Genomic DNA, 57172 nt, shown 5'->3' on the forward strand with positions numbered 1-57172 from the left:
GCTGCGGCCTGCTTCGTGATGGACAGCCCGCCGACCACGGTGGCCAGCCGGACGTGGACCGCGCTCGCGTAGGGGGTCAGCGCGTCGGTCACCTGCTGGGCGAGTTCACGGGTGGGCACCAGCACGAGGGCGAGGGGTGCCTTGGGCTCCGCGCGCAGTCCGGCCGTGCGGGCCAGGAGCGCGAGTCCGAATGCGAGGGTCTTGCCGGAGCCGGTGCGTCCCCGTCCCAGCAGATCGCGGCCGGCGAGCGAGTTGGGCAGCGTGGCGGCCTGGATGGGGAAGGGAGTGGTCACCCCCTGCTCGGTGAGGGTCCTCAGCAGCCCCGCGGGCATGTCCAGAGCGGCGAAGTCCTCGACGGCGGGAAGTGCGGGTGTCGTGTTTTCCGGCAGCCGGAATTCCCGCGGCGACGACGCGGACGACGCGGACGGCTGGGGCGACGAGGCGCGCCGGTTCGGCTTCTGGGGTCTGCGGGGCATGCGGTTGTCTGCCTTCCTGGAAACAGCACAAACCGGGGTCCGCACCGTGACGGTGCGGACCCCGGTGAGCGGAATACGCGTCCGGCGATCAGGCGGGGACGATGTTCTCCGCCTGCGGGCCCTTCTGGCCCTGCGTGACGTCGAAGGAGACCCGCTGGCCCTCCTGGAGCTCACGGAAGCCCTGGGTCGCGATGTTCGAGTAGTGGGCGAAGACGTCGGGGCCGCCGCCGTCCTGCGCGATGAAGCCGAAACCCTTTTCAGAGTTGAACCACTTCACGGTTCCCTGCGCCATGACCTTCTCCGTTCTGTAGGCAGAGGCCCCATCCGGAGATGCCGGAAAACAAATAATGCGCCTGAAGGGAAAGCATTCCTGTCAGGCGCACATAGGTTCATGGGTACCACAACTGCAACTCCGGAACCTTAGCACAGTTCGCATCCGCATCGGCTCGCCGGCTCGGAGGCCGGCGGTTCACCCGCTGGCCCTCCCGGCGCGGGGTGAACGGCGAACTGGACGCCCTCCGCGAGGAGTTGGCGGCGGCCGCAGAGAGCGGCGACGAGGAGGACACGGCCAACCGGGTCGCCGCCGACGGGGAGCGGGGCCTGCTCCGCGTCCTCCCGCGGACCGGTCCACCGTGACGAATCACGAAGGCCGAGCCCAGGCTCAGGGTGGTCCGGGCGACGGCACGAGACCGAGCCGCTGGGCTCGCAGTACGGTGCCCAGACGGTCACGGGTGCCCAGCTTGCGGTAGATGTTCTCGACGTGCTTGTGCACCGTGCGGACGGAGATCCCGAGGCGACGGCCGATGGCATCGGCGGTGAGCGCGTCGGTGAGCAGCAGCAGGACGGTCGTCTCGCGCGGCGTCAGCGCGCAGTCCACCGCCCGCTCGTCCGTCGCGCCGCCGGGACCGAGCCCGCGCCGCCACTCCTCCAGCAGCCGTCGCTGTCGCTCCACGGCCGCCAGCAGTGGCTGCGCGCGCTCGGCCATGGCGAGATGGTCGTCGGTGAAGTCCCGGCCGGCGCGGTAGACCAGGCACCCGGTGACCGGGGTGGTGCTGTCGGGCAGCGGCACACCCAGCACGTGGTGCACGTCGAGCGCCGCGCCGAGCAGACGCGCCGTGGGACTGTGCGGCCAGCGCCTGCCCGCCGCCCGATGGGCGGTGACGGGCATCCGGTCGGTCCGGTTCGCGTAGTGGCGGGCGAAGGGATAGCCCGCGCGGAGCAGGGCCAGGTCGGCCTCCCCGAGCCGCTGCAGCTCGGCCGCGGCAGCATCGGGTGCCGCACCGATCGTGCCCGCGCGCTCGCTCCAGTCGTCCAGTTTGTGGATCACCGCCTCGCCGCCGCACAGGTCCGCCAGGGCACCGGCGAGCATCGGCCACAGGCGCGCGGGCTCCCGTTCGTGCAGCGCCGCCACGGCGACCGCCGTCATGCGTTCGTAGGCCTTGTCGAGTCCCACCTGTCCCTCTCCGGTTGCCCCGCGGCCCCTCCTCCCCGTCCGCGTACGTACTTGTACGCATACCCCGGCGGCCCCCGGCCGTCGCACACTGCAACCCGCGGCACCGGCCTGTGCGGACGTACGTCCGGCGGGCCGCCGGCACGGGGGAACGGCGGCCCGTCCGGTGTCGTGTGCCTCGGCCCCCGCGGGCCGAGCGGGCCCTCTCGCTATCCGGACCAGGCCGCGACGCACAGTGCGCGGTCCACCTCCTCGGTGTAGCGGGCCGCCGCCAGCCAGGCGCGGGCGAAGCGGTCCGGGTCCGCCGGCAGCAGGCGGCCGAACACATCGCGGGAGCGCTCCGCCGCCGCCGCATGCAGTTCCCCCAGCAGACCGCCCGCCGTGGCCAGCCCCGACCGGCCCAGCCGCCGGGCGTCGGCGCCCGCGTCGCCGGGGAAGGACAGCACCCGCCGCCCGCCGCAGACCGCCTGCTGGACGCGGCGGCGCAGCAGATGGACCGGAGCCTCCTCGGCACTCGGGGCCGGCCGCACCGGGGAGGCGGGCGCGAGCGGCAGGTCGGCGCGCTGCAGCCGGTCCAGACCCACGTCGACCCGGATACCGGGCTGCGCCGGATGCTCGGTTGCGAGGAGCCGGGCCCTGGGGTGCGGGGCAGGGGTGAGCCGGGCGACGACCCGGAGCGTGGTGCCCCGGGCGGCGGCCAGCAGACGCAGGTTGTCCCGGTGCGCGAGCGCGGGGTGGTCGTGGGCGGCGGTCAGCCGCAGTACGACGCCGTCGCATCCGGCGAGCAGACAGCCGCCCGCCGCCTCCACCGCCGTACCGAGCAGGGTGACCTCCAGGAACAGCAGGTCATGGCCGCCGTTGAACGCACGGGTGAGCTGCTCGGCCACGGGGACCGTCCAGAGCCGGTCCAGCGGCTCCTCGTGCCAGCCGGCACCGGGCGCCCCGACCGCCCGCACGCCGGCGCCCGCCCCGAGCCGGCCGGTGGGGGAGACCGTGGCCCCCGACACCGCGAGGCCGGCACGGGACAGCTCGCGGTGGGTCAGGGCCGTGTCACCGAGCCTGACCGGCCGGTCGGCCGCGCCCACCGCACGCCCGGCACCGCCCGGAGCGACATCGGACACCTGGTACAGCCGCCCCTCGGGGTCGGCGGTCCAGGTCACGGCACCCGCGTAGCCGCTCGCGGTGAGCACCGGCTCGGAGAACAGGCCGTACAGCCGCAGCGAGCCGTCCGGGCGGTACGGCTGCCGAGCGGTGCCGCGCAGGGCGGCCAGTTCGGCGCCGGTGGCGTGCGGGACGCGGTGCGCCACGGCAAGTACGTCACGCAGGCCGCCGACCAGGTCCACCAGGCGGTACGCCGGGTCGCCCGCGCGGGCCGCGCGCAGTGCGGTGACCACGGAGACGGCCGAGGCGGCGGCCCGGTGCAGCCCCGCGAGCCGTGCCGTGTGCGCGGCCCGCAGCAGCTCCGCCTGGACGACCGCCCCCGCGCCGTCCGCACCGGCTTCGAGCACGGCGGCCGCGGCGGCGCGCAGCGCGAGTGCGGCGGCGCGCTGCGCGGCGTCGGCCCACTCCGGCTCGGCCACCTCCCCCTCGGCGACGACCACCGCCTCCTGCGAACCACCCTCGCCATCACCGGAGTTGCTCTCCTCGGCGACGGGAGCCGCCGAGGCGGCCGCCGCGCGGTGGAGGCAGTCCGGGGCCAGCAGGCAACCGCAGCGGATGCCGTCCGCGGTGGTCACCGAGCCACCGGGGGCGTGCAGTTCGAGATCGGTGTCGTCATCGACGGCGATGCGCACCGTGTCGCCGTCGCGGACGGTGGGCCGGCCCGCCAGCTTGGTGATGCCGGCGTCGAGGCGCTTGCGCAGCCGGGGCGACAGCGCCGCGACGAGTTCGGCGGTCACGGACGGGGCGACCGCGGGCAGTTCCTGCCTCGTGCCCTGGCTCATGCGATCTTCTCCCCTACCCAGCGGGCCAGTTCGAGCGGACTGAGCGCGGCCACCGGCATGCCGGCCGCCACCAACTGTCCCGCCACTCCGGTGGAGTAGCGGGGCAGGCCCGAGTCGTCGAGGCTCGCGCAGCCCAGCACATGGCAGCCGGCGCCGACCAGGGTGCGGACCTCGGCGAGCAGTCCGCCGACCGGGTGGCCCTCCTCGAAGTCGCTGACGACCACGACGAGCGTGCGCGAGGGCACGGTGACCAGTTCGCGCGCGTGCCGCAGCCCGGCGGCGATGTGGGTGCCGCCGCCGACCCTGACCTCCAGGAGGAGGGCGAGCGGGTCCTCGACGTGGTCGGTCAGATCGATCACCTCGGTGGAGAAGGCCAGGAAGTGCGTGGACAGGGTGGGCACGCCGGCCAGCACCGAGGCCGTGAGCGCCGCCCAGATCGTGGACGCCTCCATCGATGCCGACACGTCGGTGACCAGGATCAGCCGCCAGTCCGCCGACCGCCGGGCGCGACTGCGGAAGACGGGTCGCTCGGGGACGACCCGCACCGTGCCGTCCGGCATCCGGCGGGCCGTGGCCAGGTTCGCCCGCAGGGTGCGGGGCAGGTCGAGGCCGCCGCCGGGACGCCGGCTGGGGCGGGGCAGGGCGGTGCCGTGCAGCGCGGGGCGCAGCCGGGTCGCCAACTGCCGGGTCAGGGCGTCCACCAGGCGCCGGACCAGTGGGCGCAGCGCGGCCAGCCGGGCCTCCGGCAGGCCTCCGGCGTGCCGCAGCACCGAGCGCAGCAGGTCGACGGACGGCCGTACGCCGTCCGGATCCAGCTCCGCGAAGACGTCCTGGCGGCCGGCCGCCGCGGCCGCCTCCAGCACTTCCTCCCGGATGCCCGGCCCGAACAGTGCCGCCAGCTCCTCGGACCACTCCCGCACCCCGGGATACGGCGCCCCGCGCCCGCCATCGCCTCGGCCCAAAAGATCGCCACGGCTTCCCTCGCCGCGTCCGCTGCCGTACAACTCGTCCAGAGCGGTCGCCAGGCGCTGCGCCGAGCCGGACAGCCCGCTGCTCCTGCGGCCCAGTACCAGACGCCACCGGTCGACCGGGGCGAGCCGGTGGTCGTCGTCGGCGGCGAGGGGGACCGGCGCCGCCGGATCCCCGGTGTCCGTCGCATCGGTGGGCGCGGTGGCCTCGGTGGGCGGGTGAGCAGGGAGGAGTCCCAAGGCGGCCAGGGCCTCGCGGGCCGCGAGGTCGGCGCGGGTCCACACGGCGAGGGTCGCGGGATCGACGCCGCCGGTGTCGTCCGGACGTTCTCCGCCCAGTCGCCGCTCGACGGTGGCCAGCAGCCGGTCGCGGGCGGCCGGGCTGAGCGTGTCGAAGCCGCCGCGCAGCGCCGTCAGCCGGTCGAGGAAGTCCCGGTCGGACAGCTCGACGATCCGGCGCAGCAGGGGTTCCAGCGCGGGCGCCGCCGACTCCAGCAGCGGACCGGCCGCGGTCAGCAGGCCGGTCAGCCGTGCGGTGAGCGCCGCCCGGGACCCGGCATCGCAGGCACCGTCCACCCAGGAGGCGACCCGGTCGCCGAACGCCCGTGCCTCCTGCTGTCCCAGCAGCACGCGTACGGCTCCGGCGGCGCCCCGCATCAGCGGGGAACCGCCGGCCGCCAGCCGGGCGAGCGCGTCGGTGAGCCGAATGCCGCCCAACGCGTCGGCGCGGTGGGCGAGTTCCAGCAGGGCGTGTGCGTCGGCGGGGTCCTCGGAGCCGGTGAGCCCATCGACCTGGCGCACCGCGGCGGCGGTCAGCAGCTCGGCGACCGCCGCCGCCCGCGCCGTACGTTCCCCGTCGTCGCCGAGTCCGGCGATGTGCCCGGCCCGCAGCCGGTCCAACAGGGCGAGTCCGGCCAGGAGTTCGGGCAGTGTGCCGGAGGCCGGCAGCACCTCGGCGGTGTCGGCCAGCCGCTCGTCCGCGAGTTCGGGCAGGCCGCAATCCGCCGCCTGCGCCAGCCCCCGCAGGGTCTGCGCCGCCGTGGGTCCGCCCTCGTCCCGCTCGGCCCGTCGGCCTTCCCGCAGCACGCCCTCGGCGGCCTGCGCCGGCGTGACTCCGCGCAGGCCGGCCGCGGTCAGCATGCCCGCGGTGGCCGGTGTCCAACGCACCTCCCAGCGCGAGGTGAGCGCCTCGGCGCCGCCCGTGCCGGCGACCTCCTCGGGCTCGCCGTACGGCACCGCGCACACGGCCAGGCGCCGCAGCAGGAGTTCCCGGCGGCGGTCCAGGTCCGAGCGGAGCGGGTCCAGGCGCAGGTCGCGCGCGGCACCCTGAGCGGACTCCGCCGGGCCGGGCAGCCCCAGCCCGGCGAGTTCCGCCTCGACCGCCGGTGCCAGTCCGCAGCGCGGTGCGCCCGGGGCCGGGCGGCCGGTGCGCGTCCCGACGAGCACCCGCTCCATCGCGCGGGCAACGGCCCGTCCCCGACCGTACGGCTCACCCTGCGCGAGCACCGTCTGCACCGCCTCGACCAGCTCACCCCGGCCCGCCGCGGGCAGCCCCCGCAACCGGGCGAGGTCACCGGCCAGCCGCGCGATCTCCCGCGCGTCGGCGGGCCCCGACGGATGGCCCAGCGCCCGCAACTCGGCACACACCCGAACTGCGGCCCGCGTCAACGCGCCCTCCAGCGCGACGGGGTCACCGGCCGCGTCCAGCACCAGGTGCTGCCACTCCGGGTCACGGATGCCGGCCGGATAGCCGGAGCGTTCGTCCAGCAAGGCGTAGCTGTAGGGGATGAGGGAGGTCGTCCACGCCGCGGCAGGACCCTGAGCTCTCCCGGCGGCGGGAGCCCGCGCCGCCACGACGGCGCCTCGTTCGCCGGTCGGTGCGGTCGGCGAGCTCGGAGCGGCCGGCGGCAGGAGCGCCGGGGCGTGGAAGGCGCCGACGAGTACGGCGGCGCGCTCGCCGTTCGCCGTGGCCGCGGCGAGACAGGAGCGCATCCACTGCTCGCGCCGCAGGTCCAGCTCCGGCACCCCGCCGGAGGCCATCGCCTCCTCCCGCAGCGCCCACCCCGTCAACAATGCGGCCCGCCGCAGCGCCTCGGGCGGCGAACCGGGAGCGGCGGCCTCGACGAGCCGGTCCCACAGGTCGTCCCCGGGGCGGCCGGTGAGCCGGGAACGCAGGCCCGAGGTGATCCCGGCCGTGGCGGTACCGGTGCCGGGCCCGCCCCCCTTCACCGCCCGGACATCGGGTGCTCCGGGCAACTCGCTTGCGAGCGGGGCCGGGGCACTTGGTGTTTCGGGGTCCCTGTTGGTGCATGGGCTCGGGGCGCTGGGCGTCCCGGCCTTTCCGTCGGTCGCCGACGCCGGGGCCCCGGGTGCCCCTGCCTCTCCGTCGGCCTCCGGTGCCGGAACCCGGGGCGCTCTCGCTGCCTCTGCCTTCTCGTCCGACTCCCGCGTCCCTCCCCAGGCCCGGTCCGCCAGCGGCAGATCGCACGCGATCACCGGTACCGCGTGCCGCGCCGCCCAGCGCACGGCAGCCAGTTCGGGTGAGAAGTCGGCGAAGGGGTAGAACGCCGGGCCTCCGCCCCCGTTCCGGCGTGCCGCGGCGAGGGCGACCGGAGCCCTGGTCTCCTCGTGGGCGAGCCAGGGCAGCCAGGTCTGCAGCTCGGCGGGGAGCTCGACCAGCAGCACCTCCGGTCGGGCCGCGTCCAGCAGCGCGGGCACGGCCGCGGCGAGGGAGGGCGCGTGGTGCCTCACCCCGATCAGATACGGCACCGCCGGGTCCGTCAGGGCGGCAACGGCAGCTCCGGGATCGGCGAAGGCCGCAGAGCCCGCGTCGGAGCCGGCGAAAGGCGCAGAGCCGGAGCCGGGTTCCACGACGGCCGCGGAGTCCGTGTCGGGAGCAGGTTCGGGCACGGTCGACGCGTCGGCCGGGGAGACAGGGGACACGGCCGTCAGCCCTCCAGGACCGTGTGCAGGTCCCACAGCGTGCGCCAGGTCGCCGAACCCTGTTCGGCGCGGCGCCGGACCGGGCCGTCCCAGTAGCCGCGCAGCCGCGCCCCGTCCGCCGGGTCGTCCTTGCGTACGACACCGAGGAGATGGCCGGGCAGCAGCCCGAGCACGTCCCGGTCGCCCGGGAAGTACGCCGCGGCCAGCCCCAGCGCGCCCGCCACGGACACGGCCTCCGCGGTGCTCATCACCGTGGACGGGCGTTCCACCTCCCAGCCCTCCGCAGACCGGCCCTCCCGCAGATCACGGAAGACGGTGACCAGGGCCTCCAGAACGGCATCGTCCACCTGGAAGGGCGCACCCGCCCGTTCCACCGACGCCCGGGCCTGGCCGCGCACCAGTGCCGTCTCGGCGTCGAGGTCCGAAATGGGGCCGACCGTCTCGAAGTTGAAGCGGCGCTTGAGCGCGGCCGACATCTCCGAGACGCCCTTGTCCCGCAGGTTGGCGGTGGCGATGAGGTTGAAACCGGGGGCCGCATGCGCCAACGCGTCTTCACTGACCGCCAGTTCGGGTATGGCGATGCGCCGCTCCGACAGCAACGACACCAGGGAGTCCTGCACTTCCGGCAGACAGCGGGTGACCTCCTCGACCCGGGCGATCGCACCCCGGGCCATCGCGGTGAGCACCGGCGACGGAACGAGCGCCTGCCGGCTCGGCCCCTGCGCGAGCAACAGGGCGTAGTTCCAGCCGTACTTGAGCTGGTCCTCGGTCGTACCGGCCGTCCCCTGCACGACCAGCCCGCTGGTGCCGCACACGGCGGCCGACAGCAGCTCCGAGAGCAGGGACTTGGCGGTGCCGGGCTCACCGACGAGCAGCAGGCCCCGCTCACCGGCCAGGGTGACGACACACCGCTCCACCAGCGCGCGGTCACCGACGAACTTGCCGCTGATCTCCATCCGGCGCGGCACCCCCTCCGGCGCCTCCGCGTCGTCGGGCAGCCGCAGTGCCCGGCCGTCGCTGCCCATGACGAAGGTGACGACGGCGCGGGGCGTGAGCCGCCATGCGGGCGGCCGGGGACCGGAGTCGTGAGCGGCGAGGAAGGCGAGTTCGACGGCGTACCGGTCCTCGGGCGGGACGATCTGACGGGTCGCGCCGGGCGCGAGTGCGGTGGTCATCGGCGGGATTCCTTCGAGGTGCTGCGGGAGAAGATCGGAGGCAGGGCGCGGCCGGGTGCCGCGGGGAGAGCACAGCAGCCGGCGGCCGCGGAAAGCGGGCGGGCGCCCGCCGACGCGGCGGAGCCCGAGTCGGCGGAGCCCGGCGCGATGAGGCACGGCGCGGTGCGGCGCGGCGGGGTGGGTCCCCGTCCGGTGGGGCGAAGGCCGGTGAGGTGCGGCGTGGTGGGGCCTGACCCGGCGTGGTGCGGCGCCCGGGAGCCCTGCGCGGCGGAGTCCGGCGTCGTGGGCGTCATCGGCGTCGCCCCCGGCGGTTCGCGCGCGTGGTCAGCTGTTCGTACGCCGGGGCGTCGCCCGCCCGGACGCGGGCCCAGGCGAGCGTGAACAACTCCGGCACCGGGACCGTCGGTATCGCGCGCCGGTGACCCGGCACCGGGTACAGGCCCTCCTTCCAGGTCTCCACCGGCAGCGCGGGCGACTTCAGATCGCGCCAGCCGCACGGCAGGAACAGGGTTCGCCCGGCGCGCGGCCGCTTGGCCTCCACCACCAGGTCCGTCGCGGCCAGTTCGGCGCGGGCCTTCTTCAGGCGCGCGGGCTTCCAGCCGGTCCAGCGGGTGCAGTTGCGGTCGGTCGGATCCGGCAGGGCCAGCAGCTGGAGGTAGAGCGCGGCCGCGTCCTCGCCCAGCCCGTGCGCGGCGGCCACCTCGGAGACGAGCGCGGGCACGCTGACCGCCGGGTCCTGGGCGTACCCCGTGGGACCCTCGGCGCCGGCCGCGACCGCGCGGACCAGATCCTCGCCGAGCAGCGTGCGGAGCGTGCGCAGGCCGTGGCCGCGCTGCGGACCCACCAGGCCCTCCAGCAGCCCGAACACCGCGTCGTCGGGCCCGGTCAGCCCGGCCGGCCGGACCAGGACGGTCTCGGTGTCGCGGTACGAGGGGCGCAGGGCGAGCGCCTCGCCGACCCGCGTGGTGCCGTACGCGTCCGCGCCGCCGGTCGGGGGCAGTCCGTACACCTTGCGCAGCTCCACGGCGGTGGAGCTGCCCTTCTCGGTGTACTCCACGTCCAGGCCGAGCATCAGCTCCGGATCGGACATCCGGCGGCGCACCGCGGCGAGGCCCTCCGGCAGGGCGGGCCGCAGCGGATGGCCGTACGGCAGCACGTACGCCAGTGCGGACAGTGCGCCGACGGCATTCGTCAGGACGTAACTGCTGGGCATCGCCTGGGGGTCCTCCGGGACGAGGTTGCCGTCCTTGTCCGGACGCAGGACCGTGGTGCGGCTCAGCCACGGGGTGAGGGACGGGTTGAGCACGTCCCCGGCGCCTCCGGCGCCCATGCCGGACAGCTCGGCGCCCAGGTCCTCCGGCAACCGGACCAGTGAGCCGAACCGCTCGGTCCACACGCGTCCCGCGGCCTTCGTGTCCGGTCCCGTCGTCCACAGGGCGGCGGGGTCTTCCGGCAGCAGTGCCCCCATCAGCGCCGCCCGCGGTTCCACACCCAGGCCCTGCAGCAGCGCGGCGCCGAACTCCCGCTGCCGGGGCTTCAGGCCGATGGTGGCCAGGGCTTCGGCGCCGGGCTCCTGCGGCAGCCCGGCGACCAGGACGGTGGACTGCAGCGGGCCCAGCGCGCCGCCGGTCGCCGCCTCCACCTCCCCGGGCGCCGCGGGCTGCCAGGGCGCGGGGCCCTTGTCGCGGACGAGACGGGTGACGGCGCTCAGGTCCTCGGCGGAGATCGTCGGGGCGTACCGGGTCTCCTGCTCCAGCGTGAAGTGCGCGACGGCGCCGAACACCCCGGCCGGATCGTGGTCCAGCGCCAGCCACTTGACCCGCTCCCGCCGGACGTCGACCCCCTGGGAACCGAGGATCACCACCGTGCGTCCGGCCCTGCGCAGCACCTGCCCGGTGCGCTGCTGCTGTTCCTCCTGCGGTTCGCTCAGCACCACCTGCCGCAGTGTGCCGCCGGCCTCGACGAGCGGTCCCTCGGCGAGGGCCTCGGCCAGGAGCAGCAGCGGTTCCCGCTGGGCGTCGGTCAGGGCGGGGGACGCGGCCCGGTACAGCAGCGCCCGCAGGGCGCCGAGGACGGGCGGCCACACCATGCCGATCGCCGGGACGGTGTGCTCCTCGCTGAGCCAGCCGTCCGTGAGGGCGCCGATGCGGGCCAGGCCGGGCAGCGGCTTGCCGTCGGCGGGCTTGCCGGACAGCACGTGGTTGACCGCGCGGATCTGGCGGAGCACGCTCCACCGCCCGCCGTACCACCCGCCGTGCAGCCCGATCACCCCCGACACACCGGTGTTCAGCGTGCGGTCGTCGCCGTGCACGGGGCTGTAGTCGGAGAACATGCCATCGGTCCGGTTGCGCGGCTGCCTCGGCCCTTCCTCCGGGGGCGTCGCGAGGACGACGGCCGACTCGGCGATGCGCAACGCAGACCGGACCAGCGAGGCGACGCCGGTGCGCAGCCGCCCGTCGGTCAGATCCGGCAGCACCTGCTCCACGACCTGCACGGCGACGGCGTCCGCGGTCGGCACGGCGGCCTTGGCCGTCTCGTCCGAGCCGGCCGCCTTCAGCGCCTCCTGACGGGTCGTCAGCGCCTCGGCCGTGAGCCGCAGCAGCTGTGCGGCCTGCTCGTCGGCCAGGGCGCGCAGCACCGCCGAGCCCTGTTCGTCGCGCGGGCGCAGCCCGTGCCAGAAGGGCAGCGGGGGCAGGAGACGGGTGCCGGCGGCGTACTCACCGCCGCGGTCGTTCGGCGTCAGCCGGCCCAGCAGGCCGGTGGGCGAGGTGTCGTCGCCCGCGTACAGCCCGAGTGTCCCGGACAACTGCGCGCGGTGGCCGGGCAGTTGGGCGACGACCGGCTCGGCGCCGCCGGGCAGCCGCAGCGCACCGAAGGGAACGCCCACCCGGCCGTCCTGGTCCACCGAGACCGAGACGGTCCGGCCGTCCGGCGTTCCGGCCGTACGGCGCTCCTCGGCACCCTCGCCCTCCTTGCGCACCCAGCGCCCGAGCACCGTGCCGTCGGTGCCGAACGGGCTGTGCTCCAGGCCCGGTTGCAGCGGCAGCACCTCGCACACGCCGGGCAGCAGCGCGGCCTCCTCGCGGACGGCGGAGCGCAGCAGCGCGGGGAGCGACGCGCGGCCGTGCGTCCCGGTGACCGGGTCGTACTCCAGCCACACCGTCTGCCTGCCCTGCCGGCCCTGACGCCACAGCGTGGTGCCGTCGCCGATGACCGCGCGGCACGGCGGCAGGTCCGTGTCACCCGCGTGCAGGGTGCGGCCACCCGTGGTGCGTCCGCCGCCGGCCAGCGGGATCGACGGGACGACGGCCTCCTGGCCGGACCACCAGGAGGGCAGCTGCTCGCCACCGAGCTCGAACACGTCGGCGGGCCGCGCGGACCAGTAGCCGTACTGCTTGCTGCCGTGCCGCCACATCACGAGCAACTCCCCGTCCACGTACCGGAATCGGGGCCGCTGCCAGCGGTCCAGGTCGTGGGGCAGGCGCAGGTCGTGGTCGAGCAGGATCCGCTCCGGACCGACGACGACCGCCTTGAGCCCGCGGCAGAGGATCAGCGCGGGCCAGGCCTCGTGCACGGCCAGTGAGTCGTCCTCGCCCTTCCTGGTCCGGCCGTCGAGCAGTGTCAGCGCCTCGTCGAGGGCGGGCCAGCCCAGCTCGTCGAGGATGCCCGCCCGCACTGTACGGCCGAGCAGCGGTGCCACCTCGCGGCCGGCCACCCGGGCCACCGCCTCCGGCGCGACCTCGGAGGCGATCACCCGGAAGGGGTGCAGCCGGTCCAGCGCCGCACGGGCGCCGGGCAGTCCCGCCGCGCGCAGGAAGCCGCCGACGGCCTCGTCCAGCCACTCCCGCAGCACCTCGGAGAGGACCGGATGGGCGGCGACCGACTTCAGCATCTGCTCGCTGCGCTGGTGGCCGCCGACCTTGTCCACGGCCTGGTGCAGCAGGCGCCGCAGCCGGGGATCGGCTGCGACGGCCACCAGGTCACGCCGGCCGGCACGGGTGTCCAGCAGCCACTCGGGCAGCGGCAGATACACGGGGACGTCGGCGCCCGGCAGCGTCAGCGGCACGCGCTCGGCCGCGCACAGGTCCAGCAGATCGAGATCGGCACCGGCGTGCCAGCCGCCGGTGCACAGGTCCACCGGACGGCCGGCGGCCCGCAGCAGCGGAGCCATGCGCCCGGCCAGCGCGAGCGTGGCCGGACAGCGTCGCGAGTACGAACCGCCGTGCTTGCGGAAGGAGGCCCAGCGGGTCAGCCACTCCGCCGGATCGGCGCCGTGCTCGGCCGCCGCCGTTGCGTCCGTCAGCAGCCGGTCGGACCCGGTCTCCGCGAGCAGGGTCAGCCAGAACTCCTCGTCCTCGGCGTCCCGGCCCAGACCGGCGGGCATGATCTCCAGCAGCCGGAGCCGGATCTCCGGCCGTTCCTCGGCAAGGACCGGCAGCACGGAGCGGTAGGCGGTCCAGAAGGAGCGTGGCGCGCGGACCGCCGCGGGCGAGGCGATCAGGTCGGCGACCAGCGCGCACTCCTCGGTGACCCGGGGAAGGCCGGCCGCCTTGATCAGCCCCCGCGCATCCTGCGGCAGCGAGGCGTACGGCGGCATGCCGGCCGCACAGCGCTCCACGATCAGCTGCCGGAACTGCGCCCAGGCCGCGGCCGGTTCGAGCCGCACGGCGAGGTCCCGCACATGCTCCTTGAGGGCCTTCACGGTCAGCGCGCCGGCGAAGGCGAACTCCAGGAAGACCGCGCGCTGGCGCTCCTCGTCCACCATGAGCGCGTGCACCCGCTCGGCCTCGCGGGCCTTGCCGAAGAAAGCGGCGGCGTACGTGGTGTTCTCGTGCTCCAGGAAGACGCGCGCGGCCTGCTCGTAGAAGGTCGGCAGGAAGTGCGGCACGGCACGGCCCAGCCGCGCGCCGAGCGCCTCGAATCCCTCCTTGGCGGTGCCCGGGCGGGACTTGGCCTGCCTCGCCAGCCGCTCGACGTCCTTCACCAGGGCGAGCGCGTGATGTCCGTTGGCCGGGTCGTTGACGAGCGCCCAGGCCGGGAAGCCCAGCGTCTCCCGGCGCACCTGCCCCACCTCGGGTGCCTCGGGCTCACGGGCGAGGCCCAGGAACTCCAGCGCCAGATCCTCCGCCTCGCCCAGCGTGCCCGGCACCAGCCGGACCACCTGCCGGCCGTCGAGGGCGGGGTGGGTGTACGTGCGCACGGTGAGGCTGTCGGCGTCCTCGCGCGTGGTGCTGCCCGGGGGCAGGACGGCGCCGGCGTCCAGCAGCGCGGCCGCCGTGGTGTCGTCGTACGTCATGCCGCCCGCTCCTCTTCGTCGATGTCCCGCCCCGCGTACAGCGCGGCCGCCATGCGCATGCCTTCCGACCAGGCCACCGGGCCGATCTGACCGAGCTTCAGCGCCCGCCCGGTGGGGCCGGACCAGACCAGCGGGCCGGTCTCGGTCTCCATGTGGCCGTCGTAGTCGCCGACCCACACGCGGGCCTCGACCCCACGGCCGTCCTCCAGGACGGGACAGACGGCGTGTCCGCCGCGCACGCGGTAGCCGAGCTGGGTGGCCCGGCCGTGCAGGAAACGCAGCTCCTTGAACGAACCACCGGCGTAGTCCTCGACCTCGGTCGCCTCGGCGTCGAGCGCCGCCGGCCGGTGCCAGACCTCGCGGAAGAGCTGCTGCGCGCCCTGCTCGACGCCCAGCTCGACAGCGAACTCCCGCAGCTCCTGAAGGTCTTCGAGGAGCACCGGGTGCGGGATGCGGACGAGGTCGGGGGCGATGCGCACGGTGTCGCCGTCGAGGTCGACCAGCCCCAGGCCGCGCTCGGGATCGGCGTCCCGCAGGAAGCCGGCGACCTGTCCGTCGGAACCGGTGACCACGAGGTCGCGCAGCGCCGCCTGCCAGGCCGGGTCGGGCCACACGCGCGTGACGACGGCGAGCGGCACGGGGAGCGAGCGGACCATCCACCGCTCGGCCGTGGCCAGGCACTGCCGTTCGTGCCGCTCCAGCCACTCGACCAGCTGCCTGAGGCCCACGACCGCCGGATCGTCGGCGATCTTCGGTGGCACCGACTTCAGCCGCCGCCCGGACACGTTGCGGCACACCACCTTCCCGCCGTCGAGGGCGACTTCGTAGTCGCCTGCCGACACCCACCCCATACGTGCCTCCCGCACCCGCGTCGATCAAGTGACGGGAACTGTAGGGCAGGCCACTGACAACGCCCTCCGGGGCCGGAGGGCGTTGTGGAAAAAAGGTTCGGGAAAGGCCGTCCGGGAAAACCGGAACAGCGGGGGAGGATCAGTCGCGCCGGGCGGCGCGCTCCTGCTTCTCCTTCTTCAGCTGCTTGATCCGCGCGCCCTCCTTGCGGACCTCGGCCTGGGTGGCGCGCTCCTTCTCCAGCCACTCGGGCCGCTGCTGCTTGAGCTCCTCGATCTGCTCGGTGGTCAGCGGCTCGGTCACCCCGCCGCGCGCGAGCCCGGCGATGGACACGCCGAGTTTCGCGGCGACCACCGGACGCGGGTGGGGACCGTTGCGCCGCAGCTCGCTCAGCCACTCCGGCGGGTTCGCCTGCAGCTCGTTCAGCTCGGCGCGCGTGACGACGCCCTCCTGGAACGAGGCGGGGGTGGCGGGGAGGTACACACCCAGCTTCTTCGCCGCGGTCGCGGGCTTCATCGTCTGGGTGCTCTGCTGCGAACTCATGAGGCCAAGGGTATCGGCCGCATGCCACGGTCCCGACCACGGCCGGTAACCTGGCCTGGTGACAGGCTCGGAGGAATCACCGTCGTTCCGGCTCGCGTACGTACCCGGAGTGACGCCCGCCAAATGGGTGAGGATCTGGAACGAGCGGCTGCCGGACATCCCGCTCACCCTCGTCCAGGTCCCGGCCGCCGAGGCGCCCGAGGTGCTGCGCGCGGGCGACGCCGACGCGGGCTTCGTACGGCTCCCCGTGGACCGCACGTTCTTCAGCGCGATCCCCCTCTACACCGAGACCACGGTGGTCGTCGTCCCCAAGGACCACCTGATCTCGGCCGCGGACGAGGTCACTCTGGCCGACCTGGCCGACGAGGTGCTCTTCCACCCCCTGGACGACGTCTTCGACTGGGACGGCCCACCCGGCGAACCCGCCTTCGAGCGCCCCGCGACGACAGAGGACGCGATCGAGCTGGTGGCCGCGAACGTCGGCCTCCTGGTCGTCCCGCAGTCGCTGGCCCGCCTCCACCACCGCAAGGACCTCACCTACCGCCCGGTCACCGACGCCCCCCGGTCGAGCGTCGCCCTGTCCTGGCCGGAGGAGGCCACCACCGACCTGGTGGAGGACTTCATCGGCATCGTCCGGGGCCGCACCGTCAACAGCACGCGCGGCCGGACCAAGCCCGAGGCCGAGCAGCAGCGCAAGCGCTCCGAACCGAGCGGCACCCGGCAGAAGCCGGCCCCGAAGCCGACGGGCCGCAGTCCGCGCGCCCGCAAGGCGGGTGGCCAGCAGACACCCAGGCGGGGCAAGCCGCGCCGGAGGTCGTGAGGGCCGGCGCGGAGGCTCCGGCGGCGCCGGTAACAGGCCCCGGGCCGAGTCCGAGTCCGCCGGCACCGGCTCCAGCGGCACCTGCTGCTGCCGCGTCGCCGGTCGTTCAGACGGGCGCGGTCCACGCCCCGCAGGGCTCTGGCGGCCGGGTTCCGGTGAGGCGGGCCTCGGATCGCCCGGCGTGCCGTGCAGGCATCCGCAACCGGCCCTACACACCCTGCCGTGCTGGCTCCCGCTGCTGCTCCGGCTGGGCGTGAATCCGGCGTTCCCGCAGGTCGGCGCAGGCCAGGCAGAGGGCCAGGAGGATGATGCCGGCCGAGGTGAGCAGGCCGTACTGGAGTGCGGTCGCGGGGGTGCCGTGGCCGGCCAGGTGGGCGAAGTACACCGAGCCCACCACGGCGACGCCGGCCGCCGAGCCGATGCGCTGCGCGGTCTGGAGCACTCCGCCCGCGGCCCCGCCCCGCCGTACGGGCACGAGGGACAGGGTGAGCGTGGTGTTGGGGGAGATGGTCAGGCCGGAGCCGATGCCGGCCACGAGCAGCGGGAACGCGGCCGCCCAGGCCACGCCCCGGCCCGGTACCCAGTGCACGGCCGCGACGACCCCGAGCATCCCCGCCGCCACCGTGCACAGCCCGGCGATGACCAGCTTGCGGCCGAAGCGCACCACCAGGCGGCCGCCCGCGGCGGCACCGGCCGCCGAGCCCGCCGCGAACGGCATGGACGACAGGCCCGCCGCCAGCGCGCCGTAACCCATGCCGTTCTGCAGGAACAGCGTGTAGACGAAGAACAGCGTCGTGAACCCGCCGAAGTACACCAGGCTCAGCAGCGCGCCCAGCGAGAAGGAGCGCAGCGAGAACAGCCGCAGGTCGACGAGGGGGGCCTGGTTGCGCCGCCCCTGGCGCCGCTCCCATGCCCAGAACGCGGCCAGCAGCCCGGCGCCCACCGGGAGCAGGGCCCACTTCGGCCGGCCGTGCCACTGCTGTTCCTGCACCAGGGGCAGCATCAGGGCGAGCACACCGGAGCCGAGGAGCAGGACGCCCGGCACGTCGAAGCACTCGCGTCTGCCCGGCGAGCCGGGGGAGCGGGGCAGCAGCCGCAGGGCGGCGCAGAAGGCGGCCACGCCGATGGGCAGGTTGACGTAGAACACCCAGCGCCAGCCGTCGGGACCGCCGGCCGCCTGGATCAGCAGACCGCCCGCGAGCGGGCCGACCGCCGTGGAGATGCCGATGGTGCTGCCCATCATGCCGAACGCGCGCGCCCGTTCCGCGCCCTGGAACATCTGCTGGATCAGCGCCGAGGTCTGCGGCGCGATCAGGCCCGCCGACGCTCCCTGGACCAGCCGGAACAGCACCAGCCAGGCGGCGCCGGTGGACAGCCCGCAGGCCGCCGAGGCGAGCGTGAACAGTGCGAGCCCGGTCAGGAAGGTCTGGCGCCGTCCGCGAAGGTCACCGAGCCGCCCCGCGGGGACCAGGGCCAGACCGAGGGTGAGGGCGTAGCCGGACATCACCCACGACAGCTCGGCCGTGCTGGCATCCAGCCCGCGCTCCAGCGAGGGCAGCGCCACGTTCACGATCGAGGTGTCCAGCAAGGTCATGAAGGCCGCGGTCAGGCAGACGGCGAGCGCTTTCCACCGTCGGTCGTGCGGGGCCGGCCCACCCCGTTCTGTAGTCATGGGATCACGCTAGGCAGCCACCGCCTCCCGCGCACGGCGGGAACGTCCACGGCAGTAACGCCGACGGGCCTGGGCACCCCCTCGCCCCCAAGGCGCTGCGGTGCTGCTCAGCGGGACTCCGCCGCGGCCCGCAGCCACGCGTACGCGGACTGTGCCGTGAACTCCGTCTGGCCGCCCCGCAGCAGCAGGGTCGCCGTGGCGAACTCGGGCATGTCGGCCTGCGCGGCCACGTACGGGACGGCGATGCAGCGCATGCCGGCCGCGTGGGCGGCGGCCGCGCCGGGCGCCGCGTCCTCCAGGACCACGCAGTCACCCGGGTCCGCGCCGAGCCGCCGGGCCGCCTCCAGCAGTACGTCGGGGGCGGGCTTGCCGCGCGGCACCTCCTCGGCGGACACCACCGTGCGCAGACAGGCGCCCAGGCCCGTACCCGCGAGGATCGCCTCGATCGCCCCCGGGGAGGACCCCGACGCGACCGCCATCGGTACCCCGTCGGCGGCCAGGAGCTCCACGAACTTGCGCATCTCCGGGTACACCGGGGTGCGCGTGCGGGCGATCTCCAGGTAGCGCCGGTTCAGCTCCGCGAGCAGGTCCTCGGCCGGCGCACTCAGGCCGTAGCGCTCCTTCCACAGCCGCGTCGCGTCCTGGTTGCCGATGCCGACGTAGGCCTCGTTGTCCGCCCATGTGTAGTCCGGGACGCCATGCCCGGCCAGGGTCAGCCGGCTCGCCTCGAACCAGTTCGGCTCGCTGTCCACGAGCGTTCCATCGAGATCGAAGATGACCGAGAGGACGCCGAGATCGCTCATGCGCTCCAGCATGCCAAGCGTCAGGCGCGCGCCGCCCGGCCGATCGACTCCACCAGGGGCAGCAGCCGGTGCGGGACGCGCTCGCGCAGCGCCACCTCGGTACGCGTGCGCACCACGCCCGGCAGGCTGATCAGCTTCTGGATCACGTCCTCCAGATGGGCGTTGTCCCGGCCCACCACCCGGGCGAGCAGATCGCCACCACCTGTGATCGAGAACGCCTCCACGATCTCCGGTACGGCGGCCAGCGCGTCCCCCACGTCGTCCAGGTGGCCCTGGGTGACCTCGATGTGCACGAACGCCAGCACCGGATGGCCCAGGGCGGCGGGGGAGAGGGAGGGGCCGGTGCCAGTGATCACGCCGTCCCGCTCCAGCCGGTCCAGCCGGGCCTGGAGCGTGCCGCGGGCGACGCCGAGGATGCGGGCGTACTCGCGCACACTGGTGCGCGGCTGTTCCAGGAGCAGTCGCAGGATGCGGGTGTCGAGTTCGTCCACGGCCATGATGGACGACTGTACCAATGGCTCAGCGGTCTTATCTGCGCCTGTGCCGTTCGACCTGGTCCGTTGGCCTTCCGCTCGGCGTGACCACATGCGCGCTGCTGGGCCAATGGCCCAGCGATTCGGGGCACACTTGAGCCAGTGACGTCGTTGGTGCTCTCATGGACTCGTCGATGGCGCTGCGGACCTCCGCGGCGCCTTTTCTGTGCCGGTGTTCCATTCCGGTTTCCATGGGGAGGGCAGCAGTGCTGAAGAGGATGTTCGTGGCTCCGGACCCGGGGCGGGCGCGCCTGCGCTTCGCCGCGCGGGCCGTCCTCGGCATCGGCCTCGCGGTCGTGGTCTGCTTCCTCGCCGGTCAGTCCGTCATCGGCGCGGTCACCGGCGGCCTCGCGGCCCTCCTCGCCCTGTTCACCGTCACCGACCCCACCGTGCGCGGGCAGGCCGTCACCACCGCGCTGCTGCCTGCCGTGGGTGTGCCGGTGCTCGCCGCCGCGGCCGAGCTGCACGCCGTGCCCGTGGCGCGCGACCTCGTCTTCCTGGCCGTCGTCGGCGCCGGGGTGTACGCGCGCCGCTGGGGCCCGCGCGGGCACAGCCTCGGCGTGTTCTCCTTCATGACCTTCTTCGTGGCCCAGTTCCTGCACGCCACCCCGGCGCAGCTGCCGGAGCTGTACGCCGCCGTGCTGCTGTCCGTGCTCAGCGCGGCGCTGGTGCGCTTCGGCCTGTGGTGCTACGAACGCCGGCTGCCCCCGGCCGTCGTACCGGCCCCGCCCGCCGGGCGCGGCCTCGCCCGGGTGACCACCCGGCAGGCCGTCCAGGCGACCGCCGCCGCGGGCTTCGCGCTGGTCGTGGGCCAGCTCGTGTCCGGCCAGCGCTGGTACTGGGCCGTCGGCGCCACCTGGTGGATCTTCGTCAACACCGCCTCGCGCGGGGAGACCCTGGTACGCGGCTTCCGCCGGGTCCTCGGCACGGTGATCGGCATCTGCCTGGGCTTCCTCCTCGCCGTCCCCGTGGGCGGCGCGCCGGTCCCGACGGCGGTCCTGATCGCCGTCGCCGTCTTCGGCATCTTCTACACGGCCGCCGTCTCCTACACCTGGATGATGCTCTGCGTGACCCTGCTCGCCGAACTGCTCTACGGCCTCCTCGGCGTCCTGAGCCCCGGCCTGCTCGCACTGCGTCTGGCCGAGACCGGTGTGGGTGCGCTCGGCGCCGGGCTCGCCGTGCTGTTCGTCCTGCCGGTCACCACCCATGCCATCACGGACGCCTGGATCCAGCGGGCCCTGCGGTGCGTCCACGCCTGTACGGCCGAGGCCGCGGCCCGGCTCGCGGGTTCCGGTACGGCGGACCCGGCGCCCCGCGTCGCCGAACTGGAGCAACTGCTCGGCCGGGTCCGGCTGGCCGTGGCCCCGCTGGTGCACCCGCTGAACCCGATGCCGGCCCGCAAGCGGCGCGCCCGGCGGGTCCTCGCGCTCCTCGACGACTGCGCCCGAGAGGTGCGTGGCCTGGTGGCGGTCGCCGCCGATCCGGAGGCCTCGCACGACGCCCGCCTGGCCGCGGCCTGCTGGCGCGTGGAGTCGGCCGTCGAGTCGCTCACCGCGGGCCGCCCCGAGCCCGTCCACAGCCCGGCCGAGCCGCCCGCCGAGCCCGCCCTGGCCCACCTGCACGGCCTGGAACGCGCCCTCACCGACCTGGCCGAACCCCTGCGGGCCCCGACGGGCTCGCGACTGGTGGGAGCCTGACCGATCACCGCCGACGTGCCGCCGAGGGGGATTTGAGCGCGGGGCACACGCCGGGGTGCGCTGACCAGCCGCGAGCCTGGGACGTCGGGGATGCGAGTCGTGGGGTCCGGGCCCGCTGTGCTTGAGGCCGCGGTGCCGGCGCAGGGATGTCGCGAGGCACCGACGCAGGTTCGGGAGGCGGGACACCGGGGCGCGGGGTACGGATGCGGGCCGGCGAGGGCGGGTGCGTGGAGCCGCGAGGCGCGGACGGGGACGTGCCCGCGAGGCACGGACGGAGCCGGAGGTGCCGCCACCGGTTCGCGAGGCAAGCACGCGGCTCCGCTGCGATCACATGGCCCGCAGGAGCGGTGGACACGGCTCCCGTGAGGGAACGAACCGCCGACAACCCCCGCCTCTTGGTCTAGACCGGCCGTGATCGGCTGCTACCGTCGGCCCCGGACGGGTCGACCGAGAGGGGACAGCGGTGGCACAGGACGGCAGGCCCGGCAGGCGCCGGGCCTTCATCGGCTCGTTCACGGCGGCGGGCGGCCCCGGCCTCGTGACCGCCGAGGTCGCGCCGGAGAGCGGCGCCCTGCTCCTCCGCACCGCGGTGCGCGACGTACCCGACCCGTCCTACCTGGTCCTCTCGCCGGACGGGGAGACGCTCTACACGGTCAGCGAGGGGGCCGAGGGCACCGTCGCCGCCTACCGCGTCGAAGGCGACCGGCCGGAACTCGCTGGACCCCCGGTGCGGGTCGACGGCAGCGGACCGACCCACCTCGGCCTGTACGCCGGGCATGTGCTGACCGCCAACTACGGCTGTGGCAGCGTCACCGCCGTACCCGTGCGTCCGGACGGCTCTCTCGCCGCCAAGCCCTCCGGGCGGCTCCAGCACACCGGCTCCGGCCCGCACGACCGGCGCCAGCGCGGGCCGCACGCCCACCAGGTGCAGCCCGACCCGAGTGGCAGGTGGGCCGTCAGCGTGGACCTCGGTACGGACTCGGTGCGGATCTGCACCCTCGAGGACGGCGTCCCCGCCCTGCACCGCGAGTTCGCCCTGCGTCCCGGCTCAGGCCCCCGCCATCTGGCCTTCCACCCGGACGGCGCGCACGCCTACGTCGTCAACGAACTCACCCCCACGGTGACCGTGTGCCGCTGGGACGTCGGGGCCGGCTCCCTCAAGCCGCTGGCCGAGGTCCCCGTGCTGCCCGGCGCCCCGGCCGGTGACGCCTATCCGTCCGGCATCGTGGTCTCGCCGGACGGCCGTTTCGTGTGGACCGCGACCCGCGGCGAGGACATCCTGTCGATCCTCGCCGTCGAGGGCGAGGCGCTCCGGCTGATCGGCACGGTGCCCTGCGGCGGGCAGTGGCCGCGCGCGCTGGCCGAGCACGGCGGCTTCCTCTACGCCGCCAACGAGCGCTCCGGCGACGTGACGTGGTTCGCCGTGGACGAGGCGACGGGGCTGCCCCGCTACGAGGGCTACGTGCCGGTCCCCGCGGCCTCCTGCGTCGTCTTCGCCTGAGCCCGCCGAGACAGGGCGTCCAGCAAGGCGACGGGCCCGCTCCCGGGCGGGGGAGCGGGCCCTGTGCCGTACGGGTGCCGTGGGCGCCGGCGCGGGTCAGCGAACCGGCATGCCCTGCGGCTGCGGCGGGGCGATGCCCAGCGTCGTCGTGTACTTGGCGAGGGCGAGCTTGCCGATCGCCGGGTACGCGCCGAGCGCCTCGGCCGTGGCACAGCCCGCCTCCTCGGCGGCCGCCGCCAGCAGCGCCGGGTCGATCTCCGGGCCGATCAGGTACGGCGCCAGGGCCAGCTGCTGCGAGCCCGAGGAACGCAGCTGCTCGGCCACGGAGGAGATCGAGCCCTCCTGGTCCAGGGCCGCCGCCATCACCGGCACGGCGAGGCGCGCGGCGAGCAGCATGCCGGTGATCCCGGCCGCCTGCACGGCCTCCTCGCCGCCCACGGACGCCAGGATGATGCCGTCCGCTGCGGTGGCCACGGTGAACAGGCGCGCGCGGTCGGCACGGGCCAGCCCCGCCTCGGACAGCCGCACGTGCAGCGCCTCGGCGAGCAGCGGGTGCGGGCCGAGCACGTCGGTCAGATCGGCGGCGACCCGGCTGTCCATCACGGACTGGCGGATCTGCCGCAGCAGGGCGCTGTCCGGACCGGCCAGCAGTGGGACGACGACGGCGACCGGGCCGTCGGGCTCCTTGACCCCCTCGACCCCGGCGGCGACGGCCTGCTCGTAACGGGCCGCGCGCTCCTCGGCCGCGCGCACGAGCACGGTCCGCAGCGTGGGGAACTCGGCGTCGTCCCCGTCCAGGTATCCGATCCGGGCGTCCAGGCCGGGCAGCTCGGAGCGGGCGATGCTCACGACCTCCTCGGCGAGGGCGCGCGTGGCGGCGCTGGGCGCACCGGGCACCGCGAGGGCGAGCGCGGGCGCGTCCTCGGGAGCCACCAGCGGTTCCGGCCGGCGGTGCCGTCCGGGCTGGCGGGGTCGCGGCATTCGTACGGGCAGGCCGGACTCGGGCCCAGTGGGGGTGCTCATGGCGCCGCATGTTACTGGCTTCCTGGGTTACTCCGTTCGGGGAGGGTGCAGGTGAGCGGTATCCGTCCGGTTTTGTCTGATGAGTTGCACAGCGACGACACATGTTCCGGGCACGTGCCGGGCGCATGGGCTGATAAAGCGGTCATAAGGGGGCTATAAGGGGGAACAAGCCGTCTTCGCGGGTGCCTCAATCGCCTTGCGCGGGGGCCACGCTGAGCATGACCGGATCACTCGGCAGAGTGAGTCGGCCGGCCGCCAGGTCGCTCGCGATCCGTACCGAGCCGTGCAGGGGGTCGCCCTCGGCCGGCACCCGCCGGGCCTGCGGCACCCTGCTCGCCAACTCCTCCCGCAGGGGCGTGAGCAGGGGCTCGCCCAGCCGGAACAGACCGCCGGTGAGCGCCACTCGAGGATGTCCGTCCGCCGGGCACACGGCCGCGACGGACTCGGCCATGTGCCGGGCCGCGGCGCGCAGGATGCCCGCGGCGACCGGGTCGTGGTCGGCGCACGCGGCCACCCGGGGGGCGAAGGAGGCCAGCACGGCGGGCCGGTCGGATCGCGGGTAGAGCAGCCCCGGCAGCCCGCGCACCGGGCCGAACTGTTCCTCCGCGCAGGTCAGCAGCGGTGCGGAGCCGCCGTCCCGGCCGTCGTGGGCGCGCAGCGCGGCCTCCAGGCCGGCCCGCCCGATCCAGGCGCCGCTGCCGCAGTCGCCGAGCAGATGGCCCCAGCCGTCGGCCCGGCGCCAGGCCGTGAGGTCGGTGCCGACCGCGACCAGCCCGGTACCCGCGGCGAGCACCGCGCCCGGACTCGGCCCGAGGGCGCCGACATAGGCGGTGACGGCGTCGGCGGCGAGCGCCACGTGCCGTACACCCAGCTCCCGGGCCAGGGCGGCCGGCAGTTCGGCGCGCAGGGCGTCGCCCAGGGTGGCGAAGCCGGCGGCGCCGACGACGGCCGTGCCCAGCTCGTCCACTCCGGCCTCCGCCGCGGATGCGCGGGCCAGCGGGACGAGCTGGGCCATCAGATGGGCGGGATCGATGCCCCGCGCACCCGTGCGGACCGGCTCCCGTGACTCCCGCTGTGCGGCGGGCGCCCGGCCCGGCACGCCGACGGCGACCCGCAGACCGGAGCCGCCGGAGTCCACCGCCAGATAACCGGGGACGGTCACGGCAGTCGCCAGTCCACCGGCTGTCCGCCCTGTTCGATCAGCAGGTCGTTGGCCCGGCTGAACGGGCGCGAGCCGAAGAACCCGCGGTCGGCCGACATCGGCGAGGGGTGCGCGGACTCCACCGCCGGCAGGCTGCCCAGCAGCGGACGCAGATTGCGGGCGTCCCGGCCCCACAGGACGGACACCAGCGGCTTGCCGCGCGCCGCCAGGGCCCGGATCGCCTGCTCGGTGACCTCCTCCCAGCCCTTGCCGCGATGGGCGCCCGGGCTGCGCGGTGCCGTGGTCAGCGCCCTGTTGAGCAGCAGAACGCCCTGCTGGGTCCAGGGTGTGAGGTCGCCGTTGGACGGCTGCGGCAGCCCCAGGTCGGTGTTCAGCTCGCGGAAGATGTTGATCAGGCTGGGCGGCAGCGGGCGTACCTCGGGCGCGACCGAGAACGACAGGCCCACCGCGTGCCCCGGGGTCGGATACGGGTCCTGACCGACGATCAGGACCCGTACGTCGTCGAACGGCTGCTGGAAGGCCCGCAGGACGTTGGGTCCGGCCGGGAGGTAGGTGCGTCCCGCGGCGATCTCCGCGCGCAGGAAGTCGCCCATCCCGGCGATCCGTTCCGCGACGGGTTCCAGGGCCTTCGCCCAGCCCGGTTCGACGATTTCATGCAAGGGTCGTGGTGCCACGGGCGTCACCCTACTGCCGCGCACCGCCCGGCGATCAACCGATGGCCGAAGCCCGGCGGCGACGCCCTCCGGCAGCCCGCCCCGCCCGGTCAGCCGATCACCGCCGCCCGCACGCAGAGCACGTCCGGCAGATGCGCCGCCAGCTGCTGCCAGCTGTCGCCGTCGTCGGACGAGGCGAACACCTCGCCGTTGCGGTTTCCGAAGTAGACACCCGCCGGGTCGGCGTCGTCGGTGCACAGGGCGTCCCGCAGCACCGTGCCGTAGTGATCCTCCTCCGGCAGGCCCTTGGCCAGCGGCTCCCAGGACCGGCCCGCGTCCGCGGTGCGAAAGACCCGGCAGCGGTGCTCGGCGGGCACCCGGTCGGCGTCGGCGTTGATCGGGAAGACGTACGCCGTGTCGGCCCGGTGCGGATGGCCGGCCACCGCGAAGCCGAACGTGGAGGGCAGATCCGTGCCGATGTCGGTCCAGTGCGCGCCGGCGTCGTCGCTCCGGTACACCCCCCAGTGGTTCTGCAGATACAGCCGGTCCGGGTCGCCCGCGTCCTTGGCGATCTTGTGCACGCACTGGCCGAACTCGGGGTTCGGGTCCGGCAGGAACACCGCCGACACACCGGAGTTGGACGGCGCCCAGCTCACCCCGCCGTCGGTGGAGCGGAACACCCCGGCCGTGGAGACGGCCACGGTCACCGCGCGGGGGTCGCGGGCGTCGGTGAGCACGGTGTGCAGGCCCTCACCGCCGCCCCCCGGCACCCACTGCGAGCGCGTCGGGTGCTCCCACAGCGGCCGGACCAGCTCGAAGCTCTCGCCGCGGTCCTCCGAGCGGTACAGCGCGGCCGGTTCCGTGCCCGCGTAGACCACGCCGGGCTCGGCGGCGGCCGGGTGCAGCTGCCAGACGCGCTCCAGGGAGGCGCCGGTGTCCTTGGGGAACTTGACGGCAGGCTGCGGCGGTTCGGTCCAGGTGCGGCCGAGGTCGTCGGAGTGGAAGACCGACGGGCCCCAGTGCGCGCTGTCGCCGCCCGCGAGCAGCCGCGGCCGGTCCTCCCGGGTGTCGATCGCGACCGAGTAGACCGCCTGCGCGTTGAAATACGGACTGTCGTCGAACTCCCAGGCGCCGCCGCCCCTTCGACGCCCGATGAACAGGCCCTTGCGGGTGCCTACTGCCAGCAGTACCTCGGTCATGCCGATCACCTCCGGGACGCCTTTGTCCAGGCAGTCGTGAGACAGGTAGTCGTCGGTTATCGGCCAGTGTGCACCCCACCACTGACAGTCTCCCCCGTTGTGCACGTTCCCGCAGGTCACGGCGGTGTCATCGGCCTGTGACGAAGATCGGCCCGGCCCGTTGCGGCATGCGCCTGCGCGAATGGCGTGTCTCGTGCGACCGTCGGGGAGACGGCTCGTCGTGAGCAGCGGAGCGATCTCCCGCGTATGGGAGGGCGGTCCGGCCGGTCGGTGCGCTCGTGAGGAGGATGCCTTTGAAGGCGTTCCGTGGTCCGAAGGTGTGGCTGTGGCGCTGGCGGCGCAACCCGCTGAAACGCCGGGCCGACGTGGTGGAGGCCTGGGTCCTGCTCGGCGCCTGGCTGCTGACCGTCCTGGCGGGGATCTCGGCCGGCCTGGTGGCGGCCGGGTCGGTGGAACACGGACTGGCGAGGGAGCGGGCGGACTGGCGTCCCGTCGTGGCCCACGTGGTGGGGCGGGCCCCGGGAACCTCCCCCGGGCACCGCCACGCCGCAGCCGGTGAACGCGTCTGGGCCAAGGTGAGCTGGACCGTGGCGGGCGGCCCGGCCCACACCGGCCAGGTCCGCGTGGACCCCGGAAGCAGGGCCGGCACGCCGGTCACGGTCTGGACCGACCCGCAGGGCCGGCTCGTCAGCCGCCCCGCCTCCGCCTCCGAGGCCGTCTTCCGGGGCACCCTGATCGGCTGCCTGGTGGGCGTGAGCGCGGCGGCCGTCCCCTTCGTCGGCGGCCTCGCCCTGCGCGGCCGTCTGGAGCGCCGCCGCATGCACGCCTGGGACGCGGAGTGGGCACGGCTCGGACCGCAGTGGGGACGGATGGTCTGACCACGGGCCAGCGGCCCGGCGCCCGTTCGGAGCGCGGGACCTGCGCTGCCTGTGAGGTCGTCGACGTCCTTGCCTCTCGGGCGCATGGCCATGACCGGGTGATCGTCGCCCGGATCGAGGCAAGCTCACACGGCCGGCTCCCCGGGGCGTGTCCAGCCCGACCACCCGGGCGACCCGTCCCGTCGCGCCGGAACGCGGGGCCCTGCCGTGTGCCTCTCCTCACGGCCGGTCCCGAGGCCGCCGCCGCGTCGCCGTCTACGAGCCGGACGGCTCCGGCCCCGGACTCGGCCGATCCCGAGAGGGCCCGCTCTGAGTCCGCCGACACCTCGCCAGCACCTCCCGGCACGCCCTCAGCAGCGCCTCGTCCTCCGGTATGCCCCGCCCGCCGCCTCCGCCCGATCGGGCCAAGTGGCGCCGCGGAGCGGCCAGTTCCGCCGCCGCCAGGGGCCGTAGTGGCGCGGCGGCCGGGCCCATCGCGGTCAGGCAGCGGGCGATCGTACGACGGGTGTGCGGGTCCTGGGCCCAGGCCTCCCGGAGCACCGGCAGGACCGGCTCGGGATCCGCGGTGATGCGCCACAGCGCGCACGCGGCCGGCACCTGATCCCGCGCGAGCCGCGACCGTGCCATGCGGCGCAGCGTGGGCAGCGCGGCGCGCGCCGCCGGACCCAGCCGGCCGAGCTGAACGGCGGCCAGGCGCCGGCTCTCAGGGTCGCCCCGGGTCAACTCCCGCAGCAGGACGGGGAGTACGACGGAGGCGTCCTGCTGTGCCGACCAGAGCGCGCCGGCCGCCGCGGTGGCGTGCCGGGTGTGCAGCAGCGCACGGAGGGCCGGAACCGCCCGCGCGGTGGCGCCCAGCACCTCGAGCGTGGCGATGACCTGACCCGCGATCGCGTCGTCCCACGCTCCCACGCCGCCGGGAGTGCCCGGCAGCAGCCGCAGGACCTCCGGAACGGCGTCCTCGTCCCCGATGGCGCCGACCGCCGCCAGCAGCGGAGCGGCGAGCCGGGCGGTGTCGGGAGAGGCCGGCGGAATCCGGCCGAGCCGGTGCCGCACCGCCGGGGCGAGCGGGGCCGCGGCGGCGCCCAGGTGGGCCAGCTCGAACCCCAGGTCCCCCGGTGCGGCCGGGCCGGCCAGCAGGTGGGCCAGGGCCGGGACCGCGCGCGGATCGCCGTTCCTGGCAAGGGCCTTGAGGGGGCCGCCCAGCGTTGAGGAGCCGCGTTCCACGCGGTGTGTCCACAGGTCGGGCCGGGCACACACCAGCCCGTACAGGTCGTCCGCGGCGGGCTCGGCCAGCGCGAACAGCTCCGCCAGCACGGTGACCGCCGCGTCCCGCAACCAGTCCTGTTCCGCGTCCAGTTGGGCGCCGAGCAGCCGGACCGTGCCGGCGTGGTCGGCACGCCAGCCGCGCACCAGTACCGCCGCCATCCACACGCCATGGCACCGGTCCACCGGGTCCGGGCCGGTCAACTGCCCGCCGAGGAGCGCGATCCGGTCGTCCACGCGGTCGCCGAGCGCGGTGTGCAGGGTGTGCAGCAGCCGGGAGCCCTCCTCGTCGGACGGGCGCAGCCGCCGTATGCGCCCGACGAGAGAGTCGGCGGCGCAGGGCTCGGTGATCCGGACGCGGTGCGCGGAGCGCTCCCTGAGCAGCCGGATCGCCGTCGGCACCAGGTCGGCGGGCAGCCGGGCGGGGGCGACGAGCGCGAGCTGACCGAGTGCGGCGAGCCGCAGCCCCGGGGCGTAGGGCGGCGCGCTCTGCTCGGCCAGGAGATCCACCGCGGCGTCGGCGTGCGCGGGGTGCCGGCGGACGAACAGGGCGAGCGCCTCCAGGAGGGCGAGCAGGACCCGGTCGTCCCGCTCCGCCCGCAGCCGCTGCCGTAACAGCTCCAGGGCGCGGGCCGGTGCGGCCAGGAAGTGCACGAGGGCCGAGGCGGACGCCCGGCGAACCGTGGGGTCGGGGTCCCCGGTGAGCCGGACGAACACCTCGGCGCCCGCGCACACGGCGTCCCGTGCGCGCGGGTCCCCGGCCGCGCCCTCCGCGCCGATGCCGACCAGCAGTTCCACGATGCCGCCCCGGTCCGGCACCTCCTCGCGGGTCACGAGCGAGAACAGGAACGGGACGCAGGCCAGCGTCGAGTCGTACACACACCCCTCGTGGTGCAGTGCGCCGTACATCCCGTCGAGCGCGGTCGCCCGCTCGGCGGTGTCCGCGGACGCCAGTGCCCGTAACCAGCCGGGCACGTCCTCCGCGCTGCCGTACGCATGGTGCAGCGAGGCCCAGTCGACCTCGTCGATCCCCGTGAACACGTTGTCCTCCCCAGACGAGTGCCACCTGATCGCGAGTGTGCACCACGGCACTGACAACGGTTCGGAGTTGCGCACTGACTGTGTGCGATCCGTCGGCTGTCACCGGCCAGGGTTCCAGCCGCTCGCGCCTGCCCGTCCGGAGGAACACCGGCGCCCGGTGGGAGGGGTCAGTTCCGGCCGGGCAGGGCCCGCTCCAGGATCGTGTCGAGGTCGCTGCCGGAGGGCAGCGTGCCGAACGCGTGCCCCCAGTCGCCGCCCAGCCGGCTCGCGCAGAAGGCGTCCGCGACCGGGTGCGGGGCATGCCGTACCAGCAGGGAGGCCTGGAGGGCGAGCGCCATCCGCTCCACCAGACGGCGGGCGCCCACCTGGTCCGTTTCGGCCAACTGGTCCTTGAGCGCGGCCACCGCCGCATCCAGGCGGGCGTCCGCCCCGCGCGCGAGGGCGAGTTCGGCGAACAGGGCCTCGGCGGTGTCCGGTTCGCGGCCGAGGGCGCGCAGCACGTCGAGCGCGTTGACGTTGCCCGAACCCTCCCAGATCGACAGCAGCGGGGCCTCCCGGTAGTGCCGCGGCATGCCGGAGTCCTCGACGTAGCCGTTGCCGCCCAGGCACTCCAGGGCCTCGGCGGTGAACGCCGGTCCGCGCTTGGTGACCCAGTACTTGCCCACGGCGGTGGCGATCCGCCGGAAGGCCCGCTCCCCGGCGTCCCCGCGCACCGCGCGGTCCGCCGCGCCGGCCAGCCGCAGGGTGAGCGTCGTCGCCGCCTCGGACTCCAGCGCCAGGTCGGCCAGGACGTTGCGCATCAGCGGCTGCTCGATCAGCCGGGCGCCGAACGCGCTGCGGTACCGGGCGTGATGCCCCGCCTCGACCAGCGTCTTGCGCATCAGGGCCGCCGAGGACATCACACAGTCCAGCCGGGTGCAGTTGACCATCTCGATGATGGTCTTCACCCCGCGGCCCTCCGGTCCGACCAGCCAGGCCACCGTCCCGTCGAACTCCGGCTCCGAGGACGCGTTGGACCGGTTGCCCAGCTTGTCCTTCAGTCGCTGGATGCGGAAGGTGTTGCGGCTGCCGTCCGGCAGCACACGCGGTACGAGGAAGCACGACAGCCCGCCGGGGGCCTGTGCGAGGACCAGGAAGACGTCGCACATGGGCGCCGACGTGAACCACTTGTGTCCGCGCAGCGTGTACACACCGGACTCCCCGGTGGGCGTGGCCGTGGTGGTGTTCGTCCGGACGTCCGACCCGCCCTGCTTCTCCGTCATGCCCATCCCCGCGAGCAGCCCCGGCTTCTCGGTCGGCACGCGCAGCTCGGGGTCGTACTCCCGGCTGGTGAGCAGCGGTTCGTACACCTTGGCCAGATCCGGCTGTGCGCGCAGCGCCGGTACGGCGGCGTACGTCATCGACGTCGGGCAGCCGTGCCCGGCCTCCGTGTGCCCCCACACCAGCCCGCCCGCGGTACGGGCCACATGGGCGCCGGGCCGCTCGTCCGCCCAGGGGGCGCCGGCCAGGCCCTCGGCGACGGCCGTGCGCATCAGGTGGTGCCAGCTGGGATGGAACTCCACCTCGTCGACCCTGTGGCCGTACCGGTCGTGGGTGCGCAGCACCGGCTCGTGCCGGTTCGCCAGCTCACCCCACTCCTGCGCCTCGGCGCTGCCGGCGCGCGCCCCCAGGCGCCGGACGTCGTCCTCGGCCCAGCCGGCGCCCTCCCGGCGCAGCCCCTCCAGCAGGGCGGGATCGTCGGAAGCGTCGTACGGGGCCGAGGGCGGGGCCTGGTTGGTGACCTCGTGCGTGGCGTACTGCGGCTGGGCCTGGAACGGCGACTGCGGCTGCGCAGGCGACTGCGCGGGAATCGAGACCATGGGAGCATGTTGCACTCTCGCTGCGGTCGTAGCAATACTGCAACAAGAAGGTGCACGTACAGTACGTGTCCATGCCCATGAACGTCTCGCCCGAGCCGGAGGAGGCAGGCCTGCGGCCGCTGTCCGCGCGGTCGGTCGTACTGAGCCTGCTCCTCGGCGCGCACCCGGCGGAGCTGCCGGTGAAGGACCTGGTCCGGCTGGTGGAGCCGTTCGGTGTCGGCGGCTCCACGCTGCGGGCCGCGCTCAGCCGGATGGTGACCGCGGGGGACCTGCGCCGCACCGACGCCGTCTACCGGCTCAGCGACCGGCTCTTGGCGCGCCAGCGGCGGCAGGACGAGGCGCTGCGGCCCGGCACGCGCGCGTGGCACGGCGACTGGGAGATGGTGGTCATCACGGCGACCGGCCGCGGCCCCGCCGAACGCGCCGAGCTGCGCGCCCGGTTGACCGCCCTGCGCCTGGCGGAACTGCGCGAGGGCGTATGGCTGCGCCCGGCCAACCTCGGCCGTGCCCTGCCGGATCTGCTGGGCTCCGTCGCCCGGACGTACACCGCGCGGCCCGACGAGCCCGCGCACGATCTGGTCGCCCGGCTCTGGCCGCTGGACGCCTGGGCGGCCACCGCACGGACCCTGCTCGCCCACGCGGCGGCCGCCAGGACCCCGGCGGACCGCCTCACCGCCTACGCGGCGGCCGTACGTCACCTGCTCACCGACCCTGTCCTGCCTCCCGGGCTCCTGCCCGCCGACTGGCCGGGCGAGGCCCTGCGCGCGGCGTACGCCGGCTATCAGCGGGAGCTGGCCGCGTCGGTGGGGCACAGGGACCGTGCCGCATGACCGCCGTGACCCTCGAACGGTTCCTGCACGCCCGGTTCCAGGAGGAGGAACGGGTGGCCCGGGACGCGATCACCGGTGCGCCCGGCGCGGTCTGGGGCGTCATGGCCGACGAGATCGAGCAGGTGCTCACATCCTGGGACGGCGGGACCACGCACACGCCCATGGTGCAGTTCGGCGCCGAGGACCCCGTGCCGCTGCTCACCCACGTGGCCCGGCACGATCCGGCCCAGGTGCTGCGCGAACTCCAGGCGAAGCGGGCGCTGTTGGAGGAGCACCGCATGCGGGACGACGGCACGTGCCGCACGTGCCGCGAAGCAGCGTGTCCACGTTCGCCGTGCACCACGCTGCGCCTGCTCGCCGTGCCGTACGCCGGCCATCCCGGATACGACGACTCCTGGCGCCCTTAGACCGCCGTCGGGCGACCTCGATCGCGGGCCCTCGGGCCTGTCGTCAAGGAGCGCCGCCGGCCGCCTCGCCGGTCCCGGCACCGGGGAGTCCGGCCGGGACACCGCCGGATCCGCCGTCGGCACGGCCGGTTCCGAAACCCAGACGGCTCTGTTCCTCGGCGACGATACGGCGCGCCATCTCGGTGTCCGACACGTCGACGGCGTCCGGGGTCGACTCCGCCACCGCGCTGCGGCGGGCGTAGGCGTCGAACAGGCGGACCTTCCTGCGCAGCATCTCCACCATCCGCTCGTCCACGCCGCCCGGAGCCAGCAGGCGGTGCACCCGGACCGGCCGTACCTGGCCCATGCGGTGGGCCCGGGCCACCGCCTGCTGTTCGACGGTGGGCTTGATCTGGGGTTCGCAGATGATCACGACGGAAGCGGCCTGGAGGTTGAGCCCCACGCCCGCCGCCTGGATCTGCGCCAGCAGTACCGCCGGACCGGACACGGCCGTGAACTCGTCGACGAGCAACTGGCGCCGTTCGGGCGGCACGCTCCCGGTGAGCGGGCCGACCACGGCACCGCCGGCCCCCGACCCGGCGCCGAGCGCGTCCTTCACCGCGCCCAGGACGTCCCGGAAATTGGAGAACACCACCACCTTCAGCCCGTTCTCGCCCGCCTCCTGCACGATCTCGCGGAGCCGGACCAGCTGCGCGGACTTCTCCGGGCGGGCGTACGCGGCCTGGCGCATCGCCATGAAGTTGCCGGAACTCACCGCCTCGCGGTACGCCTCCTCGTCCGAGGCGCTCGGTTCCTCCCACTCGTCCGTGTGCTGGAGGGCGGGCAGTTCGGCGAGGACGTCCACCTGGTTGCGGCGCAGGTAGACCGGGGCGACCGCCTTGCGGAAGGCCACGGAGCCGGGGAGCCCGGCACCGTCGCCGATGCGCTCGGCAACGTCCTGGTCGAGCATCCGGACCAGGTTGCGGAACTCGGCGACCCGGTTCTCCATCGGCGTGCCCGTCATGAACAGGACCCGGTCGCAGCGGCCGGCCCACTGGGCCGCGGCCCGGGAGCGCAGGGCCTCGGGGTTCTTCACCCAGTGCGCCTCGTCCACCACCAGCATCCCGATCTCGCCCCCGCCGGGTACCGGAAAGCCGCGCAGGGCGTCGAAGGTCGTCACGGCGACGCCGCCCCGCCCCTTCCAGCAGGCGAACGCGTCGTGCCGGTCCGGCCCGTGCAGGGGCGTGACGGCGAGCGAGGTGCGGGACTCGATCTCCCGGGTCCAGTTCACCAGGACGCTCGCCGGGCAGACCACCATGAAGTGGCTGTGCCCTTCGGCGGCCAGATGCGTCAGCGCGGCCATGGCCTGGACGGTCTTGCCGAGCCCCATCTCGTCGCCGAGGATCACCTTGCGCTGCGCCAGGGCGAACCGGGCGCCGAACGCCTGGTAGCCGCGGAGCGACACGCGCAGCCGGGACTCGTCGAGCTGCTGGCCCCGCACCCGCTCGGCGATGCCGTCGGGCAGGAACCCCTCGGCGGCGGCCGTGTCCGGAGCGCGCCCGGAGATCTCGGCGAGCAGGCCGTAGTACTCGGCGGAGCGCAGTTCGAAGTCCACCCACGCCGCGAGGTCGCTCGACGTCCCCCGCAACAGGTCCACCGACGCCTGCGCGAGCGCCTCGGGGGTACCGGCCTCGACCGCCTCCGCCACCAGCGCGCGCAGCTCCTCGGCGGCCTGCAGCGCGCGGGCCCTCCTGGCCCGTGAGACCGTCAGCATGCTCAGCCGTCCTGCGGCGGGCCGGGCGTCGGCCAGCGCGGGCGCGAACCGCTGCGTCAGCTCGGCGGCGGTGCCGACCGCGCGCCGTGCCTCGGGCCCCGCCTCCACCAGGACGTGCAGGGCCATGACCAGTGCGGTGGTCCGTGGCTCCGGCCGGTCGACGTCGATGTGCACGGCGACGGTGTCGTGCACGGCGTCGGACAGCTGCCGTGCGGCCGCGACGATCTGGTCCGCGGTGCGCTGACCCACTCCGGGGATCTGCCGCAGCCGGTAGGGGCCGGCTTCGAGCACCTGCCGGACCGTACGCAGTCCGCTCCGGTCGACACTGCCCAGCCGCAACCGTCCGTCCGTGGCGTCCTGCAGCCGGATCACGGGTATGGCGTCGAGCGCCTGCTCCACCGCCGCGTCCTGGATCGGCTTCAGCGCCGCGCGGACCGCCTCGACGGCCCTGCCGTGATCATCGGCCAGTGTCCGTGCGGCCTCGTACAGCCGGTCCGCCTCCGCGACCGCCTCCCGCTCCCTGCGCCCCATCCGCCCTCCCTGACGCGCCATCCTTCCATCCGGGGGAGACCCGGTGGAGCCCCGGTGGAGCGGGCGAGCGGCGACAGGGGCAGGGGCCGCCGCCCGCGGCGAGTGCCGCCCGCGCTCCAGGCGGGGGACTGACTGCACCTCGACTCCGAGGGCTGCCGGATCCTCGTCTCGGCGGTGCCCGCGGGGCTGTTCCACGGCGGCGGCCGGGCGCTTTGGGGCGGGGCGTTCGCGCGGGGCGGGTGGCGCGGGCGCGGTGCGAGGCGTTCCCTGGGAAGTGGGCACCCCCGGGGGAGATGCGGGGATGACCAGCGCGGTGGCGGGCACTCGGTGGGCACGCAAGATCTCACCCGAGGAGAGTCATGGCTGAGCAGAAGTCGTCGTCGGCCCTCACGGCGCCGCTGCGCGGCGCGGCCTCGGTCCTGCGCAGGGTGCCCAGCGCCGGGATGGTGAGCAGGGCCGCGGAGGGAACCCTGGACAAGGTCGGCGCTGTCTCGCCCCGCGGACGGCGCATCGCGGTGTACGCGGGCGCCGGAGTGCTCGGCGCCGCGGGCGTGGTGGAGTGGCCCGTGGCCCTCACCGGCGCGGCCGTGGCCTGGCTCACCCAGCCCCGCCCACCGCATCCGGCGGACGGCGGGGCCGGGCAGTGTCCCGAACCCGCCCATGACCTCGGCACCGCAGCCCTCAGGTCCGGCCATGGCGGCCGGGGCCGGGACGCCCGCGGTACGGGCGCGGCGGAGGGCGGCGGGGGAGCCGAGAGCCCCGGCGAAGCCTGGGACGCCGGCGCCGCGGAGGCCGGGGTCGAGGCCGCCGGCGCCGCCGAGGCTTCCGCAGGGAGCAGGACCCCCGGCAGCACCGGGACACGCACAAGCAGCCGTAGAGCGGGCGGCACCGGGACTCCCGGCGGCGCGACGGCATCGCGGACCGGCCGCACATCCGGCGAATCCAAGACGACCGGCAGCGCCACGGCATCCCGCAGCCGCCACACAACGGGCGGCACCGGGGCGACCGGCAGCGCCAGGACGGCCGGAAGCAGGAAGACCCCCGGCGGCGCGCGAACCACCCACGGCGCCGAGAGTGCGGTGGGCAACCCGTCCACCGGGCCTTTCGAACCCACGGCGCGGCCCGACCGCACCACGCTCTGAGGAGGGCCATGGTGCTCCGACTGCTGACGGTGCCCTCGGCGGCCACCCGGCTGCTGCCCGCCGCACCGCGGCTGCTGTCGCCGGTGGTCGGAGTGGCCGCCGGTGCCGCCGCGGGAACGGCGCGTGCCGGAGTGCGCGGCGCGGACGCCGCCGTACGGGTGGCGCGGGTCGCGCGCAACGCCCTGCCCGGCGCCGGTGACCACTGGCGGGCCGGCGCCCGCGCCCACCTCGCCCTGCGGCCGGTGGAGGAGGACCACGTGCGGCGCGCGGGCGGCACGGCGCATCTGGCGCGCCGGGTGGCCGAGACCCTGGCCGAGCGGCCCGACGTACTCGTCGCGTACTGGGACCAAGGGCTCGCGCGTCTGGTGGTGACCGCGACCGAGGAGGAGGCCACCGACCAGATCATGGATCACGCCTCCGAACTGGCCGAGCGGCACGGACTGCTCCTGGCCGCGGCGGACGTCGACGAGACCACGCATCCGGCCGACCCGGCCGGGGTGCGCGCGGCCGTGGCCACGCTCGCCGCCGACACGGTGGGCATCGGCGTCGCGGTCGCCGCGTACGCGCTCCGGCTGCCGCCCTCGCCGCGCCTGGCGACCGCGGTGGTGACGCTGCTGCGGGAGAACCCGCGCTTTCGCGCCTGGCTGCGCGCCCGGCTCGGGGACACTCACATGGACCTCCTGCTGGCCTCCGCGAACGCCGTGGTGCACGGGGCCGGACAGACCCCCACCTCCCTCGTCCTCGACGGCGCCCTGCGGGCCTGCCAGGTGGCCGAGACGGTGGCCCGTGCCGCCGCCTTCGACACGGTGCACGACCAACTGTGCGCGCCCGGGCGGGTCAGTCTCCCCGAGGACGGCGCCCCCCGCCCGCCGCTCAGGGAGTCCCCGGCCCAGGAGTACGCCGAGCACGCCTCCGCGGGCAGTGTGCTGGGTGCCGCGGCCACCCTGCTGGTCAAACACGACGTCGCCGAGGCGGCGGAGGCGGTCCTCGCCGGCTCGCCGAAGGCCGCCCGGTACGGCCCCGCCGCCTTCCACGCGCTGCTGAGCGCCGCGCTCGCCCGTACCGGGGTCCTGGTCCGCGACCCGGACCGGCTGCGCCGGCTGGAGATGGCCGGCACGGTCGTCCTGCACCCCAGCGCACTGCGCACCGACAAGGGCGAGGCCGATCCGTGGGCCGAACCGGTGCTCGACGCGGCCCGCCGGGCGCGGCTGCGCGTGGTGCTCGTGGACGACCCCGCCCTGGAGGACTTCACCGGCCTCGCCGACCAGGTCGTCGACGCCCGCCGGCCGCTGGACGACGTGGTGTACCAGGCGCGCGGCGACACCGGAGCGGTGCTCGCCGTCGCCCGGGTGCGCAACGCCGACGAACGCGACGTGCTGGACGGGCTGCGCTGCGCCGACATCGCCCTCGCCCTCACCGACCACGACGGCGCAGTCGTTTGGGGCGCGGACCTCCTCGCCCTGAACGGGCTGCCCGACGTATGGCGGGTGCTGACCGCGATCCCTGCCGCCCGCACGGTCGGCGGGCATGCCCAGACCCTGGCCCGTTCCGGCGCCGCGCTGTCCGGGCTGCTCGTGGCCGTCGGCGAGTCGCGCGGTGGCCGCGGACGGCTCGCCGCGCTGCCGGGGCTGCGACACGCCCCTGTCGACGCCGCCGCCGTGTCGGCCCTGCTCTCCGGGGCGCGGGCCGCGCTCGGCGTGGCGGCGGCCCGGCCCCCGCACCCGCACCCGCGCGTGCACTGGCACGAGCTGGACCCCGAGCAGGCCAGGAAACGGCTGGAGCACGAACCGGCCGCCGAGGGCGGCGCGTTCGAGACGCTGACCGCCCGCGCGCGCAGGGCCGCATCCGGTGTCCTCGGGCACCCGGCCGCCGCGCCCGCGCGCTGGATCTACCGGCTCGGGCGGGCCGTACGCGGCGAACTCCACGACCCGCTCACCCCGGTCCTCGCGGTCGGCTCGGCGGCGTCGGCGCTCCTCGGCTCGGTCGTGGACGCCCTGCTCGTCGTCGGGGCCCTCGACCTGAACGCCCTGCTCGGCGGCGTCCAGCGGATGCGTGCCGAACGGGCGCTCTCCGGGCTGCTCGCGGAGCAGAAGCAGCAGGCGCGCCTCGTCCCGCCGGAGACCGAGGCGCCGGCCGGCGGCACGCGCACCGTGGAGGCGGGCAAGCTGCATCCGGGCGACGTGATCCACATGAAGGCGGACGACGTGGTGCCCGCCGACGCCCGGCTGCTGTGGCAGGAGGGCCTGGAGGTCGACGAGTCGGCCCTGACCGGCGAGTCGCTGCCGGTGGAGAAGCAGACGGACCCGACCCCGCACGCCGCGGTCGCCGACCGGCGCTGCATGGTCTTCGAGGGTACGACCGTGGTGGCGGGCCAGGCCCGCGCCGTGGTGGTCGACATCGGTGACCACACGGAGGCCGCCCGCGCCGTCCACCTGGCCGCGCGTACGCCCCCGGCCGGCGGTGTGCAGGCCCGGCTGCAGGAACTCACCCGCAAGGCACTGCCGTTGACCCTGGCGGGCGGTGCCGCGGTCACGGGTCTGGCGCTGGCGCGCGGCACCGCCATCCGGGACGCGGTCAGCGGTGGCGTCGCGGTGGGCGTGGCCGCCGTACCGGAGGGCCTGCCGCTCGTGGCCACGGTCGCGCAGCTCGCGGCCGCCCGGCGGCTGAGCCGTGACGGCGTCCTCGTCCGCACCCCGCGCACCCTGGAGGCGCTGGGCCGCATGGACACCTTCTGCTTCGACAAGACCGGCACCCTCACCGAGAACCGGCTGCGGCTGGTGCGCACCTCCGACGCCGACGGCACGGTGCGCCCGGTGGACGACGCCGGCTCCGCGGGCACCGTCCGGGCGGCCGCCCGCGCCTGCCCACGCGTCGACGGCGACTCCGAGCAGCCGGTGCACGCCACCGACGAGGCCGTGCTGGCGGCGGCCGGTCCCGACCCGGAGTGGACCCAACTGGCGGACCTGCCCTTCGAGGCGGCACGCGGATACGCCGCCGCCGTCGGCCGGAGCGGGGACGGACCGCCGGTGCTCGTGGTCAAGGGCGCCCCGGAGACCGTGCTGCCCGCCTGCGCCGGGCTGCCGGAACACGTCTCCGGGGCGGCCCAGGCGCTGGCGCGGGACGGCCTGAGGGTGCTGGCGGTGGCCGAACGGCGCCTCGGCGCGGCCGAGCAGGAGGCCGACGTTCTCGAACAGCCGCTGGGGGAGCTGGAGTTCACCGGGCTGCTCGCCCTGTCCGACGTACCGCGCGAGACCTCCACGGCGCTGGTGGCGGGGCTGCTCGAGGCCGGCGTACGACCGGTCATGCTCACCGGGGACCATCCGCAGACCGCGCGGGCCATCGCGGCCGAGCTGGGCTGGCCCGAGGACACCGTGGTGGTCACCGGCGACGAGCTGGCGGCGGCGGACCGGGCGGAAAGGGCCCGCATGCTGCGGGACGCGGGCGTGGTGGCGCGGGTGGCGCCCGAGCAGAAGCTCCAGGTCGTGGAGGCGCTGCGGGACGCGGGCCGGGTCGTCGGCATGGTCGGCGACGGCGCCAACGACGCCGCGGCCATCCGCGCGGCCGACATCGGCGTGGGGATCAGCGCGCGCGGTTCGGCCGCCGCGCGCAACGCCGCCGACATCGTCCTCACCGACGGCGATCTGACGGTCCTGATCGACGCGGTGGGCGAGGGCCGGGCGCTGTGGCACAGCGTGGCCGACGCCATCGCCATCCTGATCGGCGGCAACGCGGGCGAGGTCGGTTTCGGCATCCTCGGCACGCTGCTGTCCGGCCGGGCACCGCTGTCCACCCGGCAGATGCTCATGGTGAACCTCTTCACCGACCTGTTCCCGTCGATGGCGGTGGCGGTGACGGAGAAGGAGGACGGGCCGGCACCGGAGCGCGCCGCATCGCCGGAGGACGACAGGCCCGGCACCGTACGCGCCCGCGGCGGCTCGCCGGAGGACGCCTCCGCCGTCCTGGGCGCGCCCCTGCTGCGGCAGATCCGGCACCGGGCGCTCACCACCACCCTGGGCGCGGTGACGGCCTGGTTGATCGGCCGCTTCACGCCCGGCAGCGCGCGCCGCTCCAGCACGATGGCGCTGTGCGGGGTGGTCGGCACCCAGCTGGTGCAGACCTGGCTGGACCGGCGCGAGAGCCGACTGGTGCAGATCACCTGCCTGGGGTCCGCCGTGGCGCTGGTCGCGGCGGTGCAGATCCCGGGCGTCAGCCACGCCGTCGGGTGCACCCCGCTGGGCCCGGTCGCCTGGGGCGGGGTCCTGGCGGCGATCGCGCTGGCCCAGGCGGGACAGATGGTACTGCCCCGCCTGGAGGAGACGCTCGGCCGGCTCCTGCCGGACTGACGGACGCCGGAGGAACGCGACGTGCCGAGCCGGCGAGCCGGCTCAGGCCCGGAGGTCAGACCGAGCGGTGGTACGGGTCCGGCACCCGGACCTCGCCGCCCAGCTCACGGGCCGCGTGCCGGGCCCAGGACGGGTTGCGCAGCAGTTCGCGGCCGAGCAGGACGGCGTCGGCCTCGCCGTTCGTCACGATCTTCTCGGCCTGCCCGGCCTCGGTGATCAGGCCCACGGCGGCCACGCGCAGCGGGGTCTCGGCCCTCACCCGGGCGGCGAACGGCACCTGGTAGCCGGGCCCGGTCGGGATGTCCACGCCGGAGGCGTTGCCACCGGTGGACACGTCGAGCAGGTCGACGCCGTGGGCGTGCAGGTCGTGGGCGAAGCGGACGGTGTCCTCCGTGGTCCAGCCGCCGTCCTGCAGCCAGTCGGTGGCCGAGATGCGGAAGAACAGCGGCTTGTCCTCGGGCCACACCTCGCGTACGGCGTCCACGACCTCGAGGGCGAACCGGGTGCGGTTCTCGTACGAGCCGCCGTAGGCGTCGGTGCGGTGGTTGGAGTGCGGGGAGAGGAACTCGTTGATCAGATAACCGTGGGCGCCGTGGATCTCGGCGATCTCGAAGCCGGCGGCGAGTGCCCGCCGGGCCGCCGCGGCGAACTGGCCGACGATCTCCCGTATCTGATCGACGCTCAGCTCGGCGGGCACGGGGTGGCGCTCGTCGAACGGCAGCGCGCTCGGGGCCACCGGCCGCCAGCCGCGTGCCTCCGGTCCGAGGGGAGCGCCGCCCTTCCAGGGCTGGTCGGTGGAGGCCTTGCGGCCGCCGTGGCCGAGCTGGATGCCCGGGACCGTGCCCTGGGCGGTGAGGAAGCGGGTGATCCGGCGGAAGGCCTCCGCCTGCGTGTCGTTCCACAGGCCGAGGTCGTAGGGGGAGATCCGGCCCTCCGGCGAGACCGCGGTGGCCTCCACGACGATGAGACCGGTGCCGCCCGTCGCGCGCGCCGCGTAGTGCGCGAAGTGCCAGTCGTGCGGGGCCCCGGCGAGCGGACCCTCCGGCTCGGCCGAGTACTGACACATCGGGGGCATCCACACCCGGTTCGGGATGGTCACGTCGCGCAGGGTGATGCTCTCGAAGAGGGCGCTCACGTCAGACTCCGTTCGTCACGGGACCCCTTGGTCGACTCGTACGATACTCCTCGTACTACGAGAGATGTCAAACTACGACGCCTCTCGTACAATGCTCGTGGTCGAGCAGTTCCACGACGAAGGGCAGCCACCGTGACCGACACCGCCCCCGCCGGCCGTGCGCTGCCGCATCCGGAGCGGGGGGAGATCCGCCTGGAGGCGGTGCTGCACGCGCTCTCCGACCCCATGCGGCTGCAGATCGTGTGCGAACTGGCCGCCAGGGAAGCAGAGTTGACCTGCTCGCAGTTCGAACTGCCGGTGACCAAGTCCACCACCACGCACCACTTCCGGGTGCTGCGCGAGAGCGGGGTCATCCGGCAGATCTACCGGGGCACGGCCAAGATGAACGGACTGCGCCGGGACGACCTAGACGGCCTCTTCCCGGGACTGCTGGACAGTCTCCTCGCCGCCGCGGACCGGCAGTCCGTCCGCCTCGGCGGCGGCGCCTGAACCCGCCTTGCCCGGAATGTGGTTGAAGAGCAGGTTCAGTGCGATCGCGGACACGCAGCCCGCGCTGATCCCGCTGTTCATCACCGTCTGGAACCAGTCCGGGAACTTCTCGTAGACCGTCGGCACCCCCACCGGCAGCATGCCGACCGCCACCGACACGGCCACCACGGTCAGGTTGTGGTTGCCCCGGAAGTCGACCCGGGCCAGCGTCCGCAGCCCGCTCGCCGCGACCGTGCCGAACATGACCAGTCCGGCACCGCCCAGCACCGGCGCCGGGATCGCCGCGACCACCGCACCCAGCTTCGGCAGCAGACCGAGCAGTACCAGGATTCCGCCGGCCGCCGCCACCACCCAGCGGCTGCGCACCCGGGTCATCCCGACCAGGCCCACGTTCTGTGCGTACGCCGTGTACGGGAAGGTGTTGAACACCCCGCCCAGCACCGTCGACAGACCGTCCGCGCGCAGCCCGTCGGCGAGCGAGCGCGGCTCGACCCTCCGGCCGGTCAGCTCACCCACGGCGATCAGGTCGCCCGTCGTCTCCGTCATCGTCACGAGCGCCACCACGAGCATGGACACGATCGCGGACGCCCTGAACTGCGGCACCCCGAAGTGGAACGGCGTGCTGATGCCCACCCAGTCGGCGCCGGAGACTCCGCTGAAGTCGGCGAACCCCAACGGCACCGCGACCGCCAGGCCCACCGCGATCCCGATCAGGACGGCGATCCGGCCGAGGGCGGCGGGCGCGAACCGCTGCACGGCCAGCACCACCGCCAGCACGAAGGCCGCCAGCGCCAGGTTCTTCGGCTCCCCGAAGTCCTTCGCACCGGCGCCGCCCGCCGCCCAGTTGCCCGCGACCGGCAGCAGCGAGACCCCGATGATCAGGATCACCGTGCCGGTCACCAGCGGCGGGAAGAAACGCAACAGCCTGCCGAAGACCGGCGCGAGCAGCATGATCGCCAGACCCGCGACGATCACCGAGCCGTAGATCGCGGGCAGTCCGCCGCCCGTCGTCCCGATGAGCACCATCGGCGACACCGCAGCGAACGTACAGCCCTGCATGATCGGCAGCCGGACGCCGAACCGCCAGAGACCGACGCACTGGATCAGCGTGGCGAGCCCGCACACCAGCAGGTCGGCGGTGATCAGATACGCCAGGTCGGCGGGCGACAGCTTCATGGCGCCGCCCACGATCAGCGGTACGGCGACCGCGCCCGCGTACATCGCGAGCACGTGCTGCAGCCCGAAGGCCGCCAACTGCCGTGCCGGTGGTATCTCGTCGACGGGATGGACGTCTGTGGTGGTGGCCATGGGGTCTCCAGCAGGGAGCGAGCGGGGAGTGACATCCGAACAGGACGAGACCGTAAGCTGTTTGAACAGTTTGTTGATTTCCGGTCCGTTGCCGCTGTGTGTCATGCCCCCCTCGTGTTCAGCCACGTCCGGCGGGGCTGACTACTCTGCCTGCATGGCTGCCCTCTCCCTTTCACCGCTTCGCTTCGCTCCGCAGGAGATCGCCGAGGTGGTCGACCTCTACACGAGCAACCCGGAGTACCTGCGCGCCGCCGGCGAGTACGACCCCGAGAACATCCAGGCCGACCGGGTCGAAGCCGATCTGCGGGAGGAATCCGGTACTGAGGGCTGCGAGGTACTGCTCGCCCGGGATGCGCGGAGGCAACTCGTCGGGCTACTGTGCCTGCTTGACCGTCACCCAACAGATGGCCAGCCCTGGATCGGGCTGCTGATGGTGCACGGCAACTTTCACCGCAGGGGCATCGGCCGATTGCTGGCCAACCTGGTTGAGGAGCGGTTCCGCAGCGAGGACCGGGACGGCATCCGTCTCGCCGTCCTGGAGAGCAACCCCGCCGCCCTCGTCTTCTGGAGCTCACTGGGCTGGCGGGAGATCGACCGTCGTGCCGACAGACAGCACGGCCGCCCCTGCATCGTCATGCACAAGCAACTGACCCGACCTTTGGAACAACTCGTCTAGGCCGACCGGGCCGCGGTGAGCAGCGCGTCCCAGTCGGCCAGCTTGACCACGCCCCGCCCGAGCCGCGCGCCCAGCTCGGCCTCGGCCCGCTCGATCGCCAGCCACCCCGCCCACGTCACGGGTTCGAGCCCGGCCGTGCGCAGTGCGGGCACCGGGTCCTGGGGCACCTGCCGGCGCCGCAGCGCCGGAGCGTCCGCGAGCAGGGAGGTCACCGTCTCCTTGGCGCAGGGCCGGTTGGTGCCGATGACACCCGTCGGACCGCGCTTGATCCACCCGGCGACGTACTCCCCGGGGGACGGGACACCCTCGCGTACGACACGCCCCGCCGCGTTCGGCACCGTGCCGCTCGGCGCGTCGAACGGCAGCCCGTCCAGCGGCACTCCGCGATAGCCCACCGAGCGCAGCACCAACTGGGCCGGCACGTCCGTGAACCGGCCCGTGCCCGTGACCCCGCCCCGCCCGTCCGGCGCCGTCCGCTCGAAGCGCACCGCACCCACCCGGCCGGAGTCCGCGAGCAGCTCCACGGGCCGCAGGAAGAACCGCAGGCCGATGCGCCGTGCGGCGTCGGCCGAGGACCGGGCGGCCCAGCCGCGCAGCACCTCCAGATTGCGCCGCGCTGCGGCCGGCAGAGCGGCGGGGTCGGCCGCGTCCAGCGCCAGGTCGGCCGGATCGACGGTGACTTCGGTGCCGGGCAGCGCGCCCAGCTCGCGCAGCTCCTTGGTGGTGAAGCGGGCCTGTGAGGGGCCGCGCCGGCCCATCATGTACACCTCGGTGATCCCGCTCGCCGCCAGCGTGTCCAGCGCCCCCTGCGGCATGTCCGTCGGGCGCAGCTCCGCGGCACCCCGGACCAGCATCCGCGTGACGTCCACCGCCACATTGCCCACGCCGATGACGACGGCCGACCGCACCCTGCGCAGGAAACCCGCGTCGGCCGCGTCCGGATGCGCGCTGTACCAGGCCACGAAGTCGGTCGCCGACCAGCTGCCCGGCAACTCCTCGCCCGGAATCCCGAGCCGGCGGTCGGTGGCGGCGCCCACGCAGTACACCACCGCGTGGTACAGCTCCCGCAGCCGCTCCACGGGCAGCCCGCCGGGGCCGCCCACCCGGACCCCGCCGAGGAACCGCACCCGCTCGTGCTCCAGCACCGTCCGCAGGCTGCCCTGCAGCGACTTGATCTTCTCGTGGTCCGGGGCGACGCCGTACCGGACCAGGCCGTACGGGCACGGCAGCCGGTCCAGCACGTCCACGCACACCTCGGGATCCTGCTGAACCAGGGTCTGGGCGGTGTAACACCCGCTCGGCCCCGAACCGACGACGGCGACACGCAGCACAGCGGTACTCCTCGGACGACGGAGTGACGAAGGAGGGGTGTGCGGACGGCTCCAGCATGGCACTCCGAGGCGCCCGGCGTCAGGGGCCGGGGGGGTGACTGCGACGCGTGTCCGGTCGTATGGAATGTGATCGCGCGAGTACGTTGCGTGTGTGCTCGAAGCATCCTTTCTTCACCTTTCCGACCGGAACGCGGAGGACGGCGCGGTGTCCGTGTGGCCCGCGTGGGAGGTGCGGGAGCAGGGCGACGCCACGACCTGGTTCTACGTACGGCTGGCCTTTCCGGACGGCGCGCGCGTCGACGCCCTGGCCGTCGTGCGCGAGGGACGCGTGTCCATCGAGGACGTCACGGCCGAGCCGGCCCTGTCCCTCGCCGACCTGACGGCGCTCGCGGACTGGATCGAGGCCCCGCTGTTCGAGGCGTGCGGGGTGCCCGCGGAGCGGCCGTACGAGGGGGAGGGCGACGGCCGGCCGGCGGAGGGCGAACCGGAGGCCGGCGACGGAGGCGGGGGTGACGCGGAAGAGTGCGATGTGGAGCATCGTGACGACGTGGGTGACGAGGATGCGGGCGAGGAGGAGGGGAGCGCGTTCTGCGCGGGCCCGCGGCGCGCCCGTCCGGTCTGGCCGCGCGGCATCGAGGGCCGTCGGATGGTCGCGCAGGAGTACCGCGCCGCACAGGAGGGGGGCGCCGACCCGGTGCTCGCCGTGATGAGCGCGACCGGACACAGCCGTCGCCGCGCCCTCAGACTGATCGCCCAGGCACGGGACGCCGGATTCCTGACACCGCGTCACGCCCGACGCGACTGAGGCGAGTCGCCGCCGTGACGGCTCACGCGTCCGTCAGGGACTGCACGGGCGCTCCTCCGTCGCGAAGAACCGGGACAGATCCCGCTCCCGCGCCTCCCTGCCCCTCTCACTCTCCGGCGGCACCCCCGACTCCCAGTCGAGCCCGTACCGCCGGAACAGTTCGGCCCGCAGCACCGGAACGGGCATCGACACCCCGGGGATCAGCGCCGCATACACGGCCCCCATCAACAGGGCCCGCAGCATCGGGTAGTCGGCGGCGACGTCCTGGGATCCGTACCGGGCGACGGTGTCGGTGAGCAGCTCCGCCAGCCGGCGCTGCTCCGGGCACGCCACGAACCCCTCGGCGTGGAGCAGGCCCGCCATGTGCTGGCGCATCAGCACCGGCCGGTCACGGGCCAGGCCCAGGATCGCGTCGATGGCCCGGGCGAGGCGCTCCCGGCCGTCCTCGGTGCGCGGTTCCCGCTCCAGGGCCTCCTCCAGCGTGCGGTGCATCAGCCGGTGTACGGCGGACTGCACCAGCTGGCGCTTGCCCGGGAAGTAGTACGACACCAGACCACGGGCGGAACCGGCCCGGTCCGCGATGTCGCCCAGCGTGGTGGCCTCGAAGCCGTGCTCGTCGACCAGTTCCACGGCGGCCTGCAACAGCCGCTCCCGGGAACGCCGCCGCAACTCTTCATTGACCGAGGCGCTGCGCGGGGACATCCTGTAACTCCTGCGTTGACTGGCTGCCAGCCAACTATACTCACCGCAGCGGGCACCGCCATGCGCGGGGCCCGGTCCAGGGCTGCCGTCCGTCTGGGGCGACGCGGGGGATCGTCTCAGACGGACGGCGTGGGAGCGAGGGTTTCGCCGGCGCCGCGCCCGTCGGCGGGCGGCGCCGGCCTCAGCCGACGAGATCCAGCACGGGCAGCAGCGCGTCGGGCCGGTCCGTCACCGGCAGGTGGTCGACGAAGTGCACCCGGCAGCCGAGCGCGGCCGCGCCACCGTCGGCCTCCTTGCTGTCGCCCACCATCAGCACCTGCCGCGGATCGGCACCCAGTGCCGCACAGGCGACCGAGAACAGTCGCGGGTCCGGCTTCTGCACGCCGTGCTCGTACGACAGGACGTACGCGTCCACATACCGGTCGAGCCCGTGCTCGCGGAACACCGGGCGCAGATCCCAGCCGATGTTGCTGACCACGCCCACGCCGATCCCCCGCTCGTGCAGCGTGCGCAGCACCTCGGCGGCGTCCGGGTACGGGGCCCAGGCGGCCGGGCTCTTGTGCCGTTCGTACAGCGCGTCGTGCAGCCCGGGGTCGGGCAGCGTCACCTGCCGGGACAGACCCGTGTACGCGGCCCGGTGCAGTTCGGCGCTCTCGTCCCGTACCGCCCAGACCCCGGCCAGGTCCGTCGGCAGCTCCACCGGATTCGCCCCGCCCGGCAGCGCACCGGCCGCCTCCAACGCCCTCGCGGAGGCCTTCAGTTCCGGTTCGGGCAGGATGTGCCCCGTCTCGGCCAGTACGGCGCGCAGCCAGGACTCGGTGGACTCGACGCGGAAGAGCGTCCCGGAGAAGTCGAACAACACGGCAGTCATGCGCCCGACCCTATCCGTGCCGGTGTCGGGCGATCTCGGTGTGACCGGGCCGCGGCCACGCCCATGCGCAACCCTTCCGGGTGCCGGCCGACTGGGTCCGGGAGCCGCTGACGGGGGCCGCTGACGGGGGCCGTCATGGCGTGATCGGACGGGAGGCCGCGTAACGAGCCGAGTCCACGGGGTCCGGCCCAGGGCCGCGCCCGGTGGCGTACGGCCGGGAGTTCGGTGGCGGGTGCGTCCTGCTGCCGTGGCTGCTGCACCGCTTCGGCGTCCACGAGACGGAGTGTCGCCACACCGGCCGCACGACGGCGGCCGCGCACACGTGAGCAGCGGGTGCCGGCGGACCACGGCGAGGGCCGTCAGCGGCGCGCAGCACACGCCGAGGTGCCGGCCGTGCGGCGCTCGGTGCCGAAAGCCGACGGACGTCCGCTGCCGGTCGATCGTCGACGGCCGTCACCCCAGTGCCCGCAAGCCCGGAACCACGGCCACCAGCACCGGGATCACCGGTACCAGCGCCGCCACCGCCGTCAGACGCAGCCGGCGCAGCGCGGGGAGCCGGTCCGGGGGAGTGAGCAACCGGTGCACCCGCTGCGGCACACGGGCCTGCGGGGTGGGACAAGGCCCGAACACGCCCCGCTCCTCGTTGAGTTGCACCAGCGCCAGCGCGGTCGTCAGCCGTCCGAAGCGCCGGGAGGCCATGTCGTCGGCGGCCAGTTCGACCAGGCGGTGCATCTCGTCGCGGAACGCGGCGAACACCGGCACCTGCGGGAACCCGCCCGCCAGCGCCGCCGAGCAGTGCAGCAGCCAGTCGTGCCGGGCCCGGGCGTGGCCCCGCTCGTGCGCGAGCAGCGCGTCCAGCTGACGGCCTTTCAGGCGGCGCAGCGCGGCCGTCGAGATGACCAGGCGGGGTGCGGCACCGGGCAGCCACCAGGCGTCGGGACGCTCGCCCTCCAGCACCACCAGCGGGCCGCTCGCCGGATCCTCGCCCGGCAACAGCGGGGCGCGCACGAGGAGTTCGGTGCGCCGCGTGCGCCGCCGGGCCCGGGCCCGTACGACCTCGCGCACCAGCATCGCCAGGCTCCACAGGCCACCGGAGGCGAGCAGGACGGCGGTGGCCGCCGCCCACGGACCGGCCGTACCGAGGGCGTAGGCGTCCACGACCGCGCGCGGAGCCCGGGCGAACAGCTGCCCGCGCACTTGCTGCCAGGCCGCCGACGCGCTGAGCGTCATCGACAGCGCGCAGCACAGCAGGACGGCCGCCACGACGCACTGCCACACCCAGAGGGCGACGACCGGTTCGCGATCCGGCCAGTCGGCCCGGGCGAGCAGCCGCGGGGCGACGACGGCGGTCAGGGCGCCGAGCAGCAGCAGGGCCACGGGGACCATCATGGTCATCACCCTATGAGCGCGAGAGCGCTCCCGGGTACGGCCCGAGCCGGCGAAGTGACGCAGGCAACGCACCCGCACGGACGCCGCTCACATCGTCAGCAGCATGGCCACCATGCCGATCCCCATCGACAGCCGGCAGGCCCGCGCCAGCTCCGGCCGGTCGCCCCAGCCGACCGGGCCGCCGCCCGCCCCGGCCACCGCGACGGCGGCCGGCACCAGACGGGCGCCGGCGAGCAGGACGTAACCCGTGAAGTAGAGCAGCAGCAGACCGGTCAGCAGGGGCACCCCCGACCCGCCGTGCACGTGATGGGCGCCGGGTGGGGCCGCGGCCATGGCCACCGCCATGTAGGCCATCGCCGAGGTGCCCACCAGGTGGTGCAGGTGGTGCGGGGCGGCGCGCGCGGCCCACAGGGCGCGCAGAGCCGCCGCGCCGAACACGGCCGCGTACACCGGCCACGCCCAACTCGGCGGCGCGAACACCGCGGCCGGTACGGCCATCACGGCCATCCCGAAGCCCATCAGCGCCTCGCCGCCCGCGGCCCGGCGCTGCTCCTCGACCCGGCTGCGCATCCGCAGCAGGCAGTAGACCCCGGTCGCCGCGCACAGGGCGACCAGCAGCCACGCCGCCGGTACCGGTCCGTGCACGCGCACCTCCCCCGTTCGACGGTCGGTCGAGGGATGCGATGCCCACGCCATGCGGAGCGCACGCGAGCGCAAGGGTGTACACGGGGAGCATTCGGCGGAGCACGCCCAGGTGAGCGGCGCCGTCGTCGGGCCCCTGCCAGTAATTTTACGAGTAAAACACATGCTAAATTGGTTGCATGAGCAGTGCGACCCGCCACCGACTTCCCCTCGCCGGGGTGCTCCGCCTCGGGCGGCCCTCCGACATCTGGTTCAAGCCCGCGCTCAGCGTGGTCGCCGCGGTCGCGCCGCCCAACCTGATCCTGCTGGCGCTCGGCCGCCTCGACCTCGCGATGTACACGATGGCCGGTTCGTTGTGCGCGCTCTACGGCCACAACCGGCCCTACGCCGTCCGTGCCCGCGTCCTGGCCTGGGTGGTGCTCGGCATGGTCGGTGGCCTCGCGGTCTCCCTGCTCGCCGCGTCGCTCACCGGCAATGCCGTCGTCCTCGTCACCGTGGGCGCCGTCATGGCGGCCGTGCAGAGGACCGCGTGCGACGCGACCCGGCTCGGACCGCCCGCCCATGTGGTCCTGACCTTCATCAGCTCCGCCTCGCTGTTCGCGCCGCAGACCCTCGGCCAGGTGCCCGGACACGTCGGGCTGGCCCTGGCGGCCGGCGTCTGGGCCTGGCTGGTGGGCATGGCGCCCGGGCTGCTCCGCCCGCACGGCCCCGAGCGCCGCGCCACCGCCCAGGCCCTGAACACGGCCGCCGCCTACGCCGACACACGCGGCACCGCCGACGGACACGCCCGGGCCCGTGCCGCGAGCGCCGCGGCGATCCGCGCCGCCTGGCAGTCACTCCTCGCCGCCGGCACCCGCCCCGACCGCACCCGCCGAGCCCTCGAACGGCTTGTCGTCCGCGCTGAGGTCGCCCTCGCCGCCCCCGCCGACACCGACCCCGCCCGCCTGCGTGCCTGGGCCCGTGAGCTGCGCGGCACCGGGCGGATCCCGCGCGTGGAGTCCCCGCGCGAGTCCGCCGACGAACTCCTCGGACTCGACGCCGAACTCGCCCTCCCGCCACGGCCGTTGCGCCAGCGCCTCGTCCCCCTCGCCCCGATCGCCGCGCGCACCGCGATCGGCTGCGCCCTCGCCGGGTGGGTGTCCCTCGCGCTCGGGGTGGGCCGTCCCTACTGGGCGCTGGTCACCGCCGCCTCCCTCTACCAGGCCAATGTCACCCTCACCTGGAGCCGCGGTGTCCAGCGGGTCGTGGGCAACGTCGTCGGCGTCCTCGTGTTCGCCGTCGTCGCCCCGCTCGCTCATCTCCACCCCGTCGCGCTGGTGCTGAGCTGTCTCGCCCTCAACTTCGGCGCCGAGGCGCTGATCGCGCGCAACTACTGGCTCGGCACCGTCTGCGTCACCCCGATGGCGCTGCTCATCACCGAGTTCGCCCGCGCCCAGAACCCGGCCGAGCTGATCACCGAACGGGTCGCGGACACCCTGGTCGGCGCGCTGGTCGGCTTCGTCGCGGCCGTCGCCGTCACCAACCGGCGCGCGGTGGACGGCCTCGAACACGCGCTGACGACGGCGGAACGCGCCCGCGAGAACGCCGCCCGGCTGCTGGCCGAGCCGCACCCGGCACCCCGCGCCCTGGAGTCGGCCCGCCGCGGCCTCGCCGCCGCCCTCGCCGACCTGCGCGCCACGGCCGACGCCGCGTCCGGCGAGTGGTGGCAACGTGGCCTGCCCGAGGAGCGGGTCGTGCTCGCCGAGCAGTCCGGACACCGTACGCTCGCGGCGACGGTGCGGCGCCAGGGGTTCGTACCGCACAGCCGGCACCAGCACCAGGATCCGGTCCAGGACCCGGGCAGGACGGAGGACATACGGCCATGACGGCGACGAACGGCGGACACACGCCGGCGGACGACACGGCCGAAGCGGCCCGGAGGGGCGGCCACCGGCCCGCCGACGCGGAGCCGGCGGGCGGCCGTCGTCCCGTCGGCGCACGCCCGGGGAGCAGCGACGACACGGCCGCCACCGGTGGGGCGGGCGCCGCCCACCATGACACCGTCGCCGCCGTCGTCCGGCAGTGGCGGGCCGTTCACCCCGAGCTGGACACCGGGCCCATGGAGGTCATCGGCCGGATCAACCGGTGTGCCGCGCTGCTCCAGCAGGCCGAGGACGCGCCGCTGCGCCGGGCCGGGCTCAGCCGTCCGGAGTTCGACCTGCTGGGCGCGCTGCGCCGTACCGGCCACGAGCTGACCCCCGGGGAGCTGGCCCGGGAGACCTTCTCCTCCGGGGCCGCGGTGACGAAGCGGCTCAAGCAGCTCACCGAACGCGGACTGGTCGAGCGACGCGGCGACACCCGTGACCGCCGCGTCGCCCACCTCCGCCTCACCGACGCGGGCCGCGACCTGGTCGACGCCATCCTCCCCGAGCAACTCGCCTACGAAACAGCCGTACTGAGTGTGCTGGCTCCCGATGGGCAGGGCGAACTCGCCGGTCTGCTCGCCGAGTTGCTCGCTCGGCTGGAGGGCCGGATGGGGGCGCTGCGGGCGTAGGGAAGGGGCGTCGGAGGACGTCGTGCCGTGAAGTTGTCACGTGCGTGCACCCACAGGACGCCAGGAGTTGAAGCGCATGCGAAGGCCTGCGCAGCGCCTCAGCCCTCCTCGCCGGCCAGGTGCACTCCGAACGCCGCGCCCTGCGGATCCCGCAGCACCGCGATGCGCGGGCCGTCGGGAACCGACACGGGGGCCAGGACGACGGCTCCGCCCGCCCGCTGCGCGACCTCGGCCGCCGCGTCCACGTCGTCCGCCGCGAAGTACGGCATCCAGTGCGGCGGCACCTCGGGCGGGAACCGCTCGCCCATGTCGGCCATGCCGCCGAAGTCCTCGCCGTCGATGCCCCACTGCGTGTACCACTGCGAGGCGCTGACGCTCCAGCCGAACACCGTGGTGTAGAAGTCCCGGGCCCGCTCGGTGTGCCGGGTCGCCAGTTCCACCCACCCGAGGGAGCCGGGCGCGTTGAACAGTCCGGCGCCGGGGAAGGACCGCGCCTGCCACAGCTGGAACACCGCGCCGGTCGGGTCGAGGGCCACCGTGAACCGGCCCACGTCGAACACGTCCATCGGGCCGAGGACCACCGTCCCGCCGGCCTCCTCGACGCGCCGTGCCGCCGCGTCCGCGTCGGTCACCGCGAAGGAGACGTTCCACGCCACCGGCTGGGACTCCTGGTACAGCGGGGTGAGCGCGGCGACCGCCGCGTCCCCCAGGTGCGCCACCGTGTACCCGCCCGCCTCCTGCCGCGGGTCGGTCTCGGGCCGCCAGCCGAACAGCTCAGTGTAGAACCGCTTGGCGCCCTCCAGATCGCTGGTCCCGAGCTCGGTCCAGCACGGTCCGCCGGTCACCGGCCTGTCGAACTTCATGAGGGTTCCTTCCGGCCAGGCAGCAGGAGGCTCTCCCGGCACGCTAACCCCGGCTTTCCGCCCCGGCCATCCGGGACGGTCCCCGCGGCCGGGCGGGGAATTCGCTTGCCCGCCCGGAGCGGGCTGCGCGAGGGTTCCGGCCATGGACACCGAGGACACCACTGCGCCCGCGCTGGCCGAGGAGATCGCCGAGTACTACGGACGCGACCAGGAGGACGCCCGGCTGCGCACCGGCACCGGACGGCTGGAGTTCTGGCGTACCCAGGACGTCCTGCGCAGGCTCCTGCCGCCCGCTCCGGCGCGGATCCTGGACGTGGGCGGCGGCAGCGGCGTCCACGCGGAGTGGCTCGCCGCCGACGGCCACGCGGTGGAACTCCTCGACCCGGTTCCCCGGCACGTCGAGCGGGCGGCCCGGCTGCCCGGCGTGCGGGCACGGATCGGGGACGCCCGCGCCCTCGACGTGCCGGACGCGTCCGTGGACGTCGTGCTGCTCCTCGGCCCGCTCTACCACCTGCCCGAGCGCCCGGACCGGGTACGGGCCCTGGCCGAGGCGCGCCGGGTGCTGCGGCCCGGAGGCCTCGTGGTCGCCGCCACGATCAACCGGTTCGCGGGGCTGCACGACACGCTCGCCAAGGGCGTGTACTTCGACGCCGACCGGCGCCCGCACATCGAGGCGGCCGCCGGGGACGGACGGCTGCGTCCGGGCCGGGGGCCCAAGGCGCTGTTCACCACGGCCTACTTCCACGCGCCGGAGGACGTCCCCGCCGAGTTCACGGACGCCGGTCTGACGCCGCGGGGGCAGTACGGCCTCGAAGGCGCGGCCTGGCTGATGGGCGACATCGTCACCTGGCTGGCGGACCCGCAGCAACGGGCGCTGGTACTGGCGGCGCTGCGGCGGACGGAGTCCGTGCCCTCACTGCTCGGCGTCAGCGGCCACCTGCTCACCGCCGGCACCCGCCCCGCGGACGGATCCGGACGCTAGATGCCCGGCCGGTAGCGCATCGGATGGTCCTCCGGGACCTCCACCAGCGCGATGCGGATGCCGTCGGGGTCGGCGACCCACATCTCGACCAGGCCCCACGGCTCCTTCACCGGCGGCCGGACGACGTCGACGCCCCTGGCCTTCAGTTCCTCGTGCGCGGCCGTCACGTCGTCGACCTGCAACCAGAGCCGGACGGTGGACGAGGGCGGCGCCTCGGACCTCCCGGAGACCTCCAGGAAGCCGCCGCCGAGGAAGTAGACCGTGCCGCGCTCGGGGCCCGTACCGAACTCGCGGTAGACGGACAGCCCCAGCTGCTCGCCGTAGAAGGTCCGGGAGCGCTCGGGGTCGGTGGGGGTGAGCAGGGTCCGGCTGCTGAGTACGTGCACCATGCAGGCGGAGCCTACTGGCAGGGTTACCCTCGACCCTGGCTGAGCCACGCCCGAGATCGGAGACCGTTTCATGGAGACCCCCGCTGCCGGCCCCACCTTCCGCGACGCCACCGACGCCGACGTCGACGTGCTGGTCGCGCTGATCGAGTCGGCCTACCGCGGGGACTCCAGCCGGGCCGGGTGGACCACCGAGGCGGACATCCTCCAGGGGCGGCGGACGGACCCGGAGGGCGTGCTGGAGGTGATCAAGTCGCCCGACAGCCGGCTGCTGGCGGTGGAGCAGGACGGCCGGATCGTCGCCTGCTGCCAGCTGGAACACCGCGGCGACCACGCCTACTTCGGGATGTTCGCGGTCAGCCCCACGCTGCAGGGCGCGGGCCTCGGCAAGACGGTCATGGCGGAGGCCGAGCGCCGGGTCCGCGAGACCTGGGGCGTCACCGAGATGCACATGACGGTGATCTCCGTACGGGACGACCTGATCGCCTGGTACGAGCGCCGCGGCTACCGCCGTACGGGAAAGATGTCGCCCTTCCCGTACGGCGACGAGCGCTTCGGCATCCCGCAGCGCGACGACCTGCAGTTCGAGCTGCTGGTCAAGAAGCTCGGGTGACCGTCAGGCCGTGAAGCGCCCCGTGCGCTTGATCTGGGGGAAGTCGGTCGTCGCGCCGTCCAGCTCCAGCGCGCGGACCAGCCGCAGGTGATCCTGGGTGTTGACGACCCAGCCGATGATCCGCAGTCCGGACCCGCGCGCGTGCTCGACGACCTCCAGGGTCAGCCGGCGGATGTTGAGACAGACGGTCGCCGCGCCCACGGCGACCGCGCGTTCCACCACGTCCGTGCCGTAGCGACTGGCGATCAGGGCCGTGCGCACACCCGGCACCAGCCGGGTGATCTCGGCGACCGCGTCGTCGTGGAACGAGGACACCTCGACGCGCCCGACCAGGTCGCGCTCGTGCATCACGGCCGCCAGGGCCCGGGCCGCCGCCACGTCCTTGATCTCGGCCTGCAGCGGCGTGCGCACCGCCTCCAGCACCTCCTCGAACACCGGCACCCGCTCCCCGCGTCCCGCGTCCAGGGCGCGCAGCTCGGCCAGGGTCTTGTCGGCGATCGGCCCGGTGCCGTCGGTCGTGCGGTCGACCTCCTCGTCGTGCATGACGACGAGGGCGCCGTCCTTGCTCAGGTGCAGATCGAGTTCGATCAGATCGAGGCCGGCGTCCTGCGCGGCGACGAAGGAACGAAGGGTGTTCTCGGGCTCGACCCCCATGAGCCCGCGGTGACCGATGGTAAGGAAGTTCAAGGTTCGACTCCGTTCCGTCGACGGCGGCTCGGCGCGCGCGGAACGGGCGGACTCCGTCGTCCGCGCGGGCAGTCGCAGCCTAACGGCCGGGCCCCGTGATGAACCCGCACGTGCACGAGGCATACGGGTGCGTGGCGGCCGTCAGCTGGCCGGTATCCGCCCCTGTCGTCACCCTCGCGTGGGCGCGTCCCCGCACCCTTGACCGCTCGGCGGCACACCGTGCGAAGGCGAGGCTGTCCGCGACGGAAGTGAGCGCCGTCACGGTTTACGGCAGGAAAAATGTCGGTGACCAAGGGGGTAGGCAGAAAAATTTCCCGGGCTGCCTCTTGCTGGCTGAAACGGGGTATGCATACGGTGTCCCTACGTGAGCTTCTCCCGTGGAGGATGGGACATGACGGAAATTCTTGTGCAGGCGGGTGCGGAGGGACGTATTCCTTCGTCGACCAGGGTGGTTGAGCACCCGGCCTGGCCCGTGCTCAAGGATGCCGTGGAGCAGATCCGGCCATGGCAGTCGAAGGACGGATCGATCGACTTCGAGGCCGAGGGCGCCCCGGCCGGGGTGGACGTCGAGGCCGCCGTACGGCGTGTCGTCGACGCGGTCGAAGAGCTGTCCCCGCTGCTCCCGCACGACGAGGCCTACCACCAGGCCCTCGTGAAGGACCTCCGTCGCTGGGCCGAGGGCGGTTTCCAGGTGCCGGACTTCCTGGACTCCCTGCTGGCCTTCCAGCCCGCCGCGAACCGTGCGGACGGCCTGCAGCACCTGGTCGTCTTCCCGATGTACACCCAGAACGGCAACCTGGACCGCAACCTGGAGGCGGTCGTGCTGCGCATGGTCTGGCCGGACTGGCTGGCCGAGCTGGAGCGCACGCGCTACGACAACCCGCTGTTCTGCGGCATCACGTTCGAGGACTTCACCTCCGGCTACGACACGAACTCGGCCGTCCTCTTCCCGGAGACCATCGCCGTCCGCGAGGCGCCGGAACGTTTCTCCTGGGGTGGCATCTTCT

The 57172-nt window shown here is 74.6% G+C and carries 47 protein-coding genes (2 of these 47 running past the window's edge); 18 read left to right on the forward strand and 29 right to left on the reverse strand.

What is annotated here, in order from left to right; all coding sequences use genetic code 11:
- Both ACFYZB_RS00550 and ACFYZB_RS00555 read right to left on the reverse strand, forming a co-directional pair.
- Nucleotides 1-476, reverse strand: the start of a protein-coding gene (locus ACFYZB_RS00550; RefSeq protein ID WP_388752533.1) for a DEAD/DEAH box helicase. 1204 nt of this gene lie to the left of the window's left edge; only the first 476 of its 1680 coding nucleotides appear in the window; its start codon is at nt 474-476; its stop codon lies off the left edge, out of view.
- Nucleotides 477-564: 88 nt separating this feature from the next.
- Nucleotides 565-768, reverse strand: a complete 204-nt coding sequence (locus ACFYZB_RS00555; RefSeq protein WP_020943502.1) for a cold-shock protein — start codon at nt 766-768, stop codon at nt 565-567.
- Nucleotides 769-971: 203 nt separating this feature from the next.
- Between ACFYZB_RS00555 and ACFYZB_RS00560 the strand changes: the two genes are divergently transcribed.
- Complete coding sequence (locus ACFYZB_RS00560) at nt 972-1112, forward strand: hypothetical protein (protein WP_388752537.1); 141 nt, start codon at nt 972-974, stop codon at nt 1110-1112.
- A 25-nt stretch (nt 1113-1137) separates the two neighbouring features.
- Here the strand turns inward: ACFYZB_RS00560 and ACFYZB_RS00565 are convergent, their stop codons facing one another.
- The 7 genes from ACFYZB_RS00565 to ACFYZB_RS00595 all read right to left on the reverse strand — a co-directional run bounded on the left by ACFYZB_RS00565 (nt 1138) and on the right by ACFYZB_RS00595 (nt 15643).
- Nucleotides 1138-1929, reverse strand: coding sequence for a response regulator transcription factor (locus ACFYZB_RS00565; protein WP_388752539.1), 792 nt, complete (start codon nt 1927-1929; stop codon nt 1138-1140).
- Nucleotides 1930-2135: 206 nt separating this feature from the next.
- On the reverse strand, nt 2136-3869 hold the full coding sequence (locus ACFYZB_RS00570; protein WP_388752541.1) for a hypothetical protein: 1734 nt from the start codon (nt 3867-3869) through the stop codon (nt 2136-2138).
- Nucleotides 3866-7606: a DUF5682 family protein gene (locus ACFYZB_RS00575; protein ID WP_388753462.1), complete on the reverse strand. Its 3741-nt coding sequence runs from the start codon at nt 7604-7606 to the stop codon at nt 3866-3868. The genes ACFYZB_RS00570 and ACFYZB_RS00575 overlap by 4 nt, the downstream gene beginning before the upstream one ends.
- 179 nt (nt 7607-7785) lie before the next feature.
- Nucleotides 7786-8955, reverse strand: a complete 1170-nt coding sequence (locus tag ACFYZB_RS00580) for an AAA family ATPase (RefSeq protein WP_388752544.1) — start codon at nt 8953-8955, stop codon at nt 7786-7788.
- Between the two features lie 289 nt (nt 8956-9244).
- Nucleotides 9245-14251 (reverse strand): hypothetical protein, encoded by a 5007-nt coding sequence (locus tag ACFYZB_RS00585; protein WP_388752546.1) that lies wholly within the window; start codon nt 14249-14251, stop codon nt 9245-9247.
- A complete protein-coding gene (locus tag ACFYZB_RS00590) occupies nt 14248-15102 on the reverse strand; it encodes a DUF4132 domain-containing protein (RefSeq protein ID WP_388752549.1) in 855 nt (284 codons plus the stop codon). Before ACFYZB_RS00590 ends, ACFYZB_RS00585 begins: the two co-directional genes overlap by 4 nt.
- 139 nt (nt 15103-15241) lie before the next feature.
- Nucleotides 15242-15643 carry a DUF5997 family protein gene (locus ACFYZB_RS00595; protein WP_388752552.1) on the reverse strand — a complete coding sequence of 134 codons (402 nt, stop codon included), beginning with the start codon at nt 15641-15643 and terminating at the stop codon, nt 15242-15244.
- Between the two features lie 58 nt (nt 15644-15701).
- Between ACFYZB_RS00595 and ACFYZB_RS00600 the strand changes: the two genes are divergently transcribed.
- Nucleotides 15702-16463 (forward strand): LysR family transcriptional regulator substrate-binding protein, encoded by a 762-nt coding sequence (locus tag ACFYZB_RS00600; RefSeq protein ID WP_388752554.1) that lies wholly within the window; start codon nt 15702-15704, stop codon nt 16461-16463.
- A 208-nt stretch (nt 16464-16671) separates the two neighbouring features.
- Here the strand turns inward: ACFYZB_RS00600 and ACFYZB_RS00605 are convergent, their stop codons facing one another.
- The 3 genes from ACFYZB_RS00605 to ACFYZB_RS00615 form a co-directional block, all read right to left on the reverse strand.
- A complete protein-coding gene (locus ACFYZB_RS00605; protein ID WP_388752557.1) occupies nt 16672-18135 on the reverse strand; it encodes an MFS transporter in 1464 nt (487 codons plus the stop codon).
- Between the two features lie 107 nt (nt 18136-18242).
- Complete coding sequence (locus tag ACFYZB_RS00610) at nt 18243-18938, reverse strand: HAD family hydrolase (RefSeq protein ID WP_388752559.1); 696 nt, start codon at nt 18936-18938, stop codon at nt 18243-18245.
- A 20-nt stretch (nt 18939-18958) separates the two neighbouring features.
- The gene (locus ACFYZB_RS00615) at nt 18959-19435 is read right to left on the reverse strand and encodes an Lrp/AsnC family transcriptional regulator (protein WP_055707893.1); all 477 of its coding nucleotides are present in this window, start codon (nt 19433-19435) and stop codon (nt 18959-18961) included.
- A 242-nt stretch (nt 19436-19677) separates the two neighbouring features.
- Between ACFYZB_RS00615 and ACFYZB_RS00620 the strand changes: the two genes are divergently transcribed.
- Entirely contained in the window at nt 19678-21168 is a 1491-nt protein-coding gene (locus ACFYZB_RS00620; RefSeq protein ID WP_388752561.1) for an FUSC family protein, read from the forward strand.
- A 463-nt stretch (nt 21169-21631) separates the two neighbouring features.
- Nucleotides 21632-22669: a lactonase family protein gene (locus tag ACFYZB_RS00625; RefSeq protein ID WP_388752564.1), complete on the forward strand. Its 1038-nt coding sequence runs from the start codon at nt 21632-21634 to the stop codon at nt 22667-22669.
- A 96-nt stretch (nt 22670-22765) separates the two neighbouring features.
- On the opposite strand, the gene ACFYZB_RS00630 is transcribed toward ACFYZB_RS00625, so the two are convergent.
- From ACFYZB_RS00630 to ACFYZB_RS00645, 4 genes are all read right to left on the reverse strand, one after another.
- The gene (locus ACFYZB_RS00630) at nt 22766-23692 is read right to left on the reverse strand and encodes a hypothetical protein (RefSeq protein ID WP_351205320.1); all 927 of its coding nucleotides are present in this window, start codon (nt 23690-23692) and stop codon (nt 22766-22768) included.
- 187 nt (nt 23693-23879) lie between these two features.
- The gene (locus ACFYZB_RS00635; RefSeq protein WP_388752567.1) at nt 23880-24854 is read right to left on the reverse strand and encodes an N-acetylglucosamine kinase; all 975 of its coding nucleotides are present in this window, start codon (nt 24852-24854) and stop codon (nt 23880-23882) included.
- Complete coding sequence (locus ACFYZB_RS00640) at nt 24851-25528, reverse strand: uracil-DNA glycosylase (RefSeq protein ID WP_388752570.1); 678 nt, start codon at nt 25526-25528, stop codon at nt 24851-24853. Before ACFYZB_RS00640 ends, ACFYZB_RS00635 begins: the two co-directional genes overlap by 4 nt.
- Before the next feature lie 89 nt (nt 25529-25617).
- Nucleotides 25618-26706 (reverse strand): exo-alpha-sialidase, encoded by a 1089-nt coding sequence (locus tag ACFYZB_RS00645; protein WP_351205326.1) that lies wholly within the window; start codon nt 26704-26706, stop codon nt 25618-25620.
- A 287-nt stretch (nt 26707-26993) separates the two neighbouring features.
- On the opposite strand from ACFYZB_RS00645, the gene ACFYZB_RS00650 reads away from it, so the two are divergent.
- Nucleotides 26994-27584: a hypothetical protein gene (locus ACFYZB_RS00650; protein ID WP_388752572.1), complete on the forward strand. Its 591-nt coding sequence runs from the start codon at nt 26994-26996 to the stop codon at nt 27582-27584.
- Nucleotides 27585-27839: 255 nt separating this feature from the next.
- Here ACFYZB_RS00650 and ACFYZB_RS00655 read toward each other — a convergent pair whose 3' ends face one another.
- Nucleotides 27840-29888 carry a HEAT repeat domain-containing protein gene (locus ACFYZB_RS00655; protein WP_388752574.1) on the reverse strand — a complete coding sequence of 683 codons (2049 nt, stop codon included), beginning with the start codon at nt 29886-29888 and terminating at the stop codon, nt 27840-27842.
- 167 nt (nt 29889-30055) lie between these two features.
- A complete protein-coding gene (locus ACFYZB_RS00660; protein ID WP_388752576.1) occupies nt 30056-31747 on the reverse strand; it encodes a DNA alkylation response protein in 1692 nt (563 codons plus the stop codon).
- Nucleotides 31748-31818: 71 nt separating this feature from the next.
- Between ACFYZB_RS00660 and ACFYZB_RS00665 the strand changes: the two genes are divergently transcribed.
- A complete protein-coding gene (locus ACFYZB_RS00665) occupies nt 31819-32577 on the forward strand; it encodes a PaaX family transcriptional regulator C-terminal domain-containing protein (RefSeq protein ID WP_388752578.1) in 759 nt (252 codons plus the stop codon).
- Nucleotides 32574-32984 (forward strand): DUF6221 family protein, encoded by a 411-nt coding sequence (locus ACFYZB_RS00670; protein ID WP_388752581.1) that lies wholly within the window; start codon nt 32574-32576, stop codon nt 32982-32984. The genes ACFYZB_RS00665 and ACFYZB_RS00670 overlap by 4 nt, the downstream gene beginning before the upstream one ends.
- A gap of 43 nt (nt 32985-33027) precedes the next feature.
- On the opposite strand, the gene ACFYZB_RS00675 is transcribed toward ACFYZB_RS00670, so the two are convergent.
- Nucleotides 33028-35268 carry a DEAD/DEAH box helicase gene (locus ACFYZB_RS00675; RefSeq protein ID WP_388752583.1) on the reverse strand — a complete coding sequence of 747 codons (2241 nt, stop codon included), beginning with the start codon at nt 35266-35268 and terminating at the stop codon, nt 33028-33030.
- 359 nt (nt 35269-35627) lie between these two features.
- Between ACFYZB_RS00675 and ACFYZB_RS00680 the strand changes: the two genes are divergently transcribed.
- Together ACFYZB_RS00680 and ACFYZB_RS00685 are read left to right on the forward strand one after the other, a co-directional pair.
- Nucleotides 35628-36410, forward strand: a complete 783-nt coding sequence (locus ACFYZB_RS00680) for a hypothetical protein (RefSeq protein WP_388752586.1) — start codon at nt 35628-35630, stop codon at nt 36408-36410.
- 8 nt (nt 36411-36418) lie between these two features.
- Nucleotides 36419-40753, forward strand: a complete 4335-nt coding sequence (locus ACFYZB_RS00685) for an HAD-IC family P-type ATPase (protein WP_388752588.1) — start codon at nt 36419-36421, stop codon at nt 40751-40753.
- A gap of 55 nt (nt 40754-40808) precedes the next feature.
- Here the strand turns inward: ACFYZB_RS00685 and ACFYZB_RS00690 are convergent, their stop codons facing one another.
- Nucleotides 40809-41888, reverse strand: coding sequence for an NADH:flavin oxidoreductase/NADH oxidase (locus ACFYZB_RS00690; protein ID WP_388752590.1), 1080 nt, complete (start codon nt 41886-41888; stop codon nt 40809-40811).
- A 132-nt stretch (nt 41889-42020) separates the two neighbouring features.
- Here ACFYZB_RS00690 and ACFYZB_RS00695 point away from each other — a divergent pair, with 132 nt between their 5' ends.
- Complete coding sequence (locus tag ACFYZB_RS00695; protein WP_388752593.1) at nt 42021-42377, forward strand: ArsR/SmtB family transcription factor; 357 nt, start codon at nt 42021-42023, stop codon at nt 42375-42377.
- Here ACFYZB_RS00695 and ACFYZB_RS00700 read toward each other — a convergent pair.
- On the reverse strand, nt 42294-43685 hold the full coding sequence (locus tag ACFYZB_RS00700) for a nucleobase:cation symporter-2 family protein (RefSeq protein WP_388752595.1): 1392 nt from the start codon (nt 43683-43685) through the stop codon (nt 42294-42296). The genes ACFYZB_RS00695 and ACFYZB_RS00700 overlap by 84 nt on opposite strands.
- Nucleotides 43686-43839: 154 nt before the next feature.
- On the opposite strand from ACFYZB_RS00700, the gene ACFYZB_RS00705 reads away from it, so the two are divergent.
- Nucleotides 43840-44361, forward strand: a complete 522-nt coding sequence (locus ACFYZB_RS00705) for a GNAT family N-acetyltransferase (protein ID WP_388752596.1) — start codon at nt 43840-43842, stop codon at nt 44359-44361.
- Here the strand turns inward: ACFYZB_RS00705 and ACFYZB_RS00710 are convergent.
- A complete protein-coding gene (locus tag ACFYZB_RS00710; RefSeq protein WP_388752598.1) occupies nt 44358-45692 on the reverse strand; it encodes an FAD-dependent oxidoreductase in 1335 nt (444 codons plus the stop codon). The genes ACFYZB_RS00705 and ACFYZB_RS00710 overlap by 4 nt on opposite strands.
- A 205-nt stretch (nt 45693-45897) precedes the next feature.
- Here ACFYZB_RS00710 and ACFYZB_RS00715 point away from each other — a divergent pair, with 205 nt between their 5' ends.
- Complete coding sequence (locus ACFYZB_RS00715) at nt 45898-46497, forward strand: DUF6214 family protein (RefSeq protein ID WP_388752601.1); 600 nt, start codon at nt 45898-45900, stop codon at nt 46495-46497.
- A 33-nt stretch (nt 46498-46530) separates the two neighbouring features.
- Here the strand turns inward: ACFYZB_RS00715 and ACFYZB_RS00720 are convergent, their stop codons facing one another.
- Both ACFYZB_RS00720 and ACFYZB_RS00725 read right to left on the reverse strand, forming a co-directional pair.
- Nucleotides 46531-47199, reverse strand: coding sequence for a TetR/AcrR family transcriptional regulator (locus ACFYZB_RS00720; RefSeq protein WP_388752603.1), 669 nt, complete (start codon nt 47197-47199; stop codon nt 46531-46533).
- A 181-nt stretch (nt 47200-47380) separates the two neighbouring features.
- Entirely contained in the window at nt 47381-48070 is a 690-nt protein-coding gene (locus ACFYZB_RS00725) for an HAD family hydrolase (RefSeq protein WP_388752606.1), read from the reverse strand.
- 203 nt (nt 48071-48273) lie between these two features.
- On the opposite strand from ACFYZB_RS00725, the gene ACFYZB_RS00730 reads away from it, so the two are divergent.
- Nucleotides 48274-48396, forward strand: coding sequence for a hypothetical protein (locus tag ACFYZB_RS00730; protein ID WP_388752609.1), 123 nt, complete (start codon nt 48274-48276; stop codon nt 48394-48396).
- A 127-nt stretch (nt 48397-48523) separates the two neighbouring features.
- Here ACFYZB_RS00730 and ACFYZB_RS00735 read toward each other — a convergent pair whose 3' ends face one another.
- Both ACFYZB_RS00735 and ACFYZB_RS00740 read right to left on the reverse strand, forming a co-directional pair.
- The gene (locus tag ACFYZB_RS00735; protein WP_388752612.1) at nt 48524-49459 is read right to left on the reverse strand and encodes a M56 family metallopeptidase; all 936 of its coding nucleotides are present in this window, start codon (nt 49457-49459) and stop codon (nt 48524-48526) included.
- Nucleotides 49460-49546: 87 nt separating this feature from the next.
- Nucleotides 49547-50104, reverse strand: a complete 558-nt coding sequence (locus tag ACFYZB_RS00740) for a DUF5134 domain-containing protein (RefSeq protein ID WP_388752615.1) — start codon at nt 50102-50104, stop codon at nt 49547-49549.
- 176 nt (nt 50105-50280) lie between these two features.
- Here ACFYZB_RS00740 and ACFYZB_RS00745 point away from each other — a divergent pair, with 176 nt between their 5' ends.
- Nucleotides 50281-51966 carry an FUSC family protein gene (locus tag ACFYZB_RS00745; RefSeq protein ID WP_388752618.1) on the forward strand — a complete coding sequence of 562 codons (1686 nt, stop codon included), beginning with the start codon at nt 50281-50283 and terminating at the stop codon, nt 51964-51966.
- A complete protein-coding gene (locus tag ACFYZB_RS00750) occupies nt 51963-52634 on the forward strand; it encodes a MarR family winged helix-turn-helix transcriptional regulator (RefSeq protein ID WP_388752621.1) in 672 nt (223 codons plus the stop codon). The genes ACFYZB_RS00745 and ACFYZB_RS00750 overlap by 4 nt, the downstream gene beginning before the upstream one ends.
- A 98-nt stretch (nt 52635-52732) precedes the next feature.
- Here the strand turns inward: ACFYZB_RS00750 and ACFYZB_RS00755 are convergent, their stop codons facing one another.
- The gene (locus ACFYZB_RS00755) at nt 52733-53497 is read right to left on the reverse strand and encodes a VOC family protein (RefSeq protein ID WP_388752624.1); all 765 of its coding nucleotides are present in this window, start codon (nt 53495-53497) and stop codon (nt 52733-52735) included.
- 142 nt (nt 53498-53639) lie between these two features.
- On the opposite strand from ACFYZB_RS00755, the gene ACFYZB_RS00760 reads away from it, so the two are divergent.
- The gene (locus ACFYZB_RS00760; protein WP_388752626.1) at nt 53640-54479 is read left to right on the forward strand and encodes a class I SAM-dependent methyltransferase; all 840 of its coding nucleotides are present in this window, start codon (nt 53640-53642) and stop codon (nt 54477-54479) included.
- Here ACFYZB_RS00760 and ACFYZB_RS00765 read toward each other — a convergent pair.
- Complete coding sequence (locus ACFYZB_RS00765) at nt 54476-54868, reverse strand: VOC family protein (protein ID WP_388752629.1); 393 nt, start codon at nt 54866-54868, stop codon at nt 54476-54478. The genes ACFYZB_RS00760 and ACFYZB_RS00765 overlap by 4 nt on opposite strands.
- A gap of 70 nt (nt 54869-54938) precedes the next feature.
- On the opposite strand from ACFYZB_RS00765, the gene ACFYZB_RS00770 reads away from it, so the two are divergent.
- The gene (locus ACFYZB_RS00770; protein ID WP_388752632.1) at nt 54939-55478 is read left to right on the forward strand and encodes a GNAT family N-acetyltransferase; all 540 of its coding nucleotides are present in this window, start codon (nt 54939-54941) and stop codon (nt 55476-55478) included.
- Between the two features lie 3 nt (nt 55479-55481).
- Here ACFYZB_RS00770 and ACFYZB_RS00775 read toward each other — a convergent pair whose 3' ends face one another.
- Complete coding sequence (locus tag ACFYZB_RS00775; protein WP_388752635.1) at nt 55482-56165, reverse strand: glycerophosphodiester phosphodiesterase; 684 nt, start codon at nt 56163-56165, stop codon at nt 55482-55484.
- Between the two features lie 391 nt (nt 56166-56556).
- Here ACFYZB_RS00775 and ACFYZB_RS00780 point away from each other — a divergent pair, with 391 nt between their 5' ends.
- Nucleotides 56557-57172: the 5' end (the start) of a DUF6421 family protein gene (locus ACFYZB_RS00780; RefSeq protein WP_388752637.1), read on the forward strand. The gene runs 782 nt beyond the window's last position; 616 of the gene's 1398 nt are visible here — the first part of the coding sequence; its start codon is at nt 56557-56559; the stop codon falls past the right edge of the window.

The organism is Streptomyces sp. NPDC001852, from assembly GCF_042891825.1.
GTDB lineage: Bacteria > Actinomycetota > Actinomycetes > Streptomycetales > Streptomycetaceae > Streptomyces.

Bases quoted from the DNA above. Each gene is read 5' to 3' on its own strand.
- ACFYZB_RS00555 (WP_020943502.1), bottom strand. From the start codon at position 768: ATGGCGCAGGGAACCGTGAAGTGGTTCAACTCTGAAAAGGGTTTCGGC.
- ACFYZB_RS00570 (WP_388752541.1), bottom strand. From the start codon at position 3,869: ATGAGCCAGGGCACGAGGCAGGAACTGCCCGCGGTCGCCCCGTCCGTG.
- ACFYZB_RS00580 (WP_388752544.1), bottom strand. From the start codon at position 8,955: ATGACCACCGCACTCGCGCCCGGCGCGACCCGTCAGATCGTCCCGCCC.
- ACFYZB_RS00585 (WP_388752546.1), bottom strand. From the start codon at position 14,251: ATGACGTACGACGACACCACGGCGGCCGCGCTGCTGGACGCCGGCGCC.
- ACFYZB_RS00590 (WP_388752549.1), bottom strand. From the start codon at position 15,102: ATGGGGTGGGTGTCGGCAGGCGACTACGAAGTCGCCCTCGACGGCGGG.
- ACFYZB_RS00595 (WP_388752552.1), bottom strand. From the start codon at position 15,643: ATGAGTTCGCAGCAGAGCACCCAGACGATGAAGCCCGCGACCGCGGCG.
- ACFYZB_RS00605 (WP_388752557.1), bottom strand. From the start codon at position 18,135: ATGACTACAGAACGGGGTGGGCCGGCCCCGCACGACCGACGGTGGAAA.
- ACFYZB_RS00610 (WP_388752559.1), bottom strand. From the start codon at position 18,938: ATGAGCGATCTCGGCGTCCTCTCGGTCATCTTCGATCTCGATGGAACG.
- ACFYZB_RS00615 (WP_055707893.1), bottom strand. From the start codon at position 19,435: ATGGCCGTGGACGAACTCGACACCCGCATCCTGCGACTGCTCCTGGAA.
- ACFYZB_RS00630 (WP_351205320.1), bottom strand. From the start codon at position 23,692: ATGAGCACCCCCACTGGGCCCGAGTCCGGCCTGCCCGTACGAATGCCG.
- ACFYZB_RS00645 (WP_351205326.1), bottom strand. From the start codon at position 26,706: ATGACCGAGGTACTGCTGGCAGTAGGCACCCGCAAGGGCCTGTTCATC.
- ACFYZB_RS00650 (WP_388752572.1), top strand. From the start codon at position 26,994: ATGCCTTTGAAGGCGTTCCGTGGTCCGAAGGTGTGGCTGTGGCGCTGG.
- ACFYZB_RS00660 (WP_388752576.1), bottom strand. From the start codon at position 31,747: ATGGTCTCGATTCCCGCGCAGTCGCCTGCGCAGCCGCAGTCGCCGTTC.
- ACFYZB_RS00665 (WP_388752578.1), top strand. From the start codon at position 31,819: ATGCCCATGAACGTCTCGCCCGAGCCGGAGGAGGCAGGCCTGCGGCCG.
- ACFYZB_RS00670 (WP_388752581.1), top strand. From the start codon at position 32,574: ATGACCGCCGTGACCCTCGAACGGTTCCTGCACGCCCGGTTCCAGGAG.
- ACFYZB_RS00675 (WP_388752583.1), bottom strand. From the start codon at position 35,268: ATGGGGCGCAGGGAGCGGGAGGCGGTCGCGGAGGCGGACCGGCTGTAC.
- ACFYZB_RS00680 (WP_388752586.1), top strand. From the start codon at position 35,628: ATGGCTGAGCAGAAGTCGTCGTCGGCCCTCACGGCGCCGCTGCGCGGC.
- ACFYZB_RS00685 (WP_388752588.1), top strand. From the start codon at position 36,419: ATGGTGCTCCGACTGCTGACGGTGCCCTCGGCGGCCACCCGGCTGCTG.
- ACFYZB_RS00700 (WP_388752595.1), bottom strand. From the start codon at position 43,685: ATGGCCACCACCACAGACGTCCATCCCGTCGACGAGATACCACCGGCA.
- ACFYZB_RS00705 (WP_388752596.1), top strand. From the start codon at position 43,840: ATGGCTGCCCTCTCCCTTTCACCGCTTCGCTTCGCTCCGCAGGAGATC.
- ACFYZB_RS00720 (WP_388752603.1), bottom strand. From the start codon at position 47,199: ATGTCCCCGCGCAGCGCCTCGGTCAATGAAGAGTTGCGGCGGCGTTCC.
- ACFYZB_RS00725 (WP_388752606.1), bottom strand. From the start codon at position 48,070: ATGACTGCCGTGTTGTTCGACTTCTCCGGGACGCTCTTCCGCGTCGAG.
- ACFYZB_RS00735 (WP_388752612.1), bottom strand. From the start codon at position 49,459: ATGATGGTCCCCGTGGCCCTGCTGCTGCTCGGCGCCCTGACCGCCGTC.
- ACFYZB_RS00745 (WP_388752618.1), top strand. From the start codon at position 50,281: ATGAGCAGTGCGACCCGCCACCGACTTCCCCTCGCCGGGGTGCTCCGC.
- ACFYZB_RS00750 (WP_388752621.1), top strand. From the start codon at position 51,963: ATGACGGCGACGAACGGCGGACACACGCCGGCGGACGACACGGCCGAA.
- ACFYZB_RS00755 (WP_388752624.1), bottom strand. From the start codon at position 53,497: ATGAAGTTCGACAGGCCGGTGACCGGCGGACCGTGCTGGACCGAGCTC.
- ACFYZB_RS00760 (WP_388752626.1), top strand. From the start codon at position 53,640: ATGGACACCGAGGACACCACTGCGCCCGCGCTGGCCGAGGAGATCGCC.
- ACFYZB_RS00765 (WP_388752629.1), bottom strand. From the start codon at position 54,868: ATGGTGCACGTACTCAGCAGCCGGACCCTGCTCACCCCCACCGACCCC.
- ACFYZB_RS00770 (WP_388752632.1), top strand. From the start codon at position 54,939: ATGGAGACCCCCGCTGCCGGCCCCACCTTCCGCGACGCCACCGACGCC.